This window comes from Halorubrum sp. FL23, assembly GCF_052439115.2.
Lineage (GTDB): Archaea > Halobacteriota > Halobacteria > Halobacteriales > Haloferacaceae > Halorubrum > Halorubrum persicum.
Genome location: NZ_JBQVRO020000009.1, coordinates 115,343 through 168,823 on the forward strand (window position 1 = coordinate 115,343; position 53,481 = coordinate 168,823).

The 53,481-nt window shown below is 68.2% G+C and carries 57 protein-coding genes and 1 pseudogene (1 of these 58 running past the window's edge); 28 read left to right on the top strand and 30 right to left on the bottom strand.

Annotation, left to right across the window (positions count from 1 at the left end):
• Nucleotides 1-9 carry the 5' end (the start) of a hypothetical protein gene (locus ACT4MF_RS12325; RefSeq protein ID WP_444682862.1) on the bottom strand. The gene continues 231 nt to the left of window position 1, outside the view, so the window shows 9 of its 240 coding nt (coding positions 1-9); it begins with the start codon at nucleotides 7-9; its stop codon lies off the left edge, out of view.
• Nucleotides 10-238: 229 nt separating this feature from the next.
• Between ACT4MF_RS12325 and ACT4MF_RS12330 the strand changes: the two genes are divergently transcribed.
• Nucleotides 239-1,948, top strand: a complete 1,710-nt coding sequence (locus tag ACT4MF_RS12330; RefSeq protein WP_444682826.1) for a sensor histidine kinase — start codon at nucleotides 239-241, stop codon at nucleotides 1,946-1,948.
• On the opposite strand, the gene ACT4MF_RS12335 is transcribed toward ACT4MF_RS12330, so the two are convergent.
• Nucleotides 1,929-2,255 carry a hypothetical protein gene (locus ACT4MF_RS12335; protein WP_444682827.1) on the bottom strand — a complete coding sequence of 109 codons (327 nt, stop codon included), beginning with the start codon at nucleotides 2,253-2,255 and terminating at the stop codon, nucleotides 1,929-1,931. The genes ACT4MF_RS12330 and ACT4MF_RS12335 overlap by 20 nt on opposite strands.
• Before the next feature lie 59 nt (nucleotides 2,256-2,314).
• Here ACT4MF_RS12335 and ACT4MF_RS12340 point away from each other — a divergent pair, with 59 nt between their 5' ends.
• The 4 genes from ACT4MF_RS12340 to thrC all read left to right on the top strand — a co-directional run bounded on the left by ACT4MF_RS12340 (nucleotide 2,315) and on the right by thrC (nucleotide 5,075).
• Complete coding sequence (locus tag ACT4MF_RS12340) at nucleotides 2,315-2,530, top strand: DUF8107 family protein (protein WP_444682828.1); 216 nt, start codon at nucleotides 2,315-2,317, stop codon at nucleotides 2,528-2,530.
• 150 nt (nucleotides 2,531-2,680) lie between these two features.
• Entirely contained in the window at nucleotides 2,681-3,358 is a 678-nt protein-coding gene (gene upp / locus ACT4MF_RS12345) for a uracil phosphoribosyltransferase (protein ID WP_099254427.1), read from the top strand.
• A 121-nt stretch (nucleotides 3,359-3,479) separates the two neighbouring features.
• Nucleotides 3,480-3,698: a DUF7569 family protein gene (locus tag ACT4MF_RS12350; RefSeq protein ID WP_099254428.1), complete on the top strand. Its 219-nt coding sequence runs from the start codon at nucleotides 3,480-3,482 to the stop codon at nucleotides 3,696-3,698.
• Between the two features lie 93 nt (nucleotides 3,699-3,791).
• Nucleotides 3,792-5,075, top strand: a complete 1,284-nt coding sequence (thrC, locus tag ACT4MF_RS12355; RefSeq protein WP_099254429.1) for a threonine synthase — start codon at nucleotides 3,792-3,794, stop codon at nucleotides 5,073-5,075.
• A 53-nt stretch (nucleotides 5,076-5,128) separates the two neighbouring features.
• Here the strand turns inward: thrC and serA are convergent, their stop codons facing one another.
• A complete protein-coding gene (serA, locus tag ACT4MF_RS12360) occupies nucleotides 5,129-6,733 on the bottom strand; it encodes a phosphoglycerate dehydrogenase (RefSeq protein ID WP_099254430.1) in 1,605 nt (534 codons plus the stop codon).
• Between the two features lie 227 nt (nucleotides 6,734-6,960).
• Between serA and ACT4MF_RS12365 the strand changes: the two genes are divergently transcribed.
• Both ACT4MF_RS12365 and ACT4MF_RS12370 read left to right on the top strand, forming a co-directional pair.
• Nucleotides 6,961-8,277 (top strand): hemolysin family protein, encoded by a 1,317-nt coding sequence (locus ACT4MF_RS12365; protein WP_444682829.1) that lies wholly within the window; start codon nucleotides 6,961-6,963, stop codon nucleotides 8,275-8,277.
• Between the two features lie 72 nt (nucleotides 8,278-8,349).
• Entirely contained in the window at nucleotides 8,350-9,180 is an 831-nt protein-coding gene (locus ACT4MF_RS12370) for a DUF7504 family protein (RefSeq protein WP_099254431.1), read from the top strand.
• Nucleotides 9,181-9,213: 33 nt separating this feature from the next.
• Here the strand turns inward: ACT4MF_RS12370 and ACT4MF_RS12375 are convergent, their stop codons facing one another.
• The 3 genes from ACT4MF_RS12375 to ACT4MF_RS12385 all read right to left on the bottom strand — a co-directional run bounded on the left by ACT4MF_RS12375 (nucleotide 9,214) and on the right by ACT4MF_RS12385 (nucleotide 13,026).
• Nucleotides 9,214-10,527, bottom strand: a complete 1,314-nt coding sequence (locus ACT4MF_RS12375) for a HEAT repeat domain-containing protein (protein ID WP_444682830.1) — start codon at nucleotides 10,525-10,527, stop codon at nucleotides 9,214-9,216.
• Nucleotides 10,528-10,619: 92 nt separating this feature from the next.
• Nucleotides 10,620-11,210 carry an RNA 2',3'-cyclic phosphodiesterase gene (gene thpR, locus ACT4MF_RS12380; RefSeq protein ID WP_444682831.1) on the bottom strand — a complete coding sequence of 197 codons (591 nt, stop codon included), beginning with the start codon at nucleotides 11,208-11,210 and terminating at the stop codon, nucleotides 10,620-10,622.
• Nucleotides 11,211-11,235: 25 nt separating this feature from the next.
• Nucleotides 11,236-13,026: an excinuclease ABC subunit C gene (locus ACT4MF_RS12385; RefSeq protein WP_444682832.1), complete on the bottom strand. Its 1,791-nt coding sequence runs from the start codon at nucleotides 13,024-13,026 to the stop codon at nucleotides 11,236-11,238.
• A 208-nt stretch (nucleotides 13,027-13,234) separates the two neighbouring features.
• Between ACT4MF_RS12385 and ACT4MF_RS12390 the strand changes: the two genes are divergently transcribed.
• A complete protein-coding gene (locus ACT4MF_RS12390; protein WP_444682833.1) occupies nucleotides 13,235-14,863 on the top strand; it encodes a methyl-accepting chemotaxis protein in 1,629 nt (542 codons plus the stop codon).
• 42 nt (nucleotides 14,864-14,905) lie between these two features.
• Here the strand turns inward: ACT4MF_RS12390 and ACT4MF_RS12395 are convergent, their stop codons facing one another.
• Entirely contained in the window at nucleotides 14,906-16,561 is a 1,656-nt protein-coding gene (locus tag ACT4MF_RS12395) for an NADH-quinone oxidoreductase subunit D (RefSeq protein ID WP_444682834.1), read from the bottom strand.
• Between the two features lie 85 nt (nucleotides 16,562-16,646).
• Between ACT4MF_RS12395 and ACT4MF_RS12400 the strand changes: the two genes are divergently transcribed.
• From ACT4MF_RS12400 to ACT4MF_RS12410, 3 genes are all read left to right on the top strand, one after another.
• On the top strand, nucleotides 16,647-17,315 hold the full coding sequence (locus ACT4MF_RS12400) for a helix-turn-helix domain-containing protein (protein ID WP_099255296.1): 669 nt from the start codon (nucleotides 16,647-16,649) through the stop codon (nucleotides 17,313-17,315).
• Between the two features lie 170 nt (nucleotides 17,316-17,485).
• Nucleotides 17,486-18,880 (top strand): cytochrome P450, encoded by a 1,395-nt coding sequence (locus ACT4MF_RS12405; RefSeq protein WP_444682835.1) that lies wholly within the window; start codon nucleotides 17,486-17,488, stop codon nucleotides 18,878-18,880.
• Between the two features lie 5 nt (nucleotides 18,881-18,885).
• Entirely contained in the window at nucleotides 18,886-19,098 is a 213-nt protein-coding gene (locus ACT4MF_RS12410; RefSeq protein WP_180271830.1) for a hypothetical protein, read from the top strand.
• Nucleotides 19,099-19,288: 190 nt separating this feature from the next.
• Here the strand turns inward: ACT4MF_RS12410 and ACT4MF_RS12415 are convergent, their stop codons facing one another.
• The 3 genes from ACT4MF_RS12415 to ACT4MF_RS12425 all read right to left on the bottom strand — a co-directional run bounded on the left by ACT4MF_RS12415 (nucleotide 19,289) and on the right by ACT4MF_RS12425 (nucleotide 20,388).
• Nucleotides 19,289-19,480 carry a hypothetical protein gene (locus ACT4MF_RS12415; RefSeq protein WP_444682836.1) on the bottom strand — a complete coding sequence of 64 codons (192 nt, stop codon included), beginning with the start codon at nucleotides 19,478-19,480 and terminating at the stop codon, nucleotides 19,289-19,291.
• Nucleotides 19,481-19,593: 113 nt separating this feature from the next.
• Nucleotides 19,594-20,181, bottom strand: coding sequence for a 2'-5' RNA ligase family protein (locus ACT4MF_RS12420; RefSeq protein ID WP_444682837.1), 588 nt, complete (start codon nucleotides 20,179-20,181; stop codon nucleotides 19,594-19,596).
• Between the two features lie 3 nt (nucleotides 20,182-20,184).
• On the bottom strand, nucleotides 20,185-20,388 hold the full coding sequence (locus ACT4MF_RS12425) for a DUF7554 family protein (RefSeq protein WP_444682838.1): 204 nt from the start codon (nucleotides 20,386-20,388) through the stop codon (nucleotides 20,185-20,187).
• Between the two features lie 98 nt (nucleotides 20,389-20,486).
• On the opposite strand from ACT4MF_RS12425, the gene serB reads away from it, so the two are divergent.
• The 3 genes from serB (at nucleotide 20,487) to ACT4MF_RS12440 (ending at nucleotide 23,197) form a co-directional block, all read left to right on the top strand.
• Complete coding sequence (serB, locus tag ACT4MF_RS12430) at nucleotides 20,487-21,131, top strand: phosphoserine phosphatase SerB (protein ID WP_444682839.1); 645 nt, start codon at nucleotides 20,487-20,489, stop codon at nucleotides 21,129-21,131.
• A 187-nt stretch (nucleotides 21,132-21,318) separates the two neighbouring features.
• Complete coding sequence (locus tag ACT4MF_RS12435) at nucleotides 21,319-22,137, top strand: lycopene cyclase domain-containing protein (protein ID WP_444682840.1); 819 nt, start codon at nucleotides 21,319-21,321, stop codon at nucleotides 22,135-22,137.
• Nucleotides 22,130-23,197, top strand: coding sequence for a Brp/Blh family beta-carotene 15,15'-dioxygenase (locus tag ACT4MF_RS12440; protein ID WP_444682841.1), 1,068 nt, complete (start codon nucleotides 22,130-22,132; stop codon nucleotides 23,195-23,197). Before ACT4MF_RS12435 ends, ACT4MF_RS12440 begins: the two co-directional genes overlap by 8 nt.
• Nucleotides 23,198-23,239: 42 nt before the next feature.
• Here ACT4MF_RS12440 and ACT4MF_RS12445 read toward each other — a convergent pair whose 3' ends face one another.
• Nucleotides 23,240-24,127 carry a YkgJ family cysteine cluster protein gene (locus ACT4MF_RS12445; protein ID WP_444682842.1) on the bottom strand — a complete coding sequence of 296 codons (888 nt, stop codon included), beginning with the start codon at nucleotides 24,125-24,127 and terminating at the stop codon, nucleotides 23,240-23,242.
• A 122-nt stretch (nucleotides 24,128-24,249) separates the two neighbouring features.
• Nucleotides 24,250-24,927, bottom strand: a complete 678-nt coding sequence (locus tag ACT4MF_RS12450) for a class I SAM-dependent methyltransferase (protein WP_099255727.1) — start codon at nucleotides 24,925-24,927, stop codon at nucleotides 24,250-24,252.
• Nucleotides 24,928-24,994: 67 nt separating this feature from the next.
• Here ACT4MF_RS12450 and ACT4MF_RS12455 point away from each other — a divergent pair, with 67 nt between their 5' ends.
• Complete coding sequence (locus tag ACT4MF_RS12455; RefSeq protein WP_444682843.1) at nucleotides 24,995-25,438, top strand: DUF2391 domain-containing protein; 444 nt, start codon at nucleotides 24,995-24,997, stop codon at nucleotides 25,436-25,438.
• A 34-nt stretch (nucleotides 25,439-25,472) separates the two neighbouring features.
• On the opposite strand, the gene ACT4MF_RS12460 is transcribed toward ACT4MF_RS12455, so the two are convergent.
• Both ACT4MF_RS12460 and ACT4MF_RS12465 read right to left on the bottom strand, forming a co-directional pair.
• A complete protein-coding gene (locus ACT4MF_RS12460) occupies nucleotides 25,473-25,988 on the bottom strand; it encodes a magnesium transporter (protein WP_444682863.1) in 516 nt (171 codons plus the stop codon).
• 121 nt (nucleotides 25,989-26,109) lie between these two features.
• Nucleotides 26,110-26,682, bottom strand: a complete 573-nt coding sequence (locus ACT4MF_RS12465; RefSeq protein WP_099255725.1) for a magnesium transporter — start codon at nucleotides 26,680-26,682, stop codon at nucleotides 26,110-26,112.
• A gap of 152 nt (nucleotides 26,683-26,834) precedes the next feature.
• On the opposite strand from ACT4MF_RS12465, the gene ACT4MF_RS12470 reads away from it, so the two are divergent.
• Entirely contained in the window at nucleotides 26,835-27,416 is a 582-nt protein-coding gene (locus ACT4MF_RS12470; protein WP_444682844.1) for a DUF7090 family protein, read from the top strand.
• 58 nt (nucleotides 27,417-27,474) lie between these two features.
• On the opposite strand, the gene ACT4MF_RS12475 is transcribed toward ACT4MF_RS12470, so the two are convergent.
• Together ACT4MF_RS12475 and ACT4MF_RS12480 are read right to left on the bottom strand one after the other, a co-directional pair.
• Nucleotides 27,475-28,344 carry a DUF7089 family protein gene (locus ACT4MF_RS12475; protein WP_444682845.1) on the bottom strand — a complete coding sequence of 290 codons (870 nt, stop codon included), beginning with the start codon at nucleotides 28,342-28,344 and terminating at the stop codon, nucleotides 27,475-27,477.
• A complete protein-coding gene (locus ACT4MF_RS12480; RefSeq protein WP_444682846.1) occupies nucleotides 28,344-28,433 on the bottom strand; it encodes a hypothetical protein in 90 nt (29 codons plus the stop codon). The genes ACT4MF_RS12475 and ACT4MF_RS12480 overlap by 1 nt, the downstream gene beginning before the upstream one ends.
• 201 nt (nucleotides 28,434-28,634) lie before the next feature.
• On the opposite strand from ACT4MF_RS12480, the gene ACT4MF_RS12485 reads away from it, so the two are divergent.
• Nucleotides 28,635-29,102 (top strand): hypothetical protein, encoded by a 468-nt coding sequence (locus ACT4MF_RS12485; protein ID WP_444682847.1) that lies wholly within the window; start codon nucleotides 28,635-28,637, stop codon nucleotides 29,100-29,102.
• A 125-nt stretch (nucleotides 29,103-29,227) separates the two neighbouring features.
• Here the strand turns inward: ACT4MF_RS12485 and ACT4MF_RS12490 are convergent, their stop codons facing one another.
• The 4 genes from ACT4MF_RS12490 to dipA all read right to left on the bottom strand — a co-directional run bounded on the left by ACT4MF_RS12490 (nucleotide 29,228) and on the right by dipA (nucleotide 32,581).
• Nucleotides 29,228-30,409, bottom strand: coding sequence for an aspartate kinase (locus ACT4MF_RS12490; protein ID WP_444682848.1), 1,182 nt, complete (start codon nucleotides 30,407-30,409; stop codon nucleotides 29,228-29,230).
• Between the two features lie 445 nt (nucleotides 30,410-30,854).
• Entirely contained in the window at nucleotides 30,855-31,526 is a 672-nt protein-coding gene (gene dipC, locus ACT4MF_RS12495; RefSeq protein ID WP_444682849.1) for a divisome-positioning protein C, read from the bottom strand.
• On the bottom strand, nucleotides 31,527-31,940 hold the full coding sequence (gene dipB, locus ACT4MF_RS12500) for a divisome-positioning protein B (protein WP_099255719.1): 414 nt from the start codon (nucleotides 31,938-31,940) through the stop codon (nucleotides 31,527-31,529).
• On the bottom strand, nucleotides 31,940-32,581 hold the full coding sequence (gene dipA, locus ACT4MF_RS12505; RefSeq protein ID WP_099255718.1) for a divisome-positioning GTPase DipA: 642 nt from the start codon (nucleotides 32,579-32,581) through the stop codon (nucleotides 31,940-31,942). The genes dipB and dipA overlap by 1 nt, the downstream gene beginning before the upstream one ends.
• 1,475 nt (nucleotides 32,582-34,056) lie before the next feature.
• Here dipA and ACT4MF_RS12510 point away from each other — a divergent pair.
• A complete protein-coding gene (locus ACT4MF_RS12510) occupies nucleotides 34,057-35,763 on the top strand; it encodes a Cdc6/Cdc18 family protein (protein WP_444682850.1) in 1,707 nt (568 codons plus the stop codon).
• Nucleotides 35,764-35,826: 63 nt separating this feature from the next.
• Here ACT4MF_RS12510 and ACT4MF_RS12515 read toward each other — a convergent pair whose 3' ends face one another.
• A complete protein-coding gene (locus ACT4MF_RS12515) occupies nucleotides 35,827-36,927 on the bottom strand; it encodes a S24/S26 family peptidase (RefSeq protein WP_444682851.1) in 1,101 nt (366 codons plus the stop codon).
• 122 nt (nucleotides 36,928-37,049) lie between these two features.
• Between ACT4MF_RS12515 and ACT4MF_RS12520 the strand changes: the two genes are divergently transcribed.
• Nucleotides 37,050-38,795 carry a DNA-directed DNA polymerase II small subunit gene (locus ACT4MF_RS12520; protein WP_444682852.1) on the top strand — a complete coding sequence of 582 codons (1,746 nt, stop codon included), beginning with the start codon at nucleotides 37,050-37,052 and terminating at the stop codon, nucleotides 38,793-38,795.
• 99 nt (nucleotides 38,796-38,894) lie between these two features.
• On the opposite strand, the gene ACT4MF_RS12525 is transcribed toward ACT4MF_RS12520, so the two are convergent.
• From ACT4MF_RS12525 to ACT4MF_RS12540, 4 genes and pseudogenes are all read right to left on the bottom strand, one after another.
• Nucleotides 38,895-39,527, bottom strand: a complete 633-nt coding sequence (locus ACT4MF_RS12525; protein WP_444682853.1) for an IMPACT family protein — start codon at nucleotides 39,525-39,527, stop codon at nucleotides 38,895-38,897.
• Nucleotides 39,528-39,634: 107 nt separating this feature from the next.
• Nucleotides 39,635-40,120: pseudogene (locus ACT4MF_RS12530) on the bottom strand (hypothetical protein); the annotation flags it as partial.
• Between the two features lie 4 nt (nucleotides 40,121-40,124).
• Nucleotides 40,125-40,730: a PspA-associated protein PspAB gene (gene pspAB / locus ACT4MF_RS12535; RefSeq protein ID WP_099255226.1), complete on the bottom strand. Its 606-nt coding sequence runs from the start codon at nucleotides 40,728-40,730 to the stop codon at nucleotides 40,125-40,127.
• A 65-nt stretch (nucleotides 40,731-40,795) separates the two neighbouring features.
• A complete protein-coding gene (locus ACT4MF_RS12540; RefSeq protein WP_444682854.1) occupies nucleotides 40,796-41,716 on the bottom strand; it encodes an MBL fold metallo-hydrolase in 921 nt (306 codons plus the stop codon).
• 146 nt (nucleotides 41,717-41,862) lie between these two features.
• Between ACT4MF_RS12540 and ACT4MF_RS12545 the strand changes: the two genes are divergently transcribed.
• The gene (locus ACT4MF_RS12545) at nucleotides 41,863-42,813 is read left to right on the top strand and encodes an NAD(P)H-binding protein (protein WP_444682855.1); all 951 of its coding nucleotides are present in this window, start codon (nucleotides 41,863-41,865) and stop codon (nucleotides 42,811-42,813) included.
• Nucleotides 42,810-43,478 carry a DUF7530 family protein gene (locus ACT4MF_RS12550; protein WP_099255223.1) on the top strand — a complete coding sequence of 223 codons (669 nt, stop codon included), beginning with the start codon at nucleotides 42,810-42,812 and terminating at the stop codon, nucleotides 43,476-43,478. The genes ACT4MF_RS12545 and ACT4MF_RS12550 overlap by 4 nt, the downstream gene beginning before the upstream one ends.
• Nucleotides 43,479-43,560: 82 nt before the next feature.
• Here the strand turns inward: ACT4MF_RS12550 and ACT4MF_RS12555 are convergent, their stop codons facing one another.
• Nucleotides 43,561-43,728, bottom strand: a complete 168-nt coding sequence (locus tag ACT4MF_RS12555) for a DUF5786 family protein (RefSeq protein WP_180271767.1) — start codon at nucleotides 43,726-43,728, stop codon at nucleotides 43,561-43,563.
• Between the two features lie 246 nt (nucleotides 43,729-43,974).
• Between ACT4MF_RS12555 and ACT4MF_RS12560 the strand changes: the two genes are divergently transcribed.
• The gene (locus ACT4MF_RS12560) at nucleotides 43,975-45,021 is read left to right on the top strand and encodes a DUF5784 family protein (RefSeq protein WP_444682856.1); all 1,047 of its coding nucleotides are present in this window, start codon (nucleotides 43,975-43,977) and stop codon (nucleotides 45,019-45,021) included.
• Between the two features lie 113 nt (nucleotides 45,022-45,134).
• Here ACT4MF_RS12560 and ACT4MF_RS12565 read toward each other — a convergent pair whose 3' ends face one another.
• Nucleotides 45,135-45,419: a DUF5789 family protein gene (locus ACT4MF_RS12565; protein ID WP_099255221.1), complete on the bottom strand. Its 285-nt coding sequence runs from the start codon at nucleotides 45,417-45,419 to the stop codon at nucleotides 45,135-45,137.
• A gap of 153 nt (nucleotides 45,420-45,572) precedes the next feature.
• Between ACT4MF_RS12565 and ACT4MF_RS12570 the strand changes: the two genes are divergently transcribed.
• The 3 genes from ACT4MF_RS12570 (at nucleotide 45,573) to hemB (ending at nucleotide 47,695) form a co-directional block, all read left to right on the top strand.
• The gene (locus tag ACT4MF_RS12570; RefSeq protein ID WP_099255220.1) at nucleotides 45,573-46,382 is read left to right on the top strand and encodes a PHP domain-containing protein; all 810 of its coding nucleotides are present in this window, start codon (nucleotides 45,573-45,575) and stop codon (nucleotides 46,380-46,382) included.
• A gap of 75 nt (nucleotides 46,383-46,457) precedes the next feature.
• Nucleotides 46,458-46,622 (top strand): DUF6757 family protein, encoded by a 165-nt coding sequence (locus ACT4MF_RS12575; protein WP_444682857.1) that lies wholly within the window; start codon nucleotides 46,458-46,460, stop codon nucleotides 46,620-46,622.
• A 92-nt stretch (nucleotides 46,623-46,714) separates the two neighbouring features.
• A complete protein-coding gene (hemB, locus tag ACT4MF_RS12580) occupies nucleotides 46,715-47,695 on the top strand; it encodes a porphobilinogen synthase (protein ID WP_444682858.1) in 981 nt (326 codons plus the stop codon).
• 2 nt (nucleotides 47,696-47,697) lie between these two features.
• On the opposite strand, the gene ACT4MF_RS12585 is transcribed toward hemB, so the two are convergent.
• Nucleotides 47,698-47,940 carry a ferredoxin gene (locus tag ACT4MF_RS12585; RefSeq protein ID WP_099255218.1) on the bottom strand — a complete coding sequence of 81 codons (243 nt, stop codon included), beginning with the start codon at nucleotides 47,938-47,940 and terminating at the stop codon, nucleotides 47,698-47,700.
• Nucleotides 47,941-48,048: 108 nt separating this feature from the next.
• Here ACT4MF_RS12585 and ACT4MF_RS12590 point away from each other — a divergent pair, with 108 nt between their 5' ends.
• Together ACT4MF_RS12590 and ACT4MF_RS12595 are read left to right on the top strand one after the other, a co-directional pair.
• Nucleotides 48,049-48,303, top strand: a complete 255-nt coding sequence (locus ACT4MF_RS12590; protein WP_099255217.1) for a DUF7967 family protein — start codon at nucleotides 48,049-48,051, stop codon at nucleotides 48,301-48,303.
• 175 nt (nucleotides 48,304-48,478) lie between these two features.
• Nucleotides 48,479-51,127: a valine--tRNA ligase gene (locus ACT4MF_RS12595; protein ID WP_444682859.1), complete on the top strand. Its 2,649-nt coding sequence runs from the start codon at nucleotides 48,479-48,481 to the stop codon at nucleotides 51,125-51,127.
• A gap of 24 nt (nucleotides 51,128-51,151) precedes the next feature.
• Here the strand turns inward: ACT4MF_RS12595 and ACT4MF_RS12600 are convergent, their stop codons facing one another.
• Nucleotides 51,152-52,207 carry a quinone-dependent dihydroorotate dehydrogenase gene (locus ACT4MF_RS12600; RefSeq protein ID WP_444682864.1) on the bottom strand — a complete coding sequence of 352 codons (1,056 nt, stop codon included), beginning with the start codon at nucleotides 52,205-52,207 and terminating at the stop codon, nucleotides 51,152-51,154.
• 122 nt (nucleotides 52,208-52,329) lie between these two features.
• Complete coding sequence (locus ACT4MF_RS12605) at nucleotides 52,330-52,533, bottom strand: AbrB/MazE/SpoVT family DNA-binding domain-containing protein (RefSeq protein ID WP_050024870.1); 204 nt, start codon at nucleotides 52,531-52,533, stop codon at nucleotides 52,330-52,332.
• Nucleotides 52,534-52,824: 291 nt separating this feature from the next.
• On the opposite strand from ACT4MF_RS12605, the gene ACT4MF_RS12610 reads away from it, so the two are divergent.
• Nucleotides 52,825-53,154: a non-histone chromosomal MC1 family protein gene (locus tag ACT4MF_RS12610; RefSeq protein WP_444682860.1), complete on the top strand. Its 330-nt coding sequence runs from the start codon at nucleotides 52,825-52,827 to the stop codon at nucleotides 53,152-53,154.
• Nucleotides 53,155-53,481 lie beyond the last annotated feature (327 nt).

Sequence of the window (53,481 nt, forward strand, 5' to 3'; positions counted from 1 at the left end):
GATTCCCATAACCGATCGTTCGAGTTCTGCCACCTTATTCTCCCGGTGCTGTGTGAACACGACGCACGGGCGCGGGCGTCGAGCGACGCCGGGCGTCGAGACCCGACCGAGAGCGGGATCACCGTTCCGTTCGTGGTCTTTCGACGCCGAGTCGCGTTCGGCTTCGTCCCACACCGAAGGGCGCGGTCTTCGCCTTGTTATTTATAATCAGAGCCCGGTGCATTTCGGGTAGGCCATAATGCTGGGGATGCTCGGAGGCGGGATCGTCGTCGCCTCTCTCGGCGCCAGTTTCGGCGCGCTGTATCTGTTGCAGTATCTGTATCGCCACCGAGACAGATCGGGCGCGAGCTGGTTCATGGGGAACATGGCGTCCGTCGCCGTGTTCTGCGCCTCCTACGGGGTCGGGTTGCTCGTCTTCGACCCGGTGCCCCGGATCGCGCTCGGGGCGATCTCGTTCGTCTGTCTCTGTTTCATGGGGCCATTCTTCCTCGCGTTCGGCCTCGACTACACCGGGCGCGGGGACCTCATCCACACGCCGCTTTTCGGGATCGTCGCCGCCGTCCCGCTCCTGACGATCCCCCTCACGGCGACGAACCCTGCGCACCAGCTCGTGTGGAGCGGGTTCCGCCTCGATCCGGTGCTCGGGCTGGCGACGGCCGTGTACACGGTTCAACCGTGGGGCGTGTTCGCCGTGCTGTTCTCTATCGGAACGGCCGCCGTCGGCTCGCTGCTGTTGATCGGCGCGATACTGAGCTACGGACCGCTGTATCGACGCGAGGCCGTCGCAGTCATTCTGAGCACCGTCCCGCCGACGGTGGGAGGGTCCGTGTGGCTGTTCGGGCTCGGCCCGGTTCCACAGCTGCATCTCACGGCGCCGCTGATGCTCATTCACGTCGCGCTCGACGCGTACGCGTTCGTCGGGACGCACATGTTCGCGACGAACCCGGCGACGCAGCGGGTGGCCGAACAGACCGGGCTGGACTCGCTTTCGGTTCCCACCTTCACCCTCGATACGAAAGGGCAGATCGTCCGCGTGAACGACCGCGCCAGGGAGGTGTTCCCGGACGCGCTGTCGAACGCCTTGCCGATCGGCCACGAGGCGGTGCTCGGCGTCAACGTGGAGACGCTCCGCGACACCGGCGAACTCGTGATCGGCACGGGGCGCCGGAGGACGTTCGGCGTGTCGTACACGCCGTTGACCGATCCGAACGACAGTCCGGTCGGCAGTATGCTCGTGTTGTACGACGTGACCGAGGACCGGCAGCGCGAGCAGCAGCTGGCGGTGCTGAATCGCGTGCTCAGGCATAACCTCCGGAACGAGACGACGGTCATCAGCGGATACGCGCAGCTGCTCGGCGCTGACGACGAGGACTCCGAACGCGCGACGCAGGCGGGGAAGATCGAAGCCGCGAGCGACCGGTTACTCTCTATCGCCGAAAAGGTGCGCAACTTCGAGAAAGTGCAAGACCGGGAGCGGCAGCCGGCGGAACTCGACGTCGCCGCCGTGTTAGAAGAGATCGCACAGAGCTGTGCCGCGTCGCACGCCGAAGCGAACATCGAGCGGACGGTCACGCCGTCGGAGTGTCGGCTCCGGACGGACCGAGTGTTGCTCACGGTGCTCCTCGACAACCTCATCGAGAACGCGATCGTTCACGGGGAGACGGCCGATCAGACGGTGGAGGTCAGCGTCTTCGAGGCGACGGACGCCGACGGCGACGTGGTCTTCGAGATCCGCGACACCAATGAACGGATTCCGGACCTCGAGATCGACACGCTCCGGGCGGGGGACGAAACGCCGCTACAGCACGGCCAGGGCATCGGGTTGTGGATCGCGTACTGGTGCGTCCAGAAGCTCCGCGGGCGCATCGAGTTCGAATACGACGACGGCAACGCGCTCTCGGTGACGCTCCCGGACCTGAGCGGGGAGGTCAGAGCAGCGGAAGAGTGAGCGCGACGAGCAGCACGCCGACCGCCGCCGCGGCGTAGAAGAGCCGCTCGATCCGCGGCGCGGGGGGAAGCGGGCCGGCGTCGAGCGCCGGAGCGCGGCGGACGAGCTGGTGATAGGCGATCCCGGCCGCGACCGCGAACGCCAGCGTCGACAGCGCCAGCGACGCCGGAAGGGTGAAGCCGTACGAGAGGCCGTAGATCGGACCGAACGAGAGCGCGAACGTGAACGCGATCCCGGCGGTGACGAGGAAGGGGACCGGATCGACCCGGTTACCGTGTCGGTTGTGAACAGGGATCTCGGTGCGCATGGGGGCCGTACGGACCGGACGGACAAAGAGCTAAGTGCCGGTCTCCCACGAGGTTCCCTATGAGCGAGGAGCCGAAGGGGATCCGCGAGGGCGTAGAGGAGTCGAAGGGCGACCCGCGGGTGGTGTTGATCCTGAACGCGGCCCTCTCGGGGCTGTTCGCGTGGACCGCGTTCTGGGCGCTACAGCTGCTCGACATCGCCGAGGTCACGGCGACGAACGTCGGGACCCTCGCGCTGGTCGTCTTCGCGCTGACGTACGTCACCGTGTTGCGGTGACTGACGCGGTGGGGGTAGCGGTAGGGGTAGCGGCGGCCGCAGCGGCGGAGGGGCGCGGTGGGTGTGCGGACCGGATCGACCTCTCGGGGCGAGTCGACGAACCGGCGAGTTTCGCCATCTTTTAACCCGAACGCGGCGCTTCTCCCGACAATGACGATCGAAGACCGTGACGACGCGCACCTCATCACGCACGCGCTGGCGAAGGACACTCTCTCGCGGCTCCGCGACGTCGAGACCGAGCAGGTCGCCTTCCGGAAGGGGCTCGTGAAGCTCGGCCGGATCTGCGGGTACGAGATCATCGACGGCGCGATGGAGACGGAGTACGTCCCGGTGGAGACCCCGTTAGAGGAGACGACCGGCGAGCGCGTGAAAGGGCTCGACGACGTCGTCATCATCAACGTCCTCCGGGCCGCGACCCCGTTCGTCGAGGGGCTTCTCAAGGCGTTCCCGCGCGCGAAACAGGGCATCATCTCGGCGGGGCGCGACGAGGAGGCCGGCATGACCGACGACGGCGAGTTCCCGATCACCATCGACTACGTGAAACTGCCCGAGATCCGGCCCGAGGACACCGTGATCGTCGCGGACCCGATGCTCGCCACCGGCTCGACGATGTGCGCCGTCCTCGACCACGTCCTCACCGAGGCCGGCGACTTCGAGGACCTGTTCGTCCTCTCGGCGGTCTCGGCGCCCGACGGGCTCGTTCGCGTGAGCGAGTCGGTTCCCGAGGCCGACCTGTTGACGGTCTCCATCGACGACCGCCTCGACGACGACGGGTTCATCCTCCCCGGGCTCGGCGACGCCGGCGACCGCGCGTTCCGGACGGTCTGAGGCGACGACCGGGGCGGCCGGCCGTCGTGACACTCGTCGCGACCGCCGCCGTGACCGGCCACCGCGGTGATCGCTGCGAACGCCGACGTACTTTTAAGAGTCGCCCGCGCGACCGATCCGTATGAGCGACGCGCCGACGACCGAGCCCTGCGACGGCTGCGGCGACCCCACCACGGACGCGCTCGCGCGCGTCGTCCGGCTGAGCGTCGACCGGGCGAACATCGACACCCAGCGGCTCTGCCCCGACTGCTTCGCCGAGTGGATCCAGCGCTATCAGGACCGACTCGGCTCGGGCCCCAGCGACGGCGACAGCGACAGCTCCGAGATCATCGTCGACTGACGGGGCCGGCGGCGACGCCCAGACCCGGTGTTCGGACGGCAACGTCCGTCCCGACCGCCCGTCTTAAGCCCCGGCGGCACGCACGCCGACGTAATGGATCTCGCCATCGACGCCCCGACTCCGACGGCGCCCGACTGCGCCGACGACGGGGCCTGGCTCGCCTGTATCGCGTGCGACGAGACGTTCGCCCCCTTCGAGGAGGTGCGCTACACCTGCGACGAGTGCGACAGCCTGCTGGAAGTCCGGTACGCGGACCCGCCGACCTTCGCCGAGTTCGGCGACGGCGCCCCCTCCGAGGGCCCCGACCGCGGCGTCTGGCGCTACCGCGAGGCGCTTCCGTTCGACCTGGGCGTGACGTTGCCCGAGGGCGACACCCCGCTTCACCGCGTCCCCCGGATCGAGGAGTCGGTCGGCGTCGAGGCGCTCCGGATCAAACACGAGGGGATGAACCCCACCGGGTCGTTCAAGGACCGCGGGATGACGATCGGCGTCCGGGTCGCCAAGGAGCTCGGCGTCGGCGCGCTCGCCTGCGCGTCCACCGGCAACACCTCCGCCGCGCTCGCGGCCTACGGCGGTCGGGGCGGGATGGAGACGCTCGTGCTCCTCCCCGAGGGGAAGGTGGCCGCGGGGAAGATCGCGCAGGCGAGCCTCCACGGGGCCCGCATCCTCGAAGTCGACGGCAACTTCGACGCCTGCCTCGACATCGTACAGGAGCTGGCCGCCCGCGGCGAGGCGTACCTGCTCAACTCGCTGAACCCGTTCCGCTTGGAGGGACAGAAGACGATCGGCTTCGAGATCTTAGAGGAGTTCCGCGACGACTACGGCGACTTCCCGGACCGGATCGTCCTCCCGGTCGGCAACGCGGGCAACACGTCGGCCCTCTACAAGGGGTTCCGCGAGCTGGTCCAGTCGGGCGCGCTCGACGTCGACGACGTGCCGAAGCTCACCGGCGTCCAGGCGGCGGGCGCCGCGCCGATGGTCGAGGCGGTCGAGGAGGGGAACGACGAGATTCGTCGGTGGGAGGAGGTCGAGACGCGCGCGACCGCGATCCGCATCGGCAACCCGGTCAACGCGCCGAAGGCGCTCCCCGGTATCCGGAACACGGGCGGCACGGCGGTCGCCGTCAGCGACGACGAGATCACCGACGCCCAGCGCGACCTCGCCGAGGAGGGGGTCGGCGTCGAGCCCGCGTCCGCCGCGAGCCTCGCCGGACTCAGGAAGCTCCGCCGCGAGGGCGTCGTCGAGGACGACGAGCAGGTCGTCTGCCTGACGACGGGACACCTGTTAAAGGACCCCGACGCCGCCTACGAGGCCGGCAGCGACCCCGAACCCGTCCCGAACGACGTCGACGCGGTCGTCGAGCACTTACACGAGTGAGTTCCTCCGGGGAGCGAACGCCCCGGAGCCGCAAAATCAGGTGAGCCGAACCGTTACTCCGCCGCCCGCTCCTCGGCCTCGTCCAGCGTGATCTCGGTGACCTCGACGACGCGGTCGTCGGCGAGCAGCGTCTCGATGGCCTCGTCCGGCACGTCCTGGTCGAGGTTGTAGACGGTGAGCGCCTCGCCGCCCTGCGTCTCGCGGGCGTTGTACATCCCGGCGATGTTCACGTCGTAGTCGCCGAGCACGGTGCCGATGAGCCCGATGACGCCCGGCTCGTCGGTGTTGCGCGCGACCAGCATGTTGCCGTACGGGACCGCGTCGACGCGGAACCCGTCGATCCGGACGATTCGCGGGTCCTCGCCCGCGAACAGGGTCCCCTCGACCGCGATCGAGTCCTCGCCGTTGTGAACGGTGACGCGCACCAGGCTCTGGAAGTCGTCGGTCTGTCGGGTCTTCGACTCGGTCACGTCGATGCCGCGCTCCTCGGCGAGCCGGGGCGCGTTCACCGAGTTCACCTGCCACTCCAGCGGCTCGAAGACGCCCTTCAGCGCGCTCGCGGTGACGAGCTCCACGTCCTCCTCGGCGATGTCGCCCTCGTAGGTCGCCTCCACTTCGGTGATGCGACCGTCGAGCAGCTGGGCGGCGACCTTCCCGGCGGTCTCCGCCACGGCGATGTACGGCTTGATCCGGGGGAACGCGGTCTCGTCGACGGAGGGGGCGTTGAGCGCGGTCAGGACGGGCTCGTCGTCGAACGCCGCGAGCACCGCCTCCGCGGTGTCGACCGCGACGTTCTCCTGGGCGGCCTCGGTCGAGGCGCCGAGGTGCGGGGTCAAGACGATCTCCTCGACATCGAGCAGCGGCGAGTCTTGCGAGAGCGGCTCCTCGGCGAACGAGTCGAGCGCGGCGCCCGCGAGGACGCCGTCGTCGACCGCCGCCGCGAGCGCGTCCTCGTCGACGATGCCGCCGCGGGCGCAGTTGATGAGGTAGCCGCCCTCCAGCTGCGCGAGCTCGTCCTCGCCGATCATCCCCTCGGTCTCGGGGAGGAGCGGGGTGTGGACCGTCGCGAAGTCGCCGCGGGCGAGCGCCTCGTGGAGGTCCTCGACGAGCTCGGCGCCGAGGCGGTCGGCGCGCTCCTCGGAGATGTACGGGTCGTAGACGACGAGGTCCATGCCGAGCGAGTCGAGGCGCTTGGCGACCTCCTGCCCGACGCGACCGAGGCCGACGATGGTGAGCGTCTTGTTGTTCACCTCGGTGCCGAGGAACTCGCCTTTCGCCCACTCGCCGCCGAGGAGGCGACCGTGGGCCTGCGGGATCGAACGCGCGACGGCGAACGTCATCGCGACCGTGTGCTCGGCGGCGGCCCGGACGTTCCCCTCGGGCGCGTTGGCGACGATGACGCCGTGGTCGGTGGCGGCCTCGATGTCGATGTTGTCGACGCCGATGCCGGCGCGCCCGACGATGACGAGCTCGGCGGCGGCCTCGAACACCGCCTCGTTCACGTCGGTTCCGGAGCGAACGATCAGCGCGTTGGCGTCGCTCACGGCGTCGAGCAGGTCGTCGCCCTCGATCTCGTAGTCCGTTACGACCTCGTGGCCGGCGTCTCGGAGTCGGTCCAACCCCGCGTCCGCGATGGGGTCGGTCACGAGTACCTTCATGGGCGTTTGCACCGGCGGCGCGAGGTTAACCCTTTCCTCATCGCTCCGTTTTGCCGGGTGAGACGATCCGTGATCGTGGGTTATGAACCCCTCTGTTTCGGGTGGAGACCCCTCGTTCGTGGGTACCGATCGCCGAGTCCGAACGCGCCCGTCGGTCCGCGTTTCTCTCAGTCCGGATCGCGCCGCCGGGCGGTACTCCCTTTTATATTCGGACGTGTGGTCGGGGTATGGACATCACGATCGCGTTCGCCGGCGTCGGCGCCATCCTCGTGTTGACGGGGATAAGCGCCTTCTTCTCGAGCTCTGAGCTGGCCGTGTTCTCCGTCCCGTCGCACCGCGTCGACTCGCTGCTCGCCGCCGACGCGCCCGGCGCGCGGGCGCTGTCGGCGCTCCGGGGCGACTCGCACCGCTTCCTCGTCACCGCCCTCGTGAGCAACAACGTCGCCAACATCGCGGCCGCGTCGGTGGCGACCGCGGTGTTCGTGCGGTTCGGCTTCTCCGGGGGAGAGGCGGCGACGGGGTCGACGCTCGTCACCTCCGTGTTCGTCATCGTCTTCGGCGAGATCGCGCCGAAGTCCTACGCGGTGGCGAACGCGGAGCGGCACGCGCTCCGCGTCTCGCGGCCCGTGGTCGCGCTCCAGCGCGTCATGCGTCCCGTGCTGTACGTGTTCGAGGCGCTCTCCGGGATCGTCAACCGGTTTACCGGCGGTGAGTCCGCCATCGAGTCGTACCTCACGCGCGAGGAGATCGAGACGCTCGTGCTCTCTGGCGAGGCGGGGGGCGCGCTCGACCCCGAGGAGGGGGCGATGATCCGCGGCGTCCTCGATCTGGAGTCGATCCGCGTGTCGACGGTGATGATCCCGCGGACCGACATGGTCGCGCTGCCGGACACCGCCACGCCGGCCGAGGCGGCCTCGACCGCCGCCGCGGAGGGCGTCACGCGGATGCCGGTGTACGGCGAGAACCGGGACGACGTGGTCGGCATCCTCGACCTGCGCGACGCGGTCGCCGCCGACGAGCGCGGCGAGTCCCTCGCGAGCGCGCTCCGCGAGCCGACCTTCGTCCCGGAGACCCAACCGGTCGACGAGCTGTTCGCGACGATGCGGGCGAGCGACCTCCGGATGGCCGTCGTCGTCGACGAGTTCGGCGCGGTGGTGGGGATCGTGACCCTCGAGGACGTGGTCGAGGAGGTCGTCGGCGAACTGGTCGGGCGGTGGGAGACCGACCACGTCGACGTGGTCGCGCCCGACGCCGCGGTGGCGCACGGGTGGACCACCGTCGCGCACCTCAACGAGACGCTCGGGCTGGCCCTCCCGATCGACGGCGGCACCGGGACCGTCGCGGGGCTGGTCACACAACAGCTCGGCCGGGTCCCGACCGAAGGCGACCGCGTCCAGATCGGCGACGTGACGCTCTCGGTCACGAACGCGACCGCGACGCGGGTAACGCGAGTCCGCGTCGAACATCCGGGGATCGCAGAGGGAGTCGAGACCGAAGGGGACGGTGAGCCGGGGAGAAGCGCTGCTAGCGACGGCGTCGAGTGATCCGACCGCCGGTTTCTCGTAACACAACATACATATTCGTCCGGAGGAATCTGACGATGTACGTTCACACACATGATGACTCGATGGGGGTGCGATCGGTGCGGATTCGCCGCGTGGGCGCCTGACCGGGCGTCGATCCGCGAGGTTACCGGCTCACACCTGCTGGCGCACCACCCCGAGGCCGTCACCCGTTCTGACTTCCGAACGCGGTGGAACTGTCCGTACTGTGCGACGACGAAGACGGCGTACGACGCCGATGGCGCGGTGGAGGAGTTCAAGACGCACCTGCACGAACACGTCGCCGACCGGATCGAGGAGGGCGTGCACATCGGCGACCGGGTCTCGTGGGACGGGACGGTCCAAGTGGCCGCGCCGGTCGACAGCGAGGACGCGGACGCGCTCCGCGCCCATTTCCACGCGGGCGGCGACCTGGTGATCGCGGTGACGACGAACCCGGAGCGCGCCGTTCGCCTGCTCCACGAGGAGCTCCACGGGTGGCCGCGCCGGACCGTCGTCGTCAGCACGGAAGCGTACCCGTTCGAGAAGGCCCCCGACCTCGACTTCTCCGAGATCCCCATCGAGGTCGTCGAGCTCGACCCCCGCCTCGGGCCGGACGAGCTCGGCGAGACGGTGTCGCGGATCATCGACGCCAACTGGGTCGACGGCGACGCGATCTCGTTGGAGGTGAGCGTGTTCCACGAGATCGTCCGCTCGTTCGACCTCCGGACCGCCTGCGACTTCGTCCGGATGCTCTCGGCCCGGTTGGACGACGACGGGGGCGTCCTCCAGCTGTACGTCGACGCCGACGCGGACCCGAACGTCTCGACGGTGCTGAACTTCCTCGACGACGAGATCGATCTGAAGATCGCGGCGGAAGAGGGTCGGTTCGTGCGCCGGGGGTGACGGCTCCGCGGCGCCGTCCATCTGCACGACCGCCTACTCCTCCTGCTTCTCGGTGTAATCGGCCGGGCGTCGCACGAAGACGTAGTCGATCGACCGGTCCGCGGCCGACGCCGCCGTCTGCCGCTTGAGCCGCCGGAGCACGGACCGGGCGCGCTCCCGTGCGTCCGGGTCGCTCTCGGGGTCGCCGGCGAGCGCGCGGACCTCCCGTTCGAGGTCGGGCGCGTCGAGCCGCGGCAGGTAGGCGGCCGCGATGTCGGCGACGTACGGGTCGTCGTGCGCGAGCGCGTCGAGCAGCCGGGAGACAGTGGGCCGGTCGGCGTCGCCGTCGGCGGCGTCGATGAGTTCACAGCAGAGCCACATCGCGTGTCGTTCGGTCGCCGCAGTGACGCGGTCCGACCGGTCGCCCGACGCGACCTCGTGGAACAGCCGGACGACCGCGCCGCCCCCGTCGCTCCGGGGCGAGTGGTCGGCCACGAGCCGCTCGCGGACCTCGCGCCCTCGCACGGCGTCGCCCTCCGCGACGAGCCGCGCCAGTGACGCCGCCGCGGCGCGCCGCACCGCGAGCGAGGGGTCCCGGAGCGCGTCGAGCAGGACCCCCGCCGACTCGGGGCGGTCCAGTTCGTGGAGCCGCTCGACGACGGTCTTTCGAAGGCGGTCGCTACCGTCGCGGGCCGCGACTTCCAGCAGGTCGGTCGCCTCGGGCGTGCCGATCGACACCAGCGCGTCGACAGCGGCGTGCCGGACGAGCGCGTTGGGTGCCCGCAACAGCGACCGGACCGGCGCGATCGCCTCGCCTCCGAGGGTCGCGTACGACCGAACCGCCCGCGCTCGGACGCGGGCGTCGTCGTCGTCGAACGCGTTCCGAAGTCGGTTCGTTGCGTTCGGTGCGTCCGTCGCGTCTGATGAGGCCGCCGCCGTGGCGCCCACCGCGTTCGAGGCGCCGCGCATCTCGGCGTCGGCCACCGCGCCCAGCCCGGTCGCGCCGACCATCCGATACGCCGCGTGGCCGCTCGTCAGCCACCGGGCGAACACGGCTTCGGGGTCGTCACCGCCGTCGCGGCGCCGGACCGCGGCCGCGACGCGCGAGACGAGTTCCTCGATGTACCGGTCTCCGTGGAAGTAGAGCGCGTCGATCGCTTCGGCGCGGACCGTCGCGTCGTCGTCGGTGAGCACGACCCGCAGGAGTCGATCGGCGATCCGGCGCTCGCTGCCCGCCATCGAGCTCGACGGCGTCCCGAGCGCCTCGACGCCCTCCAGCCGGGTCGCCGCGTCGTTGCTCTCGTCGAGGAGCGCGAACGCCTGCGGGCGGTCACCGCCGGACCGGTCCGATCGCGAATCGTCAACCATCTATCTACTCGTCGCGGATCACCGCGATTAAACGTGCCCCCAAGAGTATCAAAAGGGAGAATTGCGGTCCTCGCGGGTGCCGCGGTCGACGCCTACAGCCCGAACGAGGCGACGGTCTCGTACGCGGGCCCGTCGCTTGTCAGCGTCGACGAGACGAGGCGGACCGCGCCGACCTCGAACCGACCGATCTCGGGGTCGCGCTCGCGGACGGCCTCCTGCACCGACGCCTTCCCGCGGGCGTCGTTCATCCGAGCGAGCGTGACGTGCGGCGTGAACGCGTGGGATTCGGGGTCGACGCCGATCGCGGTCGTCTCCGCTTCGAGGGCCTCGTGAAGCGCGGTCAGCGCCTCGCTCCCCGCGCCGACCCCCGCCCAGACGACGGAGATGTAGTCGAGGCTCGGGAAGACGCCGAACCCCTCGACCGCGCACTCGAAGGGGCCGACGTCGGCGGTCTCGACCGCCCGCTCGCCGGCGACGAGCACGTCGTCGAGTGCGGGTGTGGTGTCGTCGCCGTCGTCGGTGCTCTCGTCGCCGTCGTCGATCTCGCCCAAGAACTTCAGCGTCACGTGCGCCTGTTCGGGGTCGACGAACCGCAGGCCGTCGGCGTCCTCGAAGGCGGCCTGCGCCTCCGCGACGCGGGGCGCGATATCGGTCGGGAGGTCGACGGCGAAGAACGCGCGCATTAGGGGACGGATCGGTCGCGTTCGTTCATAAGCGTTCCCGCAGGGTCTCCGCGGTCGCGTCGCCGACGCCGTCGACGTCGACGAGGTCGTCGAGGGAGGCCTCGCGGACGCTCTCGACGGAGCCGAACCGGCGCAGGAGCCGACGCCGGGTCTGCGGGCCGACGCCGGGCACGTCGTCGAGGACCGTCTTGACCTCGTCGCGGACGGTCTGGTGGTAGGAGACCGCGAAGCGGTGCGCCTCGTCGCGCACCCGCTGGAGCAGGTGCAGTTCGGGGGCGTCGTCGGGCCAGCGGCGGGTGCCGGTCGGCGTGACGACGAGCTCCTCGGCCTTCGCGAGCGCGACGACGGGCACCTCCCAGCCGGTCTCCGCGAGCGCGTCGCGGGCGGCGCCGAGCTGGCCCTCGCCCCCGTCGATCAGGAGGAGGTCCGGGTCGGGGCGGTCGTCGTCGCCGGCGACCGCGCGCTCGGCGCGCCACCGGACCAGCTCGCGCATGTTCGCGTAGTCGTCGTTGCGGTCGGTGAGCTTCTTCCGGCGGTAGTCGCTCGTCTCGGCGCTCCCGTCGACGAAGCACACGTCGGAGCCGACCACCGCGGTCCCCTGCGCGTGGCTCACGTCGAACCCCTCGATCCGGGCGGGGCGGTCGATGCCGAGCCGCTCGCCGAGCGCCCCGACCGGGTCCTCGCGGCCGCCGCGCTTGCGGGCGTTTTTCAGCGCGAGTTCGACGAGCTTCGCCTCCCGGCCCGCGCCGGGGACGCGGACCGAGACCCCTTCGGCCGCCAACCAGTCGATCACGTCCGGGTCGGCCGGGCGCTCGGCGAGGAGGACCGCGTCGGGGAACTCCCGCTCGGCGTAGTACTGCGCGAGGAACGCGGACAACACCGCGGCGGGCGTGTTGGCGTCGGAGTCGGCGGGGTCGCTTTCGCCCGGCTCGCCGTCCGCCGCCGCGTCGTCACCCATCGCCGCCGCGTCCAGCTGGTGGCGGCTCCGGTCGACCAGCTGGCCGCGCTCGCTGTGCAGCCGCGCGACGCGGGCGGTGTCCCCCTCGACGGCGGCCGCGAGCACGTCGACGGTGCGGTCGTCGGTGTGGTCGCTGACGGCCTCACCGCCCTCGCCGTGGAACGCCTCGACCGCTTCGAGCCTGTCCCGGAGGTTCGCGGCGCGTTCGAACTCGGCGTTCTCGGCGGCGGCCTCCATCCGCCGGCGGAGCGGGTCGGCGAGGACCCCCGTCTCCCCCTCGAAGAACCGGCGGGCGGCCGCAACGTCCTCGGCGTAGCTCTCGGGGTCGATCTCGCCGGTGCAGGGCGCGGAGCAGATCCCCATCTCGTAGTCGAGGCAGGGGCGGTCGCGGGTCGCGTACTTGTGGTCGGAACAGCCGCGGAGGCGGTACTCGTCGCGGATCGCCTTCACGACCGCGTCCACGCGCCGCTTGTTCGTGAAGGGGCCGTACGCGACCGCGCCCTCCTCGGGGTCGCGGGTCACCTCGATCCGCGGGATCTGGTGGTCCGTGATCGCGACCAGCGGGTAGGATTTGTCGTCTTTCAGCCGGACGTTGTACCGCGGTCGAAGACGCTTGATGAGGTTCGCCTCCAGCAGGAGCGCCTGCGTCTCGGTGTCGGTGACCGCGAACTCGATCCGGTCGGCGCGCCCGACCATGCCCCGGATGCGGCCCGACCGCGGGTCGGCGTACGACCTGACGCGAGCGCGGAGGTCGACCGCCTTCCCGACGTACAGCGTCGTCTCCCCGGCCCGGAACTGGTACACGCCGGGCTCGGTCGGGAGGTCCGCGGCACGCTCGCGCACGGCGTCGGCGTCCATCGGATCGTCGTAGCCGCCGAGCGCGTTTGAACGCTACGGGCGGGGTCGGTTTCGGCGGGAGCAGACCGCGAGCGCCACGGAGCCGACCGCGAACAGCGTGCGTTCGGGACTCGAGATCGATCCTGTCGGCTCGCAGACCGGACCGTTATCAAATGTGAGTAACGGGGGGAACCGTTTATGCGGGTGCTTTGGGGAGCGGCACATAACGATGATAGGACTTCGAGGGCTGCTCCGACGAGCGTTCGGTCGGGATCGGGACCCGCGGTCGGTCCCGGACGGCGGGGTCGTCGTGGACGGGTCCGCCGACGAGGGACCGTCGGGCGGCGATCGCCCCGACTCCGGTGGGAACGAGCGGTCGGCGTACAACATCACCGAGGAGGACGGCGTCAACCGGGCGGAGACGCTCGCGGCCGCCGGGTTCGAGCAGATGTTCAACTCCACCGGCGTACCGACGTTCATCCTCGACGGCGAGGGGAACGTCGCCGAGTGGAACGAGTCCATCGCGTCGCTCACCGGAAACGACCGCGAGGACGCGATCGGTCACGGCCACGTCTCCGAGCTGTTCTATCCCGACGGGCGGCGGGCTGACACGCTCGCCGACAAGGTGCTCGACGCCCCGGAGACCGCCGACGAGGTGTACGGCGTCGAGCGCTGTGACTCGGCGCAGACGCGCTACCGCGACACCAGTACGATGGTCGACCGCCACGGCGACGAGAAGCATATCGAGTTCACGGCGACACCGCTGTACGACGGCGACGAGCTCCTCGGCGTCACCGAGGTCGTCATCGACCGGACGGAGAACATCAACCAGCGTAACGCGACCGAGACGCTGGTCACCGAGGTCCGGGAGACGGCCGAGACGATCGGCGAGGGGAACCTCGAGGCGCGGGCCGACCGTCACGAGGAGTGCGAGATCCTCGACGAGGAGCTGTTGAGCGTCATCGAGGTCGTCAACCAGATGGCGGAGAACCTCCAGAGCCTCTCCGAGAGCGTCCACGAGCAGGCGCGCCAGATCGACCAGACCGTCCAGAAGGCCAGCACCGCGGCCGCGGACATCGCCGAGAACGTCGACGAGCAGAACGAGCTGTTAGAGGAGAGCGTCTCCGAGATGCAGTCCTTCTCGGCCGGGATGGAGGAGGTCGCCGCGACGGCCGACCAGGTCGACTCCGCCGCGGTCGCGGCCAGCGAGGCCGCCGACGAGGGGCTCGACGCCAGCGAGGACGCCCGCGAGGCGACCGAGGACGTGGTCGATATCGGCGACGAGCTCGTCGAGAGCGTCGGCGCGCTCTCGGAGCGGATGGACGACATCGAGGAGGTCATCGAGGTCATCTCCGACGTGGCCGAGCAGACGAACCTGCTCGCGCTCAACGCCAACATCGAGGCCGCCCGCGCCGGCGAGGGCGGCGACGGCTTCGCGGTCGTCGCCGAGGAGGTGAAGAAGCTCGCCGACGAGACCCGCGGCTACACCGAGGAGATCACGGAGAGCCTCGCGGAGCTGCAGGCCCAGTCCGACGAGACGAGCACCGCCGTCGAGCGGTCGCACGACCGGATCGAGGACGCGGGCACCGAGATCGAGACGGTGCTCGACTCCCTCGAGGAGATCGCCGACGCGGTCGACGAGGCCGCTGCCGGCGTCGCCGAGGTCGCTCGGACCACGGACGATCAGGCCGCCACCGTGGAGGAGCTCACCTCGTCGCTGGAGGCGGTCCGGGAGCGCTCCGACCGCACCGAGGCGGCGACCGACCGCATCGTCGACGCCACCGACGACCAGGAGGTCGCCGTCGACGAGCTGATCACCCGCGTCGAGCGGCTCGACGCGAATCGGAACGGGCGGTAGTCCGGCTCGGGCTCCCGTCGCGTCCCCGTTCTCCCGATCGGCTCACCGATCGACTTCGCCCATGATCGTGTCGAGGCTCCCCAGCGAGGCGATCAGGTCCGGTATCGCCTCGCCGGTGGCCATCTCGGGGAGCGCCTGGAGGTTCGAGAAGGAGGGCCCGCGGATCTTGAAGCGGGCGGGTTTGTCGGTGCCGTCCGCGCGGATGTAGATGCCGAGCTCGCCCTTGGCGGCCTCGACGGCGCGGTAGATCTCCGTGTCGTCGTCCGGGCGCAGCGTGCGCGGCACGTTCGCCTGGATGTTCCGCTCGTCCTCGGGCCAGTCCTCGAGCAGGTCGACGCACTGCTCGATGATCTTCGCGGACTCCTCGACCTCCTGCATCCTGACGAGCAGGCGGCTGAAGTTGTCGCAGCCGTCCTCGGTGATCACGTCCCAGTCGAGCTCGTCGTAGTAGCCGTACGGGTCGTCGCGACGCAGGTCGTAGTCGACGCCCGACCCGCGGAGGACCGGCCCGGTCGTGCCGTACTCCTTCGCGACGTCCGGCGGCAAGACGCCCGTGTCGACGGTCCGCATCTGGAGGATCTCGTTCCGAGTCAGGAGGTCGTGGTACTCATCGAGCCGCCGGGGGAGCCCGTCGAGGTACTCGCGGATCGTCGCGAAGAACTCCTCGCGGGGCTCGGGGAGGTCCCAGACGACCCCGCCGAGGCGGAAGTAGTTGAACATCAGCCGCTGCCCCGTCAGCTCCTCTACGATGTCTTGGACGCGCTCGCGCTCGTTGATGGCGTACATGAACGTCGCCGTGAAGTCGCCGATCACGTCGAGCGCGTACGCCCCCAGCGCCAGCATGTGCGCGAGGATCCGGCTGAACTCCGCGGACATGGTGCGGATCACCTGCGCGTACTCGGGTATCTCGATGTCGGCGAGGTCCTCGGCCGCGCGGGCGTACGCCCACTCGTTGAGCAGACCGGCGCCGCCCCAGTCCCAGCGGTCGGGATACGGCATGATCTGGTGCCGATACGTCCCCGACTGAGCCATCTGCTCCTCGCACCGGTGGATGTAGCCGATGTCGGGCTCGACGCCGACCACGTCCTCGCCGTCGAGCGTGACCTGTAGGTGGAGCACGCCGTGGGTCGCCGGGTGGTGCGGCCCGATGTTGAGCAGCATCGTGTCGCTCCCGGTCTCCGCGGACGAGCCCGGTTCGATGGGCTCGTTTTCGGAGAGCGTGACGATCTGCGGTCCGTCCTTCTCGTAGTCCATCGAGAGCGGGTGGCCCTGCCACGTCTCGGGCAGCAGGATCCGGCGCAGGTCGGGATGATCGTCGTACTCGATGCCGATCAGGTCGTACGCCTCCCGCTCGTGCCAGTCCGCCGTGCGGAACACCGGCTCGGCCGACTCCGAGACCGGGCTGTTCTTGTCGGCGGGAACGACGACGCTGACCTCGCGGGTCGGATCGTCGAAGGAGCGCAGGTGGTAGATCGACTCGTAGCGGTTCTCGTACTCCTGAGCGGTGACACAGGCGAGGTGATCGTATCCGGCCTCCCGTTTCAGCGTCGAGAGCGCCTCTTGGACCGTGTCCGGGCGAATCCGGGCTGCGGGAGCGTTGAGATGGGTCTCGCGTGCCGTGATCAGCTCTGCGATCGAAGAAAACGGGTCCGCCTCCGCGTCGGCACCCGCCTGTTCGATCCGCGCGTCGGTCGACATACGTGGGAGAACGCGACCGGACGACCCGACGCTTCTGCCGGATCAAGACGGGTATTTATAAGCCGCGACGCCGGCAGTGGGCGACGTGAAGTACCTCCGAGTCGAACTTCGGTTTCCGTCGGACCTGCTCCATCCGATACACCGGCTCATCGACGAGTCGGACGCGGTGGACCGGGACGTACTTCTCCACGGAACGATCCTCAACGAGCCGCGCGACACGTTCCTGTTCTACGTGGAGGGAGACATCGACGTGTACACCGACGCGCTCCGAGCGGTCGACCGGATCCGAGCGTTCGAAGTCACGCAGATCGACGAGACGGGATACTACGTCTTCCTCACGCAGCGACGCGACGACATCGACGAGGCGATGTTCGGCCCGCTCCAGCGGACGGGCGTCGTCGTCGTTCCGCCGATCGATTTCCGTCCGAACGGGATCGCTCGTCTGACGATCATCGGGAACGGCGGAGCGCTGCGCGACGCGCTCGCGGAGCTCCCGGAGCGGATCGAGACCACCGTTCTCCGGATCGGCGAGTACGACTGGCGACAGGACCTCTTCGACCCGGGCCTCACCGACCGACAGTTCGACGCGGTCGCGGCCGCCGTCGAGTGCGGGTATTACGAGTCCCCGCGGGCCGCGACCGTCGAGGACGTCGCCGACCGGATCGACGCCTCCCCGAGCACCGCCTCGGAACACCTCCGGAAGGCCGAATCGGCCATGATGAGCGCGTTCATGGACCTGCGCGAGCTGTCGTGAGAGCGATCGGGGGGCAACCGACCGGTCGCCGTTGGCGGTTCGCGCAGTCGCCGATCGTGTCGATGGTGCCGGTTCGATCGGGGTGTCCAACGGCGCCGAGAGACGGCCGGAACGAGCGGCGTCGCTCCCCGCTGCCGAACGTTTAACCTCACCGAGACCCTGTTTTTCGTATGTCCGTCACGCCGCCCGGACCCATCGGTGATCCCCTCTTCGGCAACGGTCGCCAGTTCGCCGACGACCCGTTTTCGTTCATGCGCGCCTGCGCCGACAGCTACGGCGACGTGATCAGATTCGACCTCGGTCCGCGCGAGACCTACCTCCTGACGAACCCCGCCGACGTGGAGCGCGTCCTCGTCGCCGACGCCGACCGCTACCGGAAGCCGCAGTTCGGCGACGACGCCATGGACACCCTGCTCGGGGACGGCCTCCTCATGAGTGAGGGGGAGACGTGGCAGCGCCAGCGGAAGCTGGCGAACCCCTCGTTCCACAACCGTCGGATCGGGGCGCTCGACGGGACGATGGTCGACCACACCGAGTCCCAGCTCGCGGACTGGAGCGACGGCGACGTCGTCGACATCCAGCTGGAGGTCGCGCGCCTCACCGTCAAGATCATCGTCTCGGCGATGTTCGGCGCCGACATCACCGACGAGGAGGTGAAGACGGTCCAGGAGAAGCTGGAGCCGCTCGGGGCCCGGTTCGAGCCCGATCCGCGCCGCTTCCTGATTCCCGACTGGGTGCCGACCCGCGAGAACCGGGAGTTCGACGCCGCGATCGACACCCTCGAATCCGTGATCGACGGCATCGTCGACCGGCGTCGGGGGACCGAGCGCGACCCCGGCGTCGACCCCGCCGGCCCGGAGGGCGTCGCGGTGCGCGGCCCCGCCGGCGACGGCGACGGCGACCTGCCGATGGACCTGCTCTCCGTCCTGCTGCGCGCCCGCGACCGGGGCGAGCAGACCGACGAGAACCTCCGCGACGAGCTGGTGACGATGCTGCTGGCGGGCCACGACACGACCGCGCTCACGCTGACGTACACGTTCTACCTGCTCTCGAACCATCCCGAGGCCCGCGAGCGCGTGGCGGCCGAGGCCGCGGCGGCGACCGCCGACGGTCCCCCGACCGCCGCCGACGCCCGCGACATGGCGTTCACCGAGCGCGTCCTCAACGAGGCGATGCGGCTGTATCCGCCGGTGTACACCCTCTTCCGCGAGCCGAAGCTCGACGTGAAACTGGGGGGGTATCGGATCCCCGAGGGCTCCGCGCTCATGCTGTCGCAGTGGGTGGTCCACCGCTCGCCGCGCTGGTACGACGACCCGGAGGCGTTCGATCCGAGCCGGTGGAAGCCGAAGCGCCGGAGCCAGCGCCCCCGCTTCGCCTACTTCCCGTTCGGGGGCGGCCCGCGCCACTGCATCGGGAAGGCGTTCTCCCTGCTGGAGGCCAAACTCATCCTGGCCGAGGTCTGCTCGCAGTACGACCTGGCGTACGAGGGTCCCGACCTCGCGCTGCGCGGCTCGCTGACGATGCACCCCGACCACCCGGTGCCGATGCGAATCCGCGAGCGCTGACCGGGATGGCGGGCGACGCCGACTCGTACTGCCGGCGCTGCGGCGAGCCCCTCTCGCGCGGCGCCATCGCGAGCCGACAGCGCGCCTGCTGTCTCAACGCGACCCCCATCGCCGGCGTCTGCCCGACGCACGGGCCGGTTGGCCCCCACCACGCGATCGAGGGACCCGACGAGGCGGAGGGGAGCGGCGGCGATAACGGGAACGGTAAGCGAGAGTGACCGCCGACGGCGACACCGCAACGAGGGAGCGAAAGCGAGCGAGTGAGGAGCACAGCGAGCGTGAGTACGCCTCACGACTGGGGCTTTGGACGTGTTCACCGCCGATCGATTAACATGCAGTTGGCTCTGTTGAACCCCTATTCTTCAGACGCAGTGTTGTCTGAAACAGCCGGTCGCTGAGCGATGCGGATCACTCGCCTTGGGGCGCATTCTCGATCGCCTCTCCAGCAAGACCGTATATCAGACCAACAAGACCGATGAGGAGTCCGAGATGGAGTGAACCAGGTGAGGCATACATATCAGGGGAGAGCATCGCAATCCCTCGGTGTACGGTCAGGAGTACCGCAAACACCTCGATGAGGACTGCTTTCTGGAGGGACATCCATCCGGATTCAGCGCTTGTTTTAAGTAAATCTCACGGTAGATAAGTTCCCTGTACTGACCACAGGCAGTTAGAATGTGTCACTTCCGAAAGGTTTCAACAGAGACGGCGATTTATAAGTCGATAGTCGCGGCGACCTCGCGAAACTCGGGATCGTACAGGTCGAGCGCGTGGACGCGCCAGCGGATCGGTTCGAACTCGGCGGCGACGAGGTCGGCGACGACACCCGAATGCGGATTGCCACCGCGAGCCACGGTAACGTGGGGGTCGAAGTCGTCGCCCTCGATCCCGTCGACCGCGCCGTAGGCGGCGCAGAGGCGGCGGTGGATCCGAACGAGCGCGTCGCTCTCGACGGCCAGATAGATCACCGGACCGGACCCCGACGCGGGCGCGTCGAAGACGCCGATCCCGGTCACGGCGACGGGGAAGGGATCGGTGCCCGCGAGGAGCGGGGCGAGATCTGCTCGCAGGGCGTCGAGGGCGTCTGGTCTGGGCGGAGAGGGGTTGCGGCTGGTGGGATCGGCCGAGGCGGCGGTCGAGGCGTCGGCGTTCGCGACGCGGTCGGGTACGTCATCGACGCCGAACCGCTTGCAGACGAGCGTGTGCCGCTCGCGCACCCGATCGAACCCCGAGAGTTTCGACTGGAGATCCGTCGTGATTCGGTCGATCGCGGGCGGGAGCGGAACGTTCAGGCTGAACACGCCTCAGATCCGATCGGTGAGCCGTAAGGCGATCAGCACGACGATCGCGATCGCGAGGAGCGGCGGGATGGCGTCCAACAGCGCGAACGTCAGATCGAGTACCGTGTCAACGATCTCCAAGAGAAGCCACGCGATCGCGAGCACGAGGATCACCTTCAGGAGATCGTCGACATCGACGTCGCCGCGGGCCACGTCTGGTCGGTCCATACCGGAGGCGACGACCGGGAGCGGGAAAAAGACCACCGAGGACGCGCCATCGTTGCGCGATCGCGTGCTTAAAAACGGCTCCGCGCCGAACGAGGGGTATGAGCCTCATCGCGTTCGACTTCGACGGCACGCTCTCTGACTCCGAGATGACGGTCCTCCTCGCGCGGCGCGCGGGCGCCGCCGACGAGGTGGCCGAGATCACGGAGCGGGCGATGAACGACGAACTCAGCTACGCAGAGAGTCTCTATCAGCGCGCGGAACTGCTCAGCGGGCTCGACGAAGAGCTGGTCGACGCCGCGTTCGACGAGGTCGCGCTCCGCCCGGGCGCCGGGGCGCTCATCGAGCGGCTGCAGGCCGAGGGGCACCACGTCGCCGTGCTCACGGGCGGGTTCGAGCGGGGGGTCGAGCGCGCGCTCGCGAAACAGGGCGTCGAGGCCGACACGATCGTCGCGAACCGCCTCCCGATGGAGGGCGGGAAGCTCACCGGGGCGGCCGAGGGGCCGCTCATCGAGGGGACGAAAGACGATGCGCTCGCGGCGCTGGCCGACGACCTCGGGGTGCCGATGGCCGAGACGGTCGCGGTCGGCGACGGCGCGAACGACCTCCCGATGCTGGAGGTCGCGGGGGCCGCGATCGGGTTCGTCCCCAAGGACGCAGTCAGACCGGTGTGCGACGCCGTCGTCGCCTCGATGTTCCGGCTCGGGAAGGTGTTCGAGGGGTACGACGTGCTCCCCGCAGAGTAGGCGACGGACAGCTGGGCACCGGGCCGAGCCGTGTCGGAGCCGGGCGAGACGATCGGGAGCCGGTCGGCGTGGATCTGGTCGACGCTGTGATCGGTCGCCGTGGATCCGGTCGCGATAATTTGGCCGGTCCCTTCATGCCGTCAGAGTCGAATCCACCGGGTATGGCCGTCTTCGATCGGGTGGGTCGATGATCCCCACGCCGACGTACCTGCAGTTCCATCTTGTCTTCAGTCTCCCGGTGCTGGCGGCGCTGTGGCACCTCGCGCCGCGGTACGACGAGCGGCGTCGCCGACGCGCGGCCGCGGGGATCGCGATCCTCGTCGCGATCGCGTACGCGTACACCACCCCGTGGATCGCGTACATGATCCGGCGGGGCGCGTGGTCGTACGCCGACGGCGCGGTGGTCGTCCGTGCCCTGTCGATCCCGCTCGGCGAGTACCTCTACTTCGCGATCCAGACGCTCGTCGTCGCGTTCGCGCTCCACCGCCTCGGGTTCGACCCGACGTTCCGGGAGGGCGACTTCGCCTACGCCCCGCGGATCGCGGGGGTCGCGGTCGGGGTCGCGATGGTGCCGGTCGGGCTCTGGCTCTGCTTCCGCGACCCGTCGCTCCTCTACCTCGGCGGCCTGATCGCGTGGGTCGGCCCGGTGCTCGCGCTCCAGTGGGCGGTCGGCGGGGGGTACCTCGCCCGCACGCCGCGAACGTGGCTCACCGCGACCCTGCTGCCGGCGGCGTACTTCTGGGTCGTCGACCGGATCGCGATCGAGATGGGAACCTGGCGCATCGCGCCGGAGTTCACCACCGGCGTCGCCGTTCTCGGCCTCCCGATCGAGGAGATGGCCTTCTTCGTTTCGGCCGGCGTGATGGCCGTCAACGGCCTCGTGCTGTTCGAGTGGGTCGCCGACTGGAACGACCGCCGGAGCGTGACACCGGCGTCGGTTGAGAAGCCGACCGGTCCGGCCCCGAGCGACCCGACGGCCCCCGATCCGGACGCGACCGATGACTGAGGACCACGCCGCCGACGACCGGGCGAGAGCCGAGTCGCGAGCGGACCGGCTCTTCGCGCTGTACCCGGCGGCGGCGCTCGCCGCGCTGGTGCCGATCGGCGCCGTGACCCCCCTGTTTCCGGTCGAGCTCGGCGTCGCGACGTTCGCGCTCGGGACGCTCGCGGTCGGGATGGCCCACGGGGCGGTCGATCACCTCGTGCCGCTGCGGGCGGCGCCGGGAGTGTCGCTCCGACGGTCGATCGCGGCCGTCTCGGTCGCCTACGCGGTCCTCGGCGGGGCGGTCGTCGCCGCGTTCTTCGTCGCCCCGGTCGCCGCGTTCGCCGGGTTCGTCGCGCTCACGTGGCTCCACTGGGGGCAGGGGGACGTGGCCGCGCTCGCCGTCGCGGGGGTCGAACACCTCCCCACGTCGGCCGAGCGCTGGCTGGCGCTCGTCGTCCGCGGGGGGCTCCCGATGGGCGTTCCCCTCCTCTCTCACCCGGACGAGTACCGGCTCGTCGCGGAGTGGGTCGTGGGGCTGTTCCTCGTCGAACCGGGCGCGGCGGCCGCCGCGGTCGAGCCCCTCCTCGTTCCGGCGGCGCGGCTGGCGGTCGGCGGCGTCGTGATCGCGGCGACGCTCTCGTCGGTCGGGCTGGGGTACGCCCGGGTCCGCGGGGGCGCTTCGCGACGCGGGTGGCTCCGAGACGTCGGCGAGGTCGCGGTGTTGTGGGCGTGGTTCCTGCTCGCGGCCCCGGTGTTCGCGATCGGGGTGTACTTCGCGCTGTGGCACGCGCTCCGGCACATCGGGCGGCTCGTCCTCGTCGATCCGGAGGCGGTGACCGCGCTCGAGGGAGGCGACGGTCGGCGGTCCCTCGCGCGGTTCGCTCGGGACGCGGCCCCGCTCACGCTCGGCGGGTTCGCCGCGCTCGTCGGGGTGGGGTTGGCGGTCCCCGCCGGCGTCGCCGCGCCGGGCGATCTGCTCGCGGCGTCGCTCGTCGGGATCGCGGCGCTGACGCTCCCGCACGTCGTCGTCACCGCGTGGCTCGACCGGCAACAGGGGGTCTGGCGGCCGGGCGCGGCGTGAGCGGAGAGGGGTAAGCAGGGTGGACGCGAGAGGGGTGCGGCGTCAGCTCCACCCCGACGTTCCGGGCGCGCCCGCGTCGTCCTCGAGCTCGCGGACGAGCCGCTCGCGGTCGCCCGGGTCGAGCCCGACGGGGTCGCCGTCGCCCGCGGCCTGCTCGGTCCACGCGCGGATCGCTCGGCCCGCCCACGAGTCGGCGTCGCGGGCGCGAGTTCGAGCCTCCGCCATCCGGTCGCGATTGATGGCCAACGAGCCGGGGCTGGAGCCGACCGCGGCCCCGACGAACCGGGCGCGGTCGGCGGCCGTGAGCCGGTCCGCCCGGAGCCGGTCGATCACGCCGTCGAGCGCGCCGGGGTCGGGGTACGCGAAGACGGTTGCGCCGGCAGCGCGGGGGCCGAACGGGAGCGGCGGGGTGTCGTCGGGGACCGCATCGTCGAGGAGGCGGTCGCCGCCGCCGGCGCCCTCGACCCGCTCGCACTCGGTCTCGGCGTCGAGTTCGAGGTTGTGGGCGGGGTACGTCGCGCAGGTCCGCGGGTAGCGCTCTCCGCCGTGGATCCGACACTGGAGCGTGGTCGGGTCGAGGAAGACGCAGGCGTCGAGCCAGCGGTGCTCGTCGGTCCCGATCGGCGCGACCGGTTTGGGGGGTTTCCGCAGCCCGACCGCGAACACGGGACGGTCGCCGGCGGCCGCGACGTCGACGCCGTCGATCCGGACCGCGTCGTCGCCCTCGGCGGGCTCGAACAGGCGAGGGACCAACGCGTCGCCGAGGCCGTCGTCGAGGAACCCGGCGATCTCGTCGCGGGTGAGCGGCACGAGGTCGTAGGCGTCGTCGAGCGGCGGACGGCTCCCCGTCCGATCGGAGCCGGCCGCGTCGGGCGCGAGCGGTCGCCAGTCGACGCAGCAGCCGGCGCACCCCTCGCAGCGGAGTTCCATCGTGATCGTGTGTGCGAACGGCTCGCACGCTTAAAAGGGATCGCCGGATGCGGAGGGAATCAGACGGAACGGAGAGCGGTGTGAAACCAGACGAAACGGAGAGCGGATCGGAATCAGGCGATTCAGGGAGCGACGCCGACGGTCAGAAGCGTCCCCCACGTCCGGTATCGGTCCACCATCGCCTCGCGGGAGTCCCAGTCGTCGGTGGGGAACGCCGCGGCGTCAGGGATCTCGATCTCGCGGTCGGGGATCGCGTCCTGCTCGGCGACGTGCAGGCCAGCCTCCCGGAACGCGTCGCGGTACTCCCCGCGGCTCCACAGCGTCATGTCGACCGCGATGTTGTCCTGCCACGCGTGGGTCTGCTCGCTCTCCGCGAAGTAGTTGACCGCGCAGTAGAAGGTGCCGCCGGGCTTCAGCACGCGCCGGATCTCGCGGAGGGTGTTGTGCGGATCGGCCGCGTAGTAGAACGCCTCCATCGAGAAGACGTGGTCGAGCGAGTCGTCGGCGAAGGGGAGCGCGTCGAAGTCGCCGACGAGGAAGCCGACCGCGTCGTCGTCGGTGTAGCTCCGTGCGTTGCGCGCCATCTCCGGCGCGCCGTCGAGGCCGTACGCCCGCCCGATCCCCCGCTCGCGGAGTGCCCGGAGCGCGTATCCCGAGCCGGTCCCCAGATCGAGGACGGCGTCGCCGTCCTCGACGGGCATCCGCGCGAGGACGTGCTTGGCGGTGTGCCAGTGTCGGTCCTCCATGCCGCGGTCTTTCCCCGCCGCCGCCCACTCGTCGAACTCCTCGCGAACGCTCATACGCTGGCGAACGGGCGGGGATGTGAAAAGCGTCGCCGTTTTATCACCCGGTGCCGCTTGAGGGAGTATGAAACGGCCGCGGAGCCTCCGTCGACCGAAGTTCCGGATCGCGGACTCCGCACAGCAGGCGGTCGGCGGGTTTCTGCTCGCGGGGCCGTTCGTCGTCACCGCGGAGGTGTGGGAGCTGGCCGCGGGGATGAGTTGGCTGCAGGCGGCGCTGACCGCCGCCGTCGTCGGGCTGATCGGTTACGCGGCGCTCTATCGGGCCGACACCGACCGCGACCCGGACGACGAGCGGGAAGTCGCCGGGATCCCCGTTCGGTTCGTCTCGCTGATGATCGTCGCGTTCGGCTCCGTCGGAGTCCTCGCGCTGCTGTTCGACGCGCCCGCGACCTTCCTCGTCGATCAGGGCGTGGTCGGCGTCGAGCTCTGGGCGACGACGCTGAAGGCGATCACGGTCGGAGCGGTGTTCAGCGTAGTCGGCGCCGCGACCGCCGACAGCGTGTTCTGAGGCGGGGCGAGGCCGGCTTTGATGCACTCGGCGGTCAGACGACCAGCGAGACGACCGCGAAGAGGATGAGCACGCCGGCGACGTCACAGAGGTTGGTGACGACGGGGATCGTCGTGTCGTCGGGATTGAGGCCGACGCGGTACGAGATCTCGACCGCGGCGACGCTCGCGACGACGACGAGAACGGCGAGGAGCATCCCCGAGACGAGCGAGACCAGCAGCACGCGCCCGAGGCCGAGGGTCCCGCCGAGCGCGACGCCGATCCCCCACGCGGCGACGCCGACCACACCGAAGACGGTGCCCGCGAGCGCGAACACGGCGCCGACGTTGGCGCGGAGGTCCGGGTTCGACGGGTGGAGCTCGTACGTCCCGAGGTAGAGTTGGGTGGTGAGCCGCGAGCAGGTGATCGACGCGAGGTTGCCCGCGGTCCCGATCTGGACCGGGACCAACACGAGGAGCGCGGGGTTCCGTACGAGCGTCTCCTCGTACGTTTCGAGGATCGTGCCCGAGACGAGCTGGAGCACCGACAGCGCCGCCAGCAGCGGGATCATCGTCCTGACGATCCGGCGGATCGACCACTCGTCGGCGTACGTGCGGTCGGAGCCCGCACCGGTGTCGTCCGAACTCACGGTGCCACCTCCACGGCGTTCAGACGATAGCCACCCGCGACGCTCATACGACGGCCCCCACGACGTAGATCCCGACGAGGAGGAAGAAGATCCCGAACACGTCGCCGAGGGTGGTGACCACCGGGCCGATCACGTTGTCGGGGTCGAGCCCGCGCCGGTAGCCGACGAAGATGACGGCGATGAGCGCCGAGATCATGAGCACCGCGGAGAGGAATCCGGCGACGACCATGATCCCGACCAGTTCGAGGAGGTTCCCGGCGTTCCCGAAGAGCCGCAGCCAGAGGAACGTGATCACCGCGATGAACACGGAGACGGTCATCCCGTTGATGAACGAGGCGATGATCGCGTTGGTGAGCCGGCGGTCCAGCCGGAAGCGCGGCTCGATGAGCCCCTGGTGGAGCCCGGTCGAGAGCCGCGCACCGAGCGAGCCGTAGACCCCGCCACGGGTGGCGAGGAACGCCGGGAGCAACAGGAGGAGCCCGGGGACCTCCGAGATGCCGGCCCGCATCGTCTCCGATCCGAGGATCGTCCCGGAGAACAGCCCCGCGACGAGGCTGACGAGGATCACCGGGAGCGCCTGCCGGTAGACGTCGCGGGCGGTGTCGTGACCGGGCATCGAGAGTGTCCACGACGCCGACGGTGAAAAAACCGGACGGGAACGGGTGGACGGGAACGGGTGGACGGGAAAGCGAGCGACGAGGAGCGTCGTCGGGGACACCGACCATCGTGGCCCGCATCGTTAAGTCGGTCGGGGGGGTTTCAGATCCCATGGACTACTCGCTCGCCATCGAGAACGGGCCGGAAACGATCCCCGGTGGAACCGGGCTTCTGCTCGTTCACCCGAGCATCGGCGAGACGGACCGGATCGACACCGATTTTCTGAAAACTGACACGGACGCCTTCCTCGTCGTCTCCACGCGGACGACCGCGCGCGAAGTCGAGCAGAAGTTGGAGTACTACGACGTCGACGAGACGAAAGCGACCATCCTCGACACGCTCTCCGTCGAGCGCGGGTACTCCCGGCGCACCTCCGACGACGTGTACTACGTCTCCGCGCCGGACGACCTCGACGGCGTCGTCGACCGGGTAGAGCGGTTCCTCACCGAGCACGAGGGGAAGCGTCGCGTCTCCGTGGACTCGCTTACCGAAATGGCGTACTACGCCGACGACGACGCGGTGTACGAGGCCGCCGCGGACATCCTCGATCTCCTCGATCAACACGACGCGGTCGGCATCTTCCACCTCTCGGAGGAGGTCCACGAGGTCGCGACGCTGGACCGGTTCCGGGAGCTGTTCGAGGGGGTCATCGAACTCGACAGCGAGGGGAACGTGACCGTCGACGTGAACTGACGCCGAGGGGGGGTTTAAACGGAACAGATCGTTTCGTCGAGACGGTCGGTCGCCTCCGCTACTCCGCGGCCTCGACCATCGACGCCACCGTCTTCTCCGCCCACGCCACCGCGTAGGGGGCGCCGCGGTCCCGGTACGCCGCGGTGTCGAGCGCCGCGAACGGCGCGGGCAGATCGAGGCCGTGGCGGACCGCCGAACAGGCGTACTCGGTCGCGCTCGCGAACTCCGTCTCCCCCCGAGCGACCTCGCCCGCGAGCTCGCCGAGGCGCCCTTCGAGGCTGTCGCCGGCGTCGATCCACGCACCGAACAGCCGTGGGTGGGTCCCCTCCCACGACGCGAAGGTGTCGCGGGTGTACAGCCCGACCCACGCGTCGAACAGCGCGGTCGCGATCTGAAAGACGTCGCTCGGGCCCAACCCGGTCGTCGAAGCGCCCGTATCCGGGTCCGGGCGTCGGATCGCGGCGTCGAGGTCGGAGTAGCGCTCGCCGAAGAACGGGAGGAAGCTCTCGGGAAGAGTAGCGTCCGGCACCGCCTCGGGCAGCGATCCCGGTACCGGCTCGACGCCGATCTGGACCAGCCGGTCGGCGATCAGGAACGCGAGGAAGTCGTCCGGCGTCCCCTCGGCTCGGTGCTTGACGAGCACGGCCGGCGGGTCGGTTTGGGTCGTTCGAACGACGGTTCCGTCTCCCGGGAGCCCGACCGTGAACGTCGGGCCGGCGTACTTGCGGAGCAGGTCGGGCGTCTCGTTCGGGAGCCAGTCGACCGGAAACGACGCGGGCGAGAGCCCGTCGACGAACAGCCCGAGGTCCTCCGCCGAGGCCGGGGGGAGCGTCTCGAAGTCCGCGCCGACGTCGAGCACCGGGGATCCCGGGGCGTGACTCCCGCGAACCGCGTCGAGGTCGTCGTCGAGCGGACGCGTCGAGAACATCAAGCCAAGACGTACGAGAGGATGATGAGGACCGAAAGGGCGGCCGAAACGCCGATCGTACCGACGACGATCTGGGTGGATTTGCTCATGGGAGTCTCTGCGTCCGCCGCTCGTTTAAATGTATATTCTTCGGCGAGATCTTGGTCCAGATCGGTCGGTGAAACCGTGAGCCAGACGCGGTGGGAGGCGCCGAGTGGATGCCGTGTTGCTGACAGTGCGTCACTGACACCGCGTCATCGACACCGCGTCACCGACACCGGTTTTATACCTAAACGCCGGGTAACCGTAGTATGCGAATCCGTGACGCGCTTGAGTCGGACGCCGAAGCGCTGGCGACGGCGGCGGATCTGCCGCGAGGGGTCGTGAAAGACATGATCCACGACCGATCGGTTCGGGTCGCCATAGTGGGGAACGGAGAGAGCGGTGACAGTGGCGATGAGAGGGGCACAGAGAGGGAAGAGGTGGCCGATGACACCGAGGATTCGACCGTCACCGGATTCGTCGCGTTCGACGCGCGGGGCGAGACCGTACACGTGACCGACTTCGACGGCGACGAGGAGGCGATTCGGCGGCTGTTCGAGGAGCCGCGTCGGTTCGCTCGACGGGAAGAGATGGGAGTCGAAGCCGTCGTCCCCGACGACGAACGAACCGGAGAGATTCTCGAGGAGGCCGGGTTCGAGTCCGCCGGACCGGGGCCGCGGTTTGAGGGGCGGCTGACGACCCGATACGTGATCGATTCGGCCGATTTGGATCGATAAGCACAGCGAGGCGATGCAAAGAACCAGATAGTCGATCCGACTCGCCGTCAGCCGAATCGGTCCCCGGCAGCCGAATCAGCTCTCCGTCAGCCGAATCAGCTCTCCGTCAGCCGAATCGGTCCCCGTCAGTCGAACCGACCCTGAACGATTTCGAGTGCGTCCTCGCGGTCGTCCCAGTCGACGAACACCGCGACCGAGGTCGCGCTCGTGATCAGGTCGATGATGTTGATCCCGTCTTCGGCGAGGGGAGCGATTATCTCCTGTATGACGCCGGACTGGTTGGGGAGTTCGCCGCCGGTCACGCGGATGACCGCGATCGGGTCGGCGACGGTCACCGAAGAGAGCGTCTCGTCGTCGACGACCGTCTCGTGGAGCAGCGCCTCCGCCGTCTCGGCCACGTCGACGTCGACGTAGAAGGTGACCGAGTCCATCCCGGACGCGACCGCGTCGATGTTGATCGCCTCCTCGCGGAGCGCGTTCGCGAGCTGCGAGAGGATCCCCGAGCGGTTCCGGATCGCGCGGCCGGCGATGGTGAGACACGCGAGCGGCTCCTCGCGCATGTCGATCAGGCTCTCGAACTCGCCTTCGATCCGGGTCCCGCCCCTGAGCAGATCACCGTGCTGGTAGTGGACAACCCTCACGGCGAGCTCCTCGTCCTTGTACGAGAGTGCCGACGGGGCGACGACCTCGGCGCCGCGGAACGAGAGGTTCCGGAGCTCGTCGACGGTGATCCGCCCGACGTTGCGCGCCCCTTCGACCACGCGCGGGTCGCCGGTCATGACCCCCTCCACGTCGGTGACGATCACGACCTCGTCGGCGTCCATGTAGTTGCCGAGCATGACCGCGGTGGTGTCGGACCCGCCGCGCCCGAGCGTGGTGACGTTCCCCTCGTGGTCCTCCGCCAGGAAACCGGTGATGATGGGGACGACGCCGTCCATCTCCGCGGCGATCTCCCGGGCGCGCTTCTTCGTTTCCTCGACGTCGACCTCGCCGAGCTCGTTCGTGATGACGGGCCAGTCCGGATGGCCGGGTTCGAGGAAGACGGCGTCGACGTCGCGAACAGAGAGCGCGGCCTTCAGCATGCGGACGCTGGTGCGCTCGCCCATCGAGACGATCTCGGCGCGGTCTGCGTCGTCCGTCTCGAAGGTGATGTCGTCGAGGAGGTCGTCGGTCGTCGACCCCATCGCGCTCGCGACGACCGCGATCTCGTGGCCCGCCGCAACGGCGTTCGCGACCGAGTCCGCCGCGCGCTCGATCCGGTCGCCGCTTCCGAGGCTCGTTCCGCCGAATTTGGCGACTACGCGCATACGGCCACCTCGCTATCGGCCGATCGCTCGCTACCGGCCGGTTCAGCCGACCGAATTGACCGAGTCGATCGAATCGACCGAGTGGTCTGGTGTGACTGCCCCGTGAGAGAACGCGACCGAGACACTCCACTGAGAGTGTGATCGATAGACATGGGCGCCCGTAGCGGAGGAAGCCGCATAACTGTGTCTTCTTCGACAAGGGTCGCCAGACGATGATGATCGATCGCGAATCGGGGTGTTGATCGGCAAATTTCGATCGACTGATCGATGAACCGAGAGAAGGCAGGCAGGGTTGCTAACAAGCTCGGAGTGAACGCGAAACGAACGCGGAACGAATGGGGAACAAACGTGGAACGAACGCGGAACAAACGTGGAACAAATGCGGAACAGATGTGGAACGAGTTACGGGAGAGGGAGCGAGGACGAGCCGCTGGAGAGCTGAGCGCTACTCGTCGGAGATGCCCCACGCGTCCGGCATCTCGATGACGTATCGACCGTCTTCCTGGAGCGAGATGATGTACTCTTGGCGGTCGTACAGCTCCATCAGGTTGAGCTCGTACTTCCCGGGGCTCACGATCCGGATGCTCTCGAACTGCTCGTTGAGCTCGTCGCGCAAGTCGTCGATGTCGGGCCGTGGGCCCTCCGAATCGGTCGGCGCGTCCGGATCGGGGCCGGCGGAGGGCGAATCGGATTCGACATCCTGGCTCGCCCGATCGAGCTCATCGGGCGAGACGACATCCGAGCGCGCACTCGCCTGCGCCACGTCTTCGTGGGTTCGTTCGCGGACGTGCTCCGAGTCCGACTGGTTCGCGTCGGCGGCTGGGGATCGGCTGTCAGTGGCGGGGTGGCTGTCTGCGGGAGGTGATTGGCTGTCTGGGGTGGAGGACGGACTGTCCGGGGTGGGTGATTGGTCGGCGGCGGAAGATGACGACGCGTCCGGAGCGGACGGCTGGCGGTCGGCGCCCGATGGCTGATCGCCGGACGAGGACTGCTCGTCGGCCGTCTCGCTCGCCGGCTTGAACTGGAACTTGTTCCCGCCGCAGTCCGGGCACCCGGAGAGCATCTCCTTGGAGCCATCGGGGAACGTCCGACCGCAGGTGGTACACTGGTGTGGCATTTATTTGCGGGAGACGAGCGTGCTGATGAGGTTCTCGTCTTTGTGGAGGGTCTCGATCTGGTTGGCCGGTCCGATGACGGTGAGCTTCTGTGCCGACTTGCGGCCCATCAGTTTGTCGAGGAAGCTCTGATCGCCCGCCTCCGCCTTCGGGTACGTCTCTATCTCGATGCCGGTGAAGTCGTCGGGACTGATCTCGGTCATCGTCACCTCGATGAGCTTCGACTCCTCGTCCGGAGAGAGCCCCTCTTCGAGGATGACGATGTTCCCGTCACGGACCCCATCGAGGATGAGCCGGATTTTCTCCATTCCGGTGAGCCCGTCCATCCGAGCCCCGCTGATCATGTCGATCCGGACCCCGTCGTCGGAGTCGTCCGCGGGGGCGTCGTCGTCGACGTCTGGGGTTGGGCCCGGCATTATCCGAAGTACTCCGCGATCTTCGTGTACACTTCGTCCATGTTCTCACCCTCCAGCGCGGACAGCGGGATCGTCTCGTGTTGCGGGAAGGCGTTCGCGATCTGCTGGACGTCCGAGCCCGGGAGATCCGTCTTGTTCGCGAGGATGAGCGCGGGAAGGTCCTGTGACTCGATAATCCCGATGAGCATCGTGTTCACCTGCGTGAACGGATCGGTCGTGGAGTCGAGCACGTAGATGACGCCGTCGACGTCCTCGCGGAGCCAGTGCATCGCCTCCGCGACGCCCTCGGTCGCCTCGCGCGACCGGCGAACGGCGTCGTCTTTCTCCATGTCGTGGTCGAGGAACTCCTTGTAGTCGACCTTCGTCGTCACGCCCGGCGTGTCGACGATGTCGATAGTGACCTTGCGCCCGTTGCGCTCGATCTCCACGTTCTCTTTCCGGCGGGCCCGGCGGGTTTCGTGTGGAATATGGCTCTCCGGCCCGACGGCGTCACCCGTCCAGTCGCGTGCGATCCGATTTGCGAGGGTCGTCTTTCCGGCGTTCGGCGGTCCGTAGATCCCGATCCGCTTGGGTTCATCGGCCGCAAACAGCCCGTCAGTGACCCGTGATATGCTGTCTTTAAGATTCGTGAGCAGTCCCATCCTGACCTCCAGTCCTGTGTTCTCTCCCAGACACTCTGTGCGGTGTGGTAACGCCCGGTGCCGCGTATTTAGGGTGTGTTCGGGGAATTACGATAGAATCCACGCCCCTCTCACTTAAGAACTGCGTCAGACACAGCCGATTTGCCAATATTCGGGTCGTGCAGTTGGTGATACCCCCGATATCGCTTTGTTCGTTGCAAACTATTTATATGAATTATCAACTTTTTGCCTGCGAGAGGCTCACTGACAAGGGCCTCGTTACAGATACACAGTAGAAAGCGACCCGGAAGAAGCGCTGAAGGATCGCGTCTGAGGGTTGTGCATGGATTTCGTCTATATTTCTGTTAGATCTCTGCTAGATCTCTGCCGTATCCCTGCTGTATCCCTGCTGGATTCCTGCTGAATTCTTGCTGGATTCCTGCTGAATTCTTGCTGGATTCCTGCTGGTATCTGTACCGGGATCTGTGGAGCTCTGGTTTCTGCATCTTAGTTCGGTTCTTGCATGGGTCAAGCTAACTATTGTCGCGAACCGAGTTCTCATGTCGCATTTCGTTTTCTCCCCCTCCCCCACCCCTTCGTTTCGGGTGGAGACTGTTGACGGTGTGGGGTGTGGAAGTGGATCGGGGGTTGACGATTGCGTGTCGGGTTTCGTTCACCGCTTCAGAGATCTAAACACAACTAACTAAACAACAAAATAAAATAGAACGGTTTGTCGAGGGTACTGTTGAACAGATTTTGTAATAAAACCACCGGTACAATATACAACCCCCTCACCCCCCTCCCCCACCAAATTCGTGTTCCACCCGAAACGAAGGGGTGGGGGGGTCAAGAGAATAAAAGGAGATAATCGGTCCAGCGATGAGGCATATACGAGTGAGCTGATACTCTGATCGATCCCGCGACATCGGCTGGACGGCTTTCCCACCCGGTTCACCACCGACTGAGGCCAGTTCTAGCTACTTCGAAACAGCGGCAAGCGCGCGTCTCGGTCGTCGCTTGACACGATTCTCTCCGGAGACCGGCCCCTATTTCTTGTCCAGCTGAACTCACCACCGGTCCTTCTGGCGTCTTCGGTTTCGATCTTTCCCGTGCTGCCGTCCACAGCTCCGATCGTCCACCGTGCTGCTGTCCACCGTCCCGGCCGTCCATCGTTCTGGGCATCTCCCACTCTCCACGGGTGGGTGATACCCCACCGATCTCATAGCTCGATCTCGCAGCTTGATCTCATTGCTCGCTCGCGTCCTCGCGATCGCATCGTCGATCTCGCGGTAAATCCAGAACTGATCGAAATTTGGGGCTGAGCGGTCCGTTTCGGGTGCAGAGAGTAACACTTTTGTCCCCCCTCTTCATCTGGTTCGACTGCATCAACTGGACGTATCCGACCGCAACTCTGGTCGAATACCGTCGTTTCAGGCCGGTATACGACATCTGTCGTTGTTTCGCGGGCAATTTCCACCTGAAACAGGGGGGTTTCCATGGACGAAGGAGAGAACACATCCAAGGCCGACGAATCAGTGGACGACAGCGATATCTCCGGAGATCAGCCCGGAACCGACGATACCGACGCGACTGGCGCCGATCTCGATGCTCCACCGTCGGTCGACTCGCCTCCACAATCCGCTGAACCGGATCCCGCGACCGGCGCTTCGACAGATCCCGATCGCGTCTCGACCGACGTCGACGATGTTTCAACTGACGTCGACGACGTTTCGACCGACATCGACGTTGGCAGCGGAGGACGAGACCGCTCCTCCACCGACGTTGACTTCGACGGCGTCGTCCTTGACGACGATGACGAAAACCAGGGTCTGTTCGATGACTTGCTCTCCGGAGAGCCGATATTCGAGAACAAGGAAGTCCTCCGCCCGTCCTATACCCCCCACGAGCTCCCACACCGCAACGATCAGATCAACCGGATGGCCACGATCCTCGTCTCCGCGCTGCGCGGGGAAACGCCCTCTAACATCCTCATCTACGGTAAGACGGGTACAGGAAAGACGGCCTCCGCGAAGTTCGTCTCGCAGGAGCTCGAATCCACCTCACAGAAGTACGACGTCCCCTGCGAGGTCGAGTACATCAACTGCGAGGTGACTGACACGCAGTACCGCGTCCTCGCACAGCTCGCGAACACCTTCATCGAGGAGAACCAAGCGGTCATCGACGACCGGCTTGACCGGTGTCGCGAGCTCCGCTCCACTGCCGTCGACGATTCGACCGTCCTCGCAGACACCGAGTTCGCGAGCCTCGACGAGCTCGACGCCCGTATCGAGGAGCTCGAGGCCGACGCCGACGAGATGGAGGAGGTCCCGATGACGGGGTGGCCCACCGACCGCGTCTATTCGACTTTCTTCGAGGCCGTCGACTACCACGAGCGCGTGGTCGTGATCATGCTCGACGAGATCGACAAGCTCGTCGAGAAGAGCGGGGACGACACCCTCTATAACCTCTCCCGGATGAACTCCGAACTGAACCGCTCGCGCATCTCGATCATGGGGATCTCGAACGACCTGAAGTTCACCGACTTCCTCGACCCCCGCGTCAAGTCCAGCCTCGGCGAGGAGGAGATCGTCTTCCCGCCGTACGACGCGAACCAGCTCCGGGACATCCTCCAGCACCGCGCCGACATCGCGTTCAAACAGGACGCGCTCACCGACGACGTGATCCCGCTCTGCGCGGCGTTCGCCGCGCAGGAACACGGGGACGCCCGGCGCGCGCTCGACCTCCTCCGGACCGCGGGGGAGCTCGCCGAGCGCTCGCAGGCCGAGATCGTCGCCGAGAAACACGTCCGGCAGGCCCAGGACAAGATCGAGCTCGACCGCGTCGTCGAGGTCGTCCGCACCCTTCCGACCCAGAGCAAGATCGTCCTCTTCGCCGTCATCCTGCTGGAGAAAAACGGCGTCCACAACATCAACACCGGCGAGGTGTTCAACATCTACAAGCGCCTCTGCGAGGAGATCGACGCCGACGTGCTCACCCAGCGCCGCGTCACCGACCTCATCAGCGAGCTCGACATGCTCGGGATCGTCAACGCCGTCGTCGTCTCCAAGGGCCGCTACGGGCGCACGAAGGAGATGGGGCTGTCAGTTCCCGTCGAGGAGACCGAGGCCGTCCTCCTGTCGGACTCCCGGCTCGGCGACATCGAGAACGCACAGCCGTTCGTTCAGGCCCGGTTCGACAACTGAGTCGGACGGGTCGACAACCCACTCGATCCCGCTACTTCTCCGCTTGGCGCTCCGATTTCTCTCTTAACCCGCCGTGGCCGCGGTCACATCTCCACCTGAAACGGAGGGGGTCACGTCAGAGACGGTGCTGTCCCCGGCAGAGACGGTGCTGTCCCAGGCAGAAACGGCGCGGTCTCGGTCGGGCACGCCACCGCCGACCCCGCTGTGAGCGATCGGTCCCGTCCGGACCGTGACACTCGTCGCGATCACGTCGCTCGGCTCCGCCTGTCCGGTCGCGATCAACCGCACGTAGCCGAGGTACGGCACGCGGACCCGCGCGACCCCGGTCACCCAGTCGGGTTTAACCGGGGCGGCGAGACCGCTCGCCTGATCGTACCGGCCGTTGTTGTCGCCGAGCGTGATGAACCCGCTGTGCGGTGCGGGGCAGTGGTTGAGATCGCCGCAGTCGTCGGCGCTGTGGTACCGCCCGTCGGCGCGGTCGTACCAGTTTTCGCCCTCTTCCACGTGAAACATCGCCCGGTGAATGATCGGCGAGGCCGTCCGCCCCGGTGGCCGGTAGATCACCACCGAGCCGTACGATCCGAACGTCCGGTAGTCGGCGGTCTCGCCGACTTCGTGGGTTACGACGCCGACGTCGTTGTCGGCGGCATCGGGCGCGAGTCGTCCCGGCTCCGTCACGAAGACGAGGTCGCCGACCTCCATGTTCGGCTCCATGCTTCCGGACTCGACCGCGACCATCGGCGGCCACACCCCGCTGACGCCGAACAGGATCAGGCCGATCAGGAGCACGACGGCGACGCTGGAGAGCATCTCCCGGATCCACATCAGCGGCCCCTCCCTGTCGTGCCGGAACCGATGCAGAACGCTCTCGTCGGAAGCGCCGACGCCTCGATCCGATGCCGTATCCGGCCGGTCCGGTTGGGCTTCCGGTCGATCTGGTTCGGTTTCTGGTTGATCTGGTTCGGCTTCCGGTCGATCTGGTTCGGTCCCGCCCCCTCCAGCTCGCTCGCTCTCGCCATCCGACACGACATCCTCATCGGAGGCCATCTCGTCGTCGTCGGCGGAGTCGGTATCGATGGACTCGCCGCTCTCGACATCTCTGTCCGCCGCTCCGGTCTCCCGGTCGGGTTCGCCGTCTCCGTCCGACCGGTCCCCTTCGTCCATTACGTTCGGCTTGACGGGTTCCGGTCATAAGCTTCCGGGTGTCGGTCGACGAGACCGCGGTCGATCCCGGCGAGTCGACGGGCTCCGGAACCGTTTTGAGCCGCGCTCTCGTTTCGGATGTCGTGCCGCTGGAGTCGAACGCCCGGATCGCCAAGGAACTTGCCAGACACGGATACAACGCCGAACGGGAAGCGATAACCCTCCTGGCGAGCGCGCCCGACTCCGCCGCCGCCGTCGAATCGGTCGTCGATCACGCCCCGGACGACGCCCTCCGCATCACCGCCGACCACGTCCGCACCGTCACCACCGACCGTCCCGTCTCCGACACTGACCCGGCCCCGACTGGTTCCAACCCGTCACCCTCCGGCGCCGAATCTCCCGACTCCGGCTCCCGATCGACCCACGAATCGTCTCCAACCCGAAACACCGATAAATCGGCTCCTGAGTCTCCGAAAGGCCAGTCTCCAGTAGAAATAGGGGGGTCTTCATCGAACCGCGGCTCTGACTCCGCTTCGAACCGCGGATCTGGATCCGGCCACCACGCGGACGCCACCGCTGAGGGCTCTGATACCGCCGGCACCGCCGAGGGCTCCAACACTGCTGACACCGCCGAGGGCTCCAACACTGCTGACACCGCCGATGCCCCCCATCACGGTCCCGATCTGCGGGAGTTGGAAGTCGGCAACGACATGACCGGCCGGAGCACCGGGACCGGAGAGTACGCCGACTTCGTCCGCACGTTCCGCGACCGCTACGAGCGGCTCTCGAAGGTTCTCCGGGGTCGCGTCAACCACCGCCCCGCCGAGGCGATCGCGGAGATGCCCGGCGGGAGCGACGCCGCGATGATCGGGCTCGTCAACGACGTTCGGTCCACCAAATCCGGCCACTGGCTCCTCGAGCTGGAGGACACGACCGGAACGTTCCCCGCGCTGATCATGAAAGACAAGGGGCTCGCCGACCTCGTCGACGAGATCATGATGGACGAGTGTCTCGCCGTCGAGGGGACGCTCGCCGACGATTCCGGGATCCTGTTCGCCGACTCCCTGCACTTCCCCGACGTTCCCCGCACCCACCGGACCGGAGCCGCCGACCGCCACGTGCAGGCCGCGCTGATCTCCGACGTCCACGTCGGCAGCGACGAGTTCATGGCCGACGCGTGGAGTCGGTTCACCGACTGGCTCCACACCCCCGAGGCCGAGCCCGTCGAGTACCTGCTGCTCGCGGGCGACATGGTCGAGGGCGTCGGCGTCTACCCCGACCAGGACGAGGAGTTGGAGATCGTCGACATCTACGACCAGTACGAGGCGTTCGCGGAACACCTCAAGGGGGTGCCGGCGGACACCGAGATCGTGATGATCCCGGGGAACCACGACGCGGTCCGGCTCGCGGAGCCCCAGCCCGGGTTCAACGACGAGATCCGCTCCATCATGGACGTACACGACGCCCAGATCGTCTCGAACCCGGCGACCGTCACGGTCGAGGGCGTCGACGTGCTGATGTACCACGGCGTCTCGCTCGACGAGGTGATCGCGGAACTCCCCGAGGAGAAGGCGAGCTACGACGAGCCGCACAAGGCGATGTACCAGCTCCTGAAGAAACGCCACGTCGCACCGCAGTTCGGGGGACACACCCGCGTCGCGCCGGAGGAGCGCGACTACCTCGTCATCGAGGACGTACCGGACGTGTTCCACACCGGCCACGTCCACAAGCTCGGCTGGGGGAAGTACCACAACGTGCTCGCCGTCAACTCCGGCTGCTGGCAGGCCCAGACCGATTTCCAGAAGTCCGTCAACATCGACCCCGACGCCGGCTACGCTCCCATCCTCGATCTGGACACCCTCGAGATGACCGTCAGGAAGTTCGCCTGATCGCAGCGGCGCCGATACCTGCTCGACTCCGCGGCATCGCCGCCCGATCCACACGCGCGATCGGCCCATCCCGCCGCATCGCCGCCCGATCCCGCCGCGCTACCGGTCGATATCGACCCGTCCGCTGGTCGCGCTGTTGAGTCGCTCCACCAGCGACTCCACCTCGGCGACGGGAACTCGAAGCGCGAACCGCACGCGCTCGTCGTAGTCGGCGTCGAACTCGACCCCGGCCGACTCGATCACCCCGCGGACGGTTCCCGAGTCGTCGTACTCCGTCTCCACGACCAGCCGTCGGTGCGGGCGCTCCTCGATCACGCCGGCCTCGTCGACCCCGTCCTTCACCGCACGCGAGTAGGCGCGCGCGAGGCCGCCGACGCCGAGGTTCGTCCCGCCGTAGTACCGCGTCACCACCGCGACGACGTTCCGGATCGCGCGCTGTTGGAGCACGTTGAGCGCCGGCTTCCCCGCCGATCCGGTCGGCTCGCCGTCGTCCGAGGAGTACTCGCGGAGCATGACCTCGCCGTCGGGCGTCCGAGCAGATGCGCTCCCCGCGGGCACCCGGTACGCCGGCACGTTGTGGGTCGCGTCGTCGTACTCGGCCCGGACGCGCTCGACGAACGCCTCGGCCGCCTCCACCGTATCGGCCGGTGCGACGTGTCCGAGGAACTCCGATCCCTGCACCTCGAACGTCGCCGTCGCGGACTCCGCCACCGTCAGGTACGTCTCGCTCATCTGTCCGCGTCTCGGTCCTCGCCGACGGTTTCGTTTCCTCCGGCGGTGTCGCTCCCTCCGGCGGTGTCGCTCCCTCCGGCGGTGTCGCTCCCTCCGGCGGTGTCGCTCCCTCCGGCGGTGTCGCTCCCCCCGACGGTGTCGCTCTCACTCCCGGCCTCCTTCCGTCGTTCGACCACGACGCTCGTCGGCGGCGCGAGCCGGTACAGCCCGAGGAACGCCGCGACGCCGACGACCTCGGCCCCCTTGCCGACGATCGCCAGCGGGTCGCTCGCTAACGCCGCCGCGGCCCCGCCACCGTGCCATCCCGCGTAGCCGACGAGGAACGCGGCGAGGGTACCGGCGCCGAGCGCGTACAGTCGTCGGTACTCGTCTGCCCGCAACGTCGCGGCCGCGATCGCGACTGTGAACGCCCCGCCGAGCAGGAACACGTAGGGGCGCGCGTCCGCCGGCTCGGCGAGCCGCGGCCACGCCCACAGGAGGTGGACGGCGGCGCTCAGCGCAGCGGCCTGTGCGGCCACCGCTCGAAGGAGCCGCTTTCGCGTCGCGTCACGCCCGGTATACCGCCGGTCAGAGTCGGTCTCCGTCGCGCTCATCGGGTCACTCCCACGGGTGGTCCCCCGGCGTGTCGGGCCACAGCGGGTACCAGTAGGACTCGTCGTCTTCGAGCCCGAGCTCTCCGTCGAGGACCGACTGGAGCTTGAACTCGACCTGTTGGTTCCGGTCGCTCGTCCCCTTCGGCGAGAAGGGGTAGTAGGCGCCGCGCCGGAACGAGTAGATCCAGTAGGCGTCGACGCCGTCGCGCTCGAAGCCGAAGACGGCCGCGAGCAGGCGAGAGCCGAACCCCTCCTCGATGAACTGGTCGGCCGCGAAGTGGATGCTCGTCACCAGGTCTTCGGGGTCGTCGTCCTCCAGCACGAACCACTGGTAGCCGTGGTCGTCCTCGTGTCGGTGGAAGCCGGTGCCGGTGTCGATCTCACCGGCCTCGAGGATGGCCTCGACGGTCTCGACCGCGTCGTCGAACCGGGTGCTGTCGACGCCGGAGAAGCACAGGGCGGCCTCCCCGCAGTGGTCGTAGCCGAGGTCGGCCTCCATCGTCATGTACGCGGTCGACATCCCGAAGAGGTCCTCGGGGTCGGCCTCGCGGGTCGCGTCCGTCTCGGCGCTCGTCCCGAGCACGGCGCGGATCGTGTCGAAGATACCCATCTATGGGCACGGCTAGGCGACGCGGGGTTTAGGAGGTTTCCGTCGGGGGCGGTGAGCCGCGGGGATCACTCCGCCTCGTTCTCCGCGACGTAGTCGAGGTACGCGAGAACGCCCCGGACGTTCAGGCTCGCGTTGGCGCGGGCGCGCTCGGGGTTCCAGAACTCCGCGTGTCGGCTCGCGGCCTCGAAGTGTTCGATGACGGCGTCGTCGTCCGCGAGCTCCTCTCGCTTCTCTCGGATCGCCTCCACCCACTCGACGTACGCGCGCTTTATCTCGCCGGCCAGCTCCGGCTCGTACGTCCGGGGACCGAAGTGCCCGAAACAGAGGCAGTCGGGGTCGAGCTCCTCGATCGTCCGGACGTCGGCGAGACACTGATCGAGGTCGAACTGCGGCGGGGGCGTCGTCGGCTCGATCCCGTCGACCGCGGGGACGTAAATCCCGGCCGCGTCGGCCGTGAAGACCACGTCGGCGTCGGGCTCGTGGTAGATCGCGTGGTGCGGGGCGTGGCCCGGCGCCTCGTACACCACCAGCTCGCGGTCGCCGAGGTCGATCCGGTCCCCCTCCGCGAGTCCGGCGATCCGATCTTCGGGGACCGGCTCGGGCTCGTCGTAGTACTCCCACTGGCCTTGCACCGCGGACTTCGTCCCGGCGACGAGCGCGTCCGGATCGACGAGGTGTCGCACTCCCTTCTCGGGGACGACGACCTCCGCGTTCGGGTATCGCTGGGCGAGGTGGCCCGCCCCGCCCGCGTGGTCGAGGTGGGCGTGTGTGGGGAGGATCCACGCCAACTCCTCGCGGCCGATCCCGACCTCGTCGAGCGTCTCGTACAGCTGCTCGCGGTTCGCCCCCGTCCCGGTGTCGATCACGATCGGTCGCTCGGTGTCGTACACGTACACCGCCCCGTACTCGTCGGTGTCGAACATCCCGGTGTCGTGGACGTACAGGTCCGGAACCCCGCGAACCGGCTCAAACTCGCCTGCGTGCATGTCGATAACGACTGCCGCCCGACGACTTTTAACGATCGGTCGCGGCGAAGCGCGCTCTGGAGACCGGTCCCGACCGCCGGCGGCTCACCCCGACCGGCCGCGGAACCGTGGCGGACGCTTATGGTCGCTCCGACCGACGGATCGGTATGCGCGTACTCGTCACCGGCGCCACCGGATTCGTCGGCAGCCGGCTCATCCCGACCCTGATCGAGGGGGGCCACGAGGTGGTCGCGCTCGTCCGCGACGCCGACGGCTACGCCCCGCCCGCCGGGGTTCACGTCGTCGAAGGCGACCTCCTCGAACCCGGCTCCTTACCGCCCGCGTTCGAGATCGACGGTGACCCCGTCGACGCCGCCTACTACCTCGTCCACTCGATGGACGGCGGGCCGGGCTACGAGGAGCGGGACCGCAACTGCGCCCAGAACTTCACCGAGGCGGCGTCGGCCGCCGGCGTCGACCGGATCATCTACCTCGGCGGGCTCGGCGAAGACCGGGAGGAGCTCTCCGAACACCTCAAGTCCCGACGCGAGGTCGAGCGCATCCTCGGGACCGGCGACCCGATGCTCACGACGCTCCGGGCGGCGATCATCGTCGGCGCCGGCAGCGCGAGCTTCGAGGTGATCCACGGGCTCGCGAGTCGGCTCCCGGTGATGACCACCCCGAAGTGGGTCGACACCCTCTGTCAGCCGATCGCGATCGACGACGTGGTCGGCTATCTCGTCGGCGCGCTCGAGGAGCCGGCGACCGCGGACGACACCTTCGAGATCGGCGGCCCGAACGTGTTGACGTACGCGGAGATACTCCGCCTGACCCGCCGCCAGCTCGGTCACAAATTGCGGATCATTCGGGTTCCGGTGTTGAGCCCGGAGCTGTCGGCGAAGTGGCTCCGGCTCGTGACCGACGTGAACCCCTACCTCGCCCGATCGCTCGTCGAAGGCCTCCGCAACACCGTGATCGTCGAGGACGACCGGATCCGCGACCTCGTGCCGATCGAGCAGACGCCGTTCGAGGTCGCGGCCGCGCGGGCGATCGACGAGATGAACCGGGCGGAGGAGGCTCGGGCGGAGGCGACCCACCCCGAGAGGTCGGGGTCGTGAGCCGCAACTACGGCGAGACGTGGGTGTACGAGAGCCTCGTCGGGGGGATTCCCGGGCTCGGCATCTCTCGAACGCTCGCGGTCGCGATCCAGTTCGTCCTGTTCGAGGTCGGCGTGGTGGCGTTCGGGTGGTACTACGGGCTGTGGGACGCGGTCCTCGCCGGGACGGTCGCCGTCGCGGTGGCGGCCGTCGGCAGCGTCGAGATGCACCGGCTCGGCGCGATCAACCGCCGGCTTCCGACGCCGGCGGCGCACAAGCGGCTGTTGTTCGGATCGAGCATCGAGATCGTCCTCGGCGTGCTGGCGTTCATCGCCCTGATCACGTACGTGATCGCGTGGGACGGCACGCTGATATCCCGGCTGTTCGGCGCGGATCCGCCGATTCCCGTCGTCTACCTCACGCTGTTGGTCCTCTGGGACCTCACCTACCGGATCGGCACCTCGTGGTGGAGCGCGGTCATCGCGCTGTGGCGCGCGGTCCACGTCGACCTCCCCCCCGCGGCGGTCTCGCAGGTCAGGCGGCTCGACGCGGAGAACATCGGCTTCTCCGTGATCCAGCTGGCGCTCGTTCCGTTCCTGCTCGAGGAACCGATCCTGCTCGGAGCCGTCGTCGGACACGTCTTCGCGGTCGCGATCGTCTGTTCCGCGGCGATCGCGCTGTCCTGACCCGACGCTATCGCGGCTCAGCGACGAAGATCCGAACGATCAAGAGTTCAACCGGAAGGGAGAAGCAGAGCGCCGCCCCGGTTCACTCGCTTTGCAGCTCCTGGAACTTGTCGAGGAGTGCCTCCGTGGAATCGCCGGAGTCGTACGTGAGCGATCCGGAGTACTCCGGCCGCTCAGCGTCGAAATCGGCGTCGACTTCGCTGGTCTTCTTCTCGCGACGCTCGTGTTCGGCCTCGTCATAGGCACCCATTGACATGGTACATACCCGCTTGGAAACTGTCAGTATTATATGTGTCGGTGAAATGTCTGTTCTGAGAAACGTCTGTCGAGCGGTCGGCGGGCCAGACCGATCGGCGGTTGGGACCGAGAGAGGCGGGGGCAGCCGGGAGCGACGGAAGGATAGCAGACGGGATCGACAGAGTGGACCAGCGGATGGCTCCCGACAGCCGGTTCCGCTCACCGGAACCAATTAACCCCGCCGTGCGGTAGCACCGCCGTGGCACAACCGCTCCGATTCAGACGCGCGCCCGGCCGCTGGAGCGCCGACCGCGTCCGCTCGCAGCTCGAACGGCCCCTCGACGACAACCTCGGGGCGACCGCGAGCGATCCGTGGTTCGTCCCGCCGTCCGGCTACGAGGCCCGACGGTTCGACATGGACGACGGCTCGTCTGCGCTGTTCTGCTGGACGGACAGCGACGACGACCCGCCGGACGGCGCCGACGGCGGCCCGGTGGGGTACTGGATCGGCAACACGGAGACGCCGAGCGAGCTCTGGCGGACGGACAAGTACGGCTTCGACGAGGTTCCGTACCCGGTGTCGAGGTGGGCCCAGCGGGAACTGCTCGCGGGGCTCCACGACGACGAGCCGTGGCTCGCGGCGTACCCGCACGTCTCGTGGTTCTTCCTCCCGGTGTTCTGCTCGAAGGACGGCGCCGAGACCACCCGCGCGTTCTTCCGGGACCATGCGGCGGGGTTCCCCGACGCGACCCGCGAGGAGGGGACGGGGTTCGTCGAGGAGACGCTCCGTCCGGGGACGCTCGACGACTACCGCGAGCTGATGGCCGGAAAGCTCGGGACCTCGGCGTCGCTCGACTTGGTCCGGATGAGCGCCGCGATCTCGGAGTTCACCGCGGCCCGAATCCTGACCGAGGCCGGCTACGAGGTGACGCCCGAGATCGAGGTGACGACCGGCCACTCGCTCGATTACCGCGCGACCGATCCGGATACCGGGGACGCCTCGCTGGTCGAAGTGACGCGCCCGCAACCCGTCTCCGGACGCTCCGCGAGCGACCCCGTCGCGGCGGTCCGCGACACGGCGGAGACGAAGACCAGCGGCCAGCTGGAGGCGCACGGCGGCGGCGTCACCCTCTTCGTGGACTGCACCTCCTTCCCCGCGGACGACTGGGCGGCCGTGCGCGAGGCGCGGCCCGAAGTCCGGCACAGGCCGGCCGTCGTCCTGCGTGCGCGCCCGAGCGGACACGTCGAGGGATATCGGAAGGGATCGGTGCCCCTCGATCTGTCGGCCGCGATCGATTGGGTCTGACCCCGTCGTTCGAGGACCCCGATTTTGCAGCCCTTCAGGGCGACCGATCCCAGCGGACGCGTCGCTCTGAGGTTACGCTGCGTGAAAATCGAAAAGCGGTTCGCGCCGCCGGTTCAGAACGAGACCGGTGACGGTCCGTCGTCGGCGTCGGTCGTCGGGTCGCGGTCCGAGTAGAACCGCCGACCGACCCCGCGGTGGCAGACGCCGGCGCGGAGCGTGGTGAACACGTCGTCCGCGTTGTCGAACGTCTGCTCGCCGAACCGCTCCAGCACGTCTCCGAGACGCTCGGAGCCGTCCGCGAGCTCTACGGTCGCGTTCCCGTGGGCCGCGATCAGTTCTTCCGAGGTCGTCGGATATTGGTGCCGTTCGAGTCGGTCGTCGACGCCGTTCAAGCGCATCAACTACTGCGAATCGCCGAGGGTTCTTAATGATTGTCCATGCACAACCTTAGTCCGGAGAATCACATTATATTTCCTTATATTGTCGATGGATCGCATGATCGCACGGGCTTCGACCACCGACGCTTAGTGCGCGGTCGCCGAACGACCGGCATGGACACGGACCGGATCGTCGCCGACCTCCACGCGCACACGACGGTCTCTGACGGCACCATGACGGCCGACGAGCTCGTCGACGTCGCCCGCGACGCCGGCCTCGACTGGGTCGCGATCACCGACCACGACCGCCTCCACCCGGAGCTGGACGCACCGGTCGTCGAGCGCGACGGGGTCCGGGTCGTTCGCGGGATCGAACTCCGCGTCGACGCCGGCTTCGATCGGCTCGACCTGCTCGGCTATGCGGCCGAACACACCGACGCCCTCGACGCCGAGATCGAGCGGCTTCAGGCCGATCGGGAGCGACGGGGGGCCGCGATCCTCGAGGCCGTGGAAGACCGGCTCGGCGTCGACCTCGGCGTGGAACCCCGCCCCGGGCTCGGGCGCCCGCACATCGCCCGCGCGATCGACGAGTCGGCGGCGCCGTACGACTACGCGGGGGCCTTCGACGAACTGATCGGGAACGACGGTCCCTGCTACGTCGCGCGCGAGGTGACGGAACTGGCGCGCGGCGCCGAACTGCTCCGGGACGCCTGCGCGGTCGTCGGACTCGCTCACCCGTTCCGGTACGACGACGTGGACGCCGCCCTCGACGTGGCCCGCGATCTGGACGCGGTCGAGCGGTTCTACCCGTACGGGCGCGCGGTCGACGACGCGCGTGTCGAGCGCGTGGCCGCCGAGAGCGACCTCCTTCTGACGGGCGGTACCGACGCGCACCAGCGAACCCTCGCCGAGGCGGGACTGACGGCGGAGCGGTTCGCGCCGATCCGCGAGCGCCTCCCGGAGCCGGTCTCCGGCCCCGTCTGAGAGCGCGCCCGCCGGCGTCCCGATCCTCCCCGATCGACGAACAGGGTTAAGCCCGGCGCCGACAGAGTGTGACGTATGCGGTGTCACTACTGCGAGCAGGAGGCCACGTACGAGGCCGAGCAGAGCGGCGTGGTCGTCGGGCTCTGCGAGGAGCACTTCAAGGCGCGCGTCGAGGAGCTCGCCGAGTCCGACGAGCTCGCCTCGCTCCGCGACCGGATCGACGTCGAGTCGTCGGAGTAGCCGCCGGCCGAGCCATCGGTCGACTCCCCCTCTTTATCACCCGGCTCGCCGCGGACGGATCATAAAAGGCATCTCGGAGCCAAGGCTCGCGTATGCACCCAACGGACCGGCCGCGGCGGCTCCGCACCGACGGCGTCCGCCCGCTCGTCAGCGAGACCTCGCTGTCGGCGTCGGACCTCGTCGCGCCCGTCTTCGTCGACGCGACCACCGACGAGCGCGTCCCGATCGAGACGATGCCGGGCCACGAGCGCGTCCCCGTCGACGAGGCGGTCGCCCGCGTCGAGGAGATCCGCGACACCGGAGTCGAGGCGGTCATCGTCTTCGGCATCCCCGAGTCGAAGGATCCCAACGGAACCCGCGCGTACGCCGAGGACGGGGTCGTCCAGCGCGCGCTCCGCCGCATCACCGCCGAGACCGATGCGTACGCGATCGGCGACGTCTGCCTCTGTGAGTACACCGACCACGGGCACTGCGGCGTGATCGAGGAGTCGGCGGAGACGGACCCGACGCTCACCGTGAAGAACGACGAGACGCTGGACCTGCTCGCCGAAACCGCCGTCTCGCAGGCGGACGCGGGCGCGGACATGGTCGCGCCCTCGGCGATGACGGACGGCCAGGTCCGGGCGATCCGCGAGGCGCTCGACGACGCGGGCCACGAGGACGTGGCCCTGATGAGCTACGCGGTCAAGTACGAGTCCGCCTTCTACGGCCCCTTCCGCGACGCGGCCGACGGCGCGCCGGCGTTCGGCGACCGTCGACACTACCAGATGGACCCCGCGAACCGCCGCGAGGCGCTCCGCGAGGCTCGGATCGACGCCGAAGAGGGGGCGGACGTGTTGATGGTGAAACCCGGGCTCCCCTACCTCGACATCGTCGGCGACCTCCGGCGGGAGTTCGACCACCCGATCGCCGCGTACAACGTCTCGGGCGAGTACGCGATGTTACACGCGGCCGCGGAGAAGGGGTGGCTCGACCTGGAGGCGACCGCTCACGAGTCGCTGCTCTCGCTCAAGCGCGCGGGCGCGGACCTGATCGTCACGTACTTCGCCGAGGATCTCGCCGGTCGACTGTAACCTCAGACCACCTGCTCGCCGTCGTCGTCGTACACCTCGATGGCGTCGACCGGACAGACCCGCGCCGCGAACTTCGCGTCGAACTCCTCGTCGTCGGGCACGTCGACGACGAACACGTCTTCCGCCTCCTCCTCGCTTCCTCGCAGATCGGCTTTCCCGTCGTTCAGATCCTTCTCGAAGGCGTCCCACTCGGCGACGCATTGGAACATCCCCACGCAGGTGTCGCGGTCGAACTTCACGCGCATGCCTTCCGGTTCGGCGAGGCGGTACAAAGCGCTGGCGACGGGACGGCCGCGATCGGGCTCTCCGCCGCGACCGTCCTTTTTAAGCGTCACAGGCACCCACGCCCGGGTATGACCACGGTCTGGCTCGTCGATCGGCAGTTCGACTCGAAGGGGCTCGTGCGGCTCACCTACGCCACCGAAGACGGCGAGCGGATGCACACGAAGGAGCTGGCCGAGCAGCGGCTCGTCACGGGCGACGGGGTCACCGCCGGCCGCGAGGTCGACGACTCCGCGCTCGGGGAGAGCCCCGACGACGAGGTCGAGCGGTTCGCCGCGGAAGCGTCGAAGATGGCCGCCGACCACGACCGCGACGACACGGTCTGACCGCGCCCCCACGGGGCTCTCCCGCGCTCGCGTGTGCGTGCCCCTCTCCGCTCACGTGTCCCCCGCGCTCACGTGCCTCTCCCCGCGCCTTGGCTCCGGCTGACCGCGCTTCCGCGCGATCTCTCCCCACACAACCGAGGCCGTTAAGGGGGAACCGGCGGAACGTGAGCGTGAAATGCCCAGTGGTGAGTACGACCCCGACGCCGTCGAGCCGCGGTGGCAGCGGCGATGGGTCGACGAGGAGACGTACGCCTACCCCGACGACGACCCGGTCGATCCGAACACCGTCTTCTCCATCGATACGCCCCCGCCGACGGTATCGGGGAGCCTCCACATGGGTCACCTGTACGGGTTCACCCTCCAGGACTTCGTCGCGCGCTTCGAGCGCATGAACGGCGGGGCGACGTTCTTCCCGTTCGGCTACGACGACAACGGGATCGCCTCCGAGCGGCTCACCGAGGACGAGCTCGACATCCGCCACCAGGACTTCGAACGCCGGGAGTTCCAGGCGAAGTGCCGAGAGGTCTGCGCGCAGTACGAGGAGCAGTTCACCGAGAACGTCCAGTCGCTCGGCGTCTCCGTCGACTGGGACCACACCTATCAGACGATCGAGCCGCGCGTCCAGCGCGTCTCCCAGCTCTCGTTCGTCGACCTGTACGACCAGGGCCGCGAGTACCGCGAGAAGGCGCCCGCGATCTGGTGTCCCGAGTGCGAGACCGCCATCTCGCAGGTCGAGACCGAGGACGACGAGCAGGCCAGCCACTTCAACGACATCGCCTTCCCCGTCGCCGGAGGCGACGACGAGTTCGTCATCTCGACGACTCGCCCCGAACTCCTCCCCGCCTGCGTCGCCGTCTTCGTCCACCCCGAGGACGACGGGAATCAGCACCTCGTCGGCGAGTCCGCCGAGGTCCCCCTGTTCGGCCACGAGGTCCCGATCATCGCCGACGAGCGCGTCGACATGGAGACGGGCTCCGGCATCGTGATGTGCTGTACGTTCGGCGACCAGAACGACATCGAGTGGTATCAGGTCCACGACCTCGACCTCCGGGTCGCCATCGACGAGTCCGGTCACATGACCGAGGTCGCCGAGGCGTACGAGGGACTGCACTCCTCGGAGGCCGGCGAGGCCATCGTCGAGGACCTCGACGAAGCGGGCGCGCTGCTCGACCGGCGCGACATCACTCACACCGTCAACGTCCACGAGCGCTGCGGGACGAGCGTCGAGTTCCTCGTCACCGAGCAGTGGTACATCGAGATGCTCGACAAGACCGACGAGTACCTCCAGATCGGTCGCGAGATGGAGTGGTCGCCGGAGAAGATGTTCAGCCGGTACGAACACTGGGTCGAAGGGCTTCAGTGGGACTGGCTCATCTCCCGGCAGCGCTCCTCCGGCATCCCGTTCCCCGTGTGGTACTGCGAGGACTGCGACGAGGTCGTCGTCGCCGACAAGGCCGACCTCCCGGTCGATCCGCTCTCCGACGATCCGCCGGTCGACGCCTGCCCCGCGTGCGGTCACGACGCGTTCGAGCCGGAAGACGACGTGCTCGACACGTGGGCCACTTCCAGCCTGACACCGCTGATCAACGCCGGTTGGGATTGGGACGAGGAGGCCGGGGAGTTCACGATGGAGCACCCGGAGCTGTACCAGTTCAATCTCCGTCCGCAGGGCCACGACATCATCAGCTTCTGGCTGTTCCACACCCTCGTCAAGTGTTACGAGCACACCGACGAGGTTCCGTTCGAGGAGACGATGATCAACGGGCACGTCCTCGACGAGAACCGACAGAAGATGTCGAAGTCCGTCGGCAACGTCGTCGAGCCCCAGACCGTGCTCGAGGAGTTCCCGGTCGACGCCACGCGCTACTGGGCCGCCGGCACCGCCGTCGGCGACGACTTCCCGTTCAAGGAGAAGGACCTTCGCGCGGGCGAGAAGCTGATCCGCAAGCTGTGGAACGCCTCCAAGCTCGTCGAGTCGCTGGCGCCGGAGCCGTACCCGGATGAGCCGGCCGACGAAGACCTCCGAGAGCTCGACCGCTGGCTGCTCGCCGAGCTCGACAGTGAGGTCGAACGCCTCACCGAGCTGTTCGAGGATCGCGCCTTCTCGAAGGCCCGCGACGAGCTTCGAGGGTTCTTCTGGAACACCTTCTGTGACGACTACCTCGAGATCGCCAAACAGCGCGAGGACGACGCCGCGGCGTACACGCTTCGGACCGCCCACCGGCGGTTCCTGAAGCTGTTCGCCCCGCTGCTCGCGCACGTCACCGAGGAGCTGTGGCACGACATGTACGCCGACGCCGCGACGCAGGCGGCGGACGCCGCCGACGGCGCCGGCGACTCCGTCCACCTCGTCGATTGGCCCGAACCGCTCGGCATCGACGCCGACCGAGACGCGGGCGCGGCGGCGACGGCGGTGGTCGGGACGCTCCGGAAGTACAAGAGCGAGAACCAGCTCCCGCTGAACGCCGAACTCGACGCGGTCGAGGTGTACGCCGACGTTCGCGGGTTCGAGGACGACGTCACCGGCGTGATGCACGTCGCGGACCTCACCGTCCACCCCGACGAGGACGCTCCGGTCGAGACGGTGGTCACCGGGATCGACCTCGACTACGCGACCGTCGGGCCGAAGTACGGCGACCAGGTCGGCGACATCGAGGCGGCGCTCGCGCAGGAGGAGTACGAGATCGACGGCGACGAGCTCCACGTCGCGGGCGTCACGCTCGTCGGCGATGAGTTCGCAGTCGAGGAGGAGCGGCAGTATCAGGGCGACGGCGAGCTGTTGGAGGCCGACGACGTGGTCGTCATCGTCCGTCACGAAGCGTAGCGCGCCGCTCTCGGCGCACCTCTGTTACAGGTCTACGCCGACGGCGGCCTCGACCGAATCGAAGCCGTCGCGATCGAGGAGGTCGAGGATCCCCTCGTTGATCTCGCGTGCGAGGCTCGGTCCCTCGTACACGAGCGCTGTGTACAGCTGTACGACGGACGCGCCCGCCCGTATCTTCTCGTAGGCACCCCTCGCGTCCGACACCCCTCCGACGCCGATCACCGGCACGTCGGTGCGCTCGGCGACGAATCGGATCCGCTCCGTGGCGATCGACTCTATCGGCTTCCCGGAGAGCCCGCCGCGCTCGGCTTGCTGGGGGCTCTTCAGCGAGTTCGGCCGCGAGGTCGTCGTGTTGGTCGCGATGACACCGTCGAGACCGAGGTCGTCGACGACGCCAAGCGCGTCTTCAACCGCCGGCTCCGGGAGGTCCGGGGAGAGCTTCACGAGGAGCGGATCGGCGCCCGCATCCGCGAGAGCGCCGAGGATCTCCTCTAACGCCGCGCGGTTCTGCAGCTCGCGGAGCCCGGGCGTGTTCGGGCTGGAGACGTTGACGACGAAGTAGTCTCCCGCGTCGGCGACGCGCTCGTACGTGTACACGTAATCGTCAGGGGCCTCGCCGAGGGGCGTCGACTTCGACTTCCCGATGTTGATCCCGACCGGGACCTCCGGAAGCGGCTCTCTGTCGAGCCGCTCCCCGACGATGTCGGCGCCCTCGTTGTTGAACCCCATCCGATTTATCAGCGCCTCGTCTTCGCGCAGCCGGAACAGCCGCGGTCGCGGATTCCCCGGCTGTCGCTCGGCCGTGACGCCGCCGACCTCCACGTGGCCGAACCCCAACGCCGCGAGGATGCGTGGAACCTCCGCGTTCTTGTCGAAGCCTGCCGCGACGCCGACGGGATTCGGAAACGAGTTTCCGAACGCGTCGACGCCCAGACGGGAGTCGTCCACGACGAACCGATCGCGGAGGCGGTCCGTCACCGGCGTCCCCTGTACCACCCGTAACAGCTGGTGTGTCAACCCGTGTGCGGTCTCAGGCGGGAGCCCGAACAGCGCCGGTTTCACCAGATCGTACGCGCCCATCGTTTCGGCCTCGTCACGGACGTGCATCAATCCGCCGACCGGCGTCGCAAGTGAGGGTTGCCGGCACTTCCGCTGTTCGGCGTTTCGGTCCACAGAACGAATTCGACGGAACGCCCGTCGCCTCAGAAGTCGTGTTCGAGGTCTTCCGGGCTGGAGTCGGCTTTCTGGATGATGATCTTCCCGTCTCGGACCCGCACGAACACCTCGTCGCCGATCTCCATCCCGGCGACGGCGAGCTCGTCCTCGTGGAGATTCACGTGGACGTTGTGGTACTCCCCGTCGTCGTCCTTGGCGCCACTTGGGCTGAGCTTCTTTTTACGGACCATCGCGGTTGTACTGGTCGAACTTCGCCATACCAGACACATAAGTGTTGTTTACCCGAATAGGGCGGGTGACGCGCTTTTCGCGGTGCTATCCGTCGCGGAGCGAGAGCCGATCGGCATCTCGGTTCGAGCGCTCTGTCGCTCCGGTGATCGACCGGCGTTCGGATCGGCTCGAAAATCGATCGAAACCGCTAGCCCGTGTAGAGTTAGTATTTAAATATTTTGGATGTTAGCTTTCATTTCCCCGATATATTTATTACAGACTGTGTGCTGGGTTCCCATGGAGGATAAACCATGGTACGTGAAGACGGTAAGCGAAACTTCGCCCTTCGGGAGGAAGACGGATCGGAACCGAGCGAGTTCTCCGGCAACATGCCTCGTCAGGCCGCGCTCAAGGCAGCTCGGACGCTCGAGCCCGCCCCTTCGGAAGACGAAGCGGAACGAATCACGCTCCGCCTTCGGGAGAAGGGGACACAGAAAGTTCACGAGTACGAGGGGTGGGCCTGGAAGGACAGCGCTCCCGAGGTCGATGAGGCCGACGACGACTTCTGGCTTAACGACCTCAACGACATCACGAAGGCGAACGTCTCGAAACAAGGGATCGAGTACATCGACGACGAGTAGCCTTCGAGTTCAGACCGTTTTTTCGACGCATCCGTCCGCGCATAGCTATCCGCTTGTTCACACTTCCCCGTCATGAAACCGCATGACGTAGCGCCGGTAGTTCGACGGGGTTAAATACAACCCGGCCATCGTGACTAATGCGAAGAACGCACCTGCGAACTCGGGCCGTTCAACTCGGCTCGGTTTCGCTGGACCTGAAGAGCTTCGATGGGTTTATGACCCCTCGAAGAAAACAATCAGGTCCGCAAGGATGAGGATTTCGCCCCCTGCGCTCCGGCGTAAGAGGAAATCTGATGTGAGCCGTGGTAGTTCGGTGTCATCCAGGTC

Excerpts from the sequence above, each read along its gene's own strand:
- ACT4MF_RS12370 (WP_099254431.1), top strand. The coding sequence starts at position 8,350 with ATGATGACTCGATGGGGGTGCGATCGGTGCGGATTCGCCGCGTGGGCG.
- ACT4MF_RS12425 (WP_444682838.1), bottom strand. The coding sequence starts at position 20,388 with ATGGACCGACCAGACGTGGCCCGCGGCGACGTCGATGTCGACGATCTC.
- ACT4MF_RS12590 (WP_099255217.1), top strand. The coding sequence starts at position 48,049 with ATGACCACGGTCTGGCTCGTCGATCGGCAGTTCGACTCGAAGGGGCTC.
- ACT4MF_RS12410 (WP_180271830.1), top strand. The coding sequence starts at position 18,886 with ATGGCGGGCGACGCCGACTCGTACTGCCGGCGCTGCGGCGAGCCCCTC.
- ACT4MF_RS12565 (WP_099255221.1), bottom strand. The coding sequence starts at position 45,419 with ATGCGCTTGAACGGCGTCGACGACCGACTCGAACGGCACCAATATCCG.
- dipA (WP_099255718.1), bottom strand. The coding sequence starts at position 32,581 with ATGGGACTGCTCACGAATCTTAAAGACAGCATATCACGGGTCACTGAC.
- ACT4MF_RS12415 (WP_444682836.1), bottom strand. The coding sequence starts at position 19,480 with ATGTCCCTCCAGAAAGCAGTCCTCATCGAGGTGTTTGCGGTACTCCTG.
- ACT4MF_RS12470 (WP_444682844.1), top strand. The coding sequence starts at position 26,835 with ATGGACTACTCGCTCGCCATCGAGAACGGGCCGGAAACGATCCCCGGT.
- ACT4MF_RS12350 (WP_099254428.1), top strand. The coding sequence starts at position 3,480 with ATGAGCGACGCGCCGACGACCGAGCCCTGCGACGGCTGCGGCGACCCC.
- ACT4MF_RS12595 (WP_444682859.1), top strand. The coding sequence starts at position 48,479 with ATGCCCAGTGGTGAGTACGACCCCGACGCCGTCGAGCCGCGGTGGCAG.
- ACT4MF_RS12575 (WP_444682857.1), top strand. The coding sequence starts at position 46,458 with ATGCGGTGTCACTACTGCGAGCAGGAGGCCACGTACGAGGCCGAGCAG.
- thrC (WP_099254429.1), top strand. The coding sequence starts at position 3,792 with ATGGATCTCGCCATCGACGCCCCGACTCCGACGGCGCCCGACTGCGCC.
- ACT4MF_RS12390 (WP_444682833.1), top strand. The coding sequence starts at position 13,235 with ATGATAGGACTTCGAGGGCTGCTCCGACGAGCGTTCGGTCGGGATCGG.
- ACT4MF_RS12585 (WP_099255218.1), bottom strand. The coding sequence starts at position 47,940 with ATGCGCGTGAAGTTCGACCGCGACACCTGCGTGGGGATGTTCCAATGC.
- dipB (WP_099255719.1), bottom strand. The coding sequence starts at position 31,940 with ATGCCGGGCCCAACCCCAGACGTCGACGACGACGCCCCCGCGGACGAC.
- ACT4MF_RS12395 (WP_444682834.1), bottom strand. The coding sequence starts at position 16,561 with ATGTCGACCGACGCGCGGATCGAACAGGCGGGTGCCGACGCGGAGGCG.
- ACT4MF_RS12465 (WP_099255725.1), bottom strand. The coding sequence starts at position 26,682 with ATGCCCGGTCACGACACCGCCCGCGACGTCTACCGGCAGGCGCTCCCG.
- ACT4MF_RS12460 (WP_444682863.1), bottom strand. The coding sequence starts at position 25,988 with ATGATCCCGCTGCTGGCGGCGCTGTCGGTGCTCCAGCTCGTCTCGGGC.
- ACT4MF_RS12480 (WP_444682846.1), bottom strand. The coding sequence starts at position 28,433 with ATGAGCAAATCCACCCAGATCGTCGTCGGTACGATCGGCGTTTCGGCC.
- serA (WP_099254430.1), bottom strand. The coding sequence starts at position 6,733 with ATGAAGGTACTCGTGACCGACCCCATCGCGGACGCGGGGTTGGACCGA.
- upp (WP_099254427.1), top strand. The coding sequence starts at position 2,681 with ATGACGATCGAAGACCGTGACGACGCGCACCTCATCACGCACGCGCTG.
- hemB (WP_444682858.1), top strand. The coding sequence starts at position 46,715 with ATGCACCCAACGGACCGGCCGCGGCGGCTCCGCACCGACGGCGTCCGC.
- ACT4MF_RS12570 (WP_099255220.1), top strand. The coding sequence starts at position 45,573 with ATGGACACGGACCGGATCGTCGCCGACCTCCACGCGCACACGACGGTC.
- ACT4MF_RS12525 (WP_444682853.1), bottom strand. The coding sequence starts at position 39,527 with ATGAGCGAGACGTACCTGACGGTGGCGGAGTCCGCGACGGCGACGTTC.
- ACT4MF_RS12600 (WP_444682864.1), bottom strand. The coding sequence starts at position 52,207 with ATGGGCGCGTACGATCTGGTGAAACCGGCGCTGTTCGGGCTCCCGCCT.
- pspAB (WP_099255226.1), bottom strand. The coding sequence starts at position 40,730 with ATGGGTATCTTCGACACGATCCGCGCCGTGCTCGGGACGAGCGCCGAG.
- ACT4MF_RS12510 (WP_444682850.1), top strand. The coding sequence starts at position 34,057 with ATGGACGAAGGAGAGAACACATCCAAGGCCGACGAATCAGTGGACGAC.
- ACT4MF_RS12515 (WP_444682851.1), bottom strand. The coding sequence starts at position 36,927 with ATGGACGAAGGGGACCGGTCGGACGGAGACGGCGAACCCGACCGGGAG.
- ACT4MF_RS12435 (WP_444682840.1), top strand. The coding sequence starts at position 21,319 with ATGATCCCCACGCCGACGTACCTGCAGTTCCATCTTGTCTTCAGTCTC.
- ACT4MF_RS12450 (WP_099255727.1), bottom strand. The coding sequence starts at position 24,927 with ATGAGCGTTCGCGAGGAGTTCGACGAGTGGGCGGCGGCGGGGAAAGAC.
- ACT4MF_RS12540 (WP_444682854.1), bottom strand. The coding sequence starts at position 41,716 with ATGCACGCAGGCGAGTTTGAGCCGGTTCGCGGGGTTCCGGACCTGTAC.
- ACT4MF_RS12375 (WP_444682830.1), bottom strand. The coding sequence starts at position 10,527 with ATGGTTGACGATTCGCGATCGGACCGGTCCGGCGGTGACCGCCCGCAG.
- dipC (WP_444682849.1), bottom strand. The coding sequence starts at position 31,526 with ATGCCACACCAGTGTACCACCTGCGGTCGGACGTTCCCCGATGGCTCC.
- ACT4MF_RS12455 (WP_444682843.1), top strand. The coding sequence starts at position 24,995 with ATGAAACGGCCGCGGAGCCTCCGTCGACCGAAGTTCCGGATCGCGGAC.
- ACT4MF_RS12475 (WP_444682845.1), bottom strand. The coding sequence starts at position 28,344 with ATGTTCTCGACGCGTCCGCTCGACGACGACCTCGACGCGGTTCGCGGG.
- ACT4MF_RS12405 (WP_444682835.1), top strand. The coding sequence starts at position 17,486 with ATGTCCGTCACGCCGCCCGGACCCATCGGTGATCCCCTCTTCGGCAAC.
- ACT4MF_RS12610 (WP_444682860.1), top strand. The coding sequence starts at position 52,825 with ATGGTACGTGAAGACGGTAAGCGAAACTTCGCCCTTCGGGAGGAAGAC.
- ACT4MF_RS12340 (WP_444682828.1), top strand. The coding sequence starts at position 2,315 with ATGAGCGAGGAGCCGAAGGGGATCCGCGAGGGCGTAGAGGAGTCGAAG.
- thpR (WP_444682831.1), bottom strand. The coding sequence starts at position 11,210 with ATGCGCGCGTTCTTCGCCGTCGACCTCCCGACCGATATCGCGCCCCGC.
- ACT4MF_RS12445 (WP_444682842.1), bottom strand. The coding sequence starts at position 24,127 with ATGGAACTCCGCTGCGAGGGGTGCGCCGGCTGCTGCGTCGACTGGCGA.
- ACT4MF_RS12330 (WP_444682826.1), top strand. The coding sequence starts at position 239 with ATGCTGGGGATGCTCGGAGGCGGGATCGTCGTCGCCTCTCTCGGCGCC.
- ACT4MF_RS12385 (WP_444682832.1), bottom strand. The coding sequence starts at position 13,026 with ATGGACGCCGACGCCGTGCGCGAGCGTGCCGCGGACCTCCCGACCGAG.
- ACT4MF_RS12440 (WP_444682841.1), top strand. The coding sequence starts at position 22,130 with ATGACTGAGGACCACGCCGCCGACGACCGGGCGAGAGCCGAGTCGCGA.
- serB (WP_444682839.1), top strand. The coding sequence starts at position 20,487 with ATGAGCCTCATCGCGTTCGACTTCGACGGCACGCTCTCTGACTCCGAG.
- ACT4MF_RS12490 (WP_444682848.1), bottom strand. The coding sequence starts at position 30,409 with ATGCGCGTAGTCGCCAAATTCGGCGGAACGAGCCTCGGAAGCGGCGAC.
- ACT4MF_RS12545 (WP_444682855.1), top strand. The coding sequence starts at position 41,863 with ATGCGCGTACTCGTCACCGGCGCCACCGGATTCGTCGGCAGCCGGCTC.
- ACT4MF_RS12605 (WP_050024870.1), bottom strand. The coding sequence starts at position 52,533 with ATGGTCCGTAAAAAGAAGCTCAGCCCAAGTGGCGCCAAGGACGACGAC.
- ACT4MF_RS12485 (WP_444682847.1), top strand. The coding sequence starts at position 28,635 with ATGCGAATCCGTGACGCGCTTGAGTCGGACGCCGAAGCGCTGGCGACG.
- ACT4MF_RS12365 (WP_444682829.1), top strand. The coding sequence starts at position 6,961 with ATGGACATCACGATCGCGTTCGCCGGCGTCGGCGCCATCCTCGTGTTG.
- ACT4MF_RS12335 (WP_444682827.1), bottom strand. The coding sequence starts at position 2,255 with ATGCGCACCGAGATCCCTGTTCACAACCGACACGGTAACCGGGTCGAT.
- ACT4MF_RS12555 (WP_180271767.1), bottom strand. The coding sequence starts at position 43,728 with ATGGGTGCCTATGACGAGGCCGAACACGAGCGTCGCGAGAAGAAGACC.